A 57,671-nucleotide genomic window follows, 5' to 3' on the forward strand; every position below is an offset into this window, starting at 1 on the left:
GAGCTGAAGCTCAGCGGTCACCAGGTCCTTGCTGACCTCGCCGAGGGCGGCGGTGCGGCCCTCCGTGCGGGCGGTCTCAAGGGCGGACTCCTGTGCGGCCTGGAGCTGCTGAAGCTCCGTACGGGTGGCGTTGTAATTGGTCTCGTTCTGCCTGGAAAGGGCCTTCCAGCGGTCCCGGTCGGCCGTGACCTCCTCCAGGGAGGGGCCAGCAGAGGCGCCCGCGGGCTCGATCTCGCCGGCACTGTCGTTCAGAGTCGTCATAGGTGCTCCATTTCGGAAAGCCAGCCATTCCGGCTGGCGTGCGGGTTGCTGCCCAGCGAGGCAGGGTGGAGACATGGCTAAGGCACCGATAACCGTGCACCCTGCGTCGCCGAGTGGAGGACGGCGCGTGACCGCGAATGGGCAGATTCTCGGGCTTGCGCACAGTGACGCTGATGTCGTCGAGTTTCTGCGGAGAGCAGGATTGGAGGAGGCAGATCAGATCCTTGACAATCCCCTGTGGGTTTCGTGGCGCGGAGGCCATGCTCACGAGTACGAGGCGGCCTGAAGCTACACCTTCTCGTGGATCTTCCGGTTGGCATTGCCGGCGTTCCCCTGCGGAGGCTTAGCGGCGGTTGCGGGCTCGGGCTGCGGCATGAGCTTCTGAATCTCTGCCTGCGCCTTGGCATCCTGCTTCCGCATTTCGCGGAAGTCGGAAATTTGGGCAGAAGAGAAGCCAGCTTCGTACCAGAGGAATTCGAGCGGAACATCGAGCTGCTTCAGCTTGAGCAGGGCGTCAACGTGCTGCGCTTCGGTGCGGTACTCCGGGTCGCGCCATCGGGTCTCCATTTCGAAGGCGTCCTGACGCTTGTCACCCTTGACCCTGAAACACAGCCGAATGACTCGCTCCCAGGCCTCACCGAAGTGGAGCATTCGCTCCCGCACCTTGGCAACGAGTCCGGCTTCGGCCGAGATGATTGCTTCACCTGAAGGCGTGTTGGACGAGTTGACCAGGAAGTAGTGAGACGGGACCCGTGAGACGGTCGCAAGGTGCTGAACCAGCATGTCTACCAGCGTCACGTAGTTCGTCAGGTCAGCAGGCTGGAAGACGCCGAACTTCGCTGCCGGATCTTCGGCCTGCAAAAGCTTGTCGAGTCCCACGTTGAAGGGCGCCACGGGGTTGCCGTGCTCGTCCTCCTGGATCTCGATTCCGGTCACCCAGCGCTGCGGGTAGGCCGCCATCTCGGAAGCGGTCAGCGCATCCATGGTGATCTTGTTGATCGCGTCCTGAATGGGTATGCAGTTCGCCAGATCTGAAGCGGGTCCGAGGCCGAGACGAGAACGATTCTCGAAGGGCACTACGGGAATGACCTTCAGGGGGTTCGGCTCCTTGGTTCCCTTATCCCATTCAGTCGTCCCGTAGGGGACTTCGTAGATGTAGTCCTCTGTCCAGAGGGTGACCTGCTCCCGGCCCCAGCCGTCTTTCTCGAAGCGTGCTGCGGCCTCCAGCTCCCAGAGGGATCCTGCCTTGTAGCAGACCGCCATGCGCTCCCCGGGGACTGGCGTGATCATGGGCTCGCCATCCGAATCAGTCCACACGACAACGAAGGACCTGCCCGTGATCAGGGACTCAAGATGGACCGAGGTCGAGTAGGCGTCCATGCCGGAGCGCTGCCAGAAGCGCCGGGCGTCAGTGCCGTCGTCACCGCCGGGTATGCGGAACGAGTCCACGTGTAGACGCTCGTTGGTGGCGTCGATGATCGTGCCGCAGAAGTTGTCTCGCCACTGCTCGAAGACCGAGGCGAAGGCCGCCTTGTACCGCATCTGGGAGAACGCGAGCTTCTGCTGATCGCCCTCGTAGTACGAGCTGTACTTCTGCGAGGGATGCGCAGGGCCCGGTAGCTTTCCGTGCAGGTACATGAGCCACTGCACGGGCGTCTCAGGCTTGCCAATGAACGAGGTGCTGCCGCCTGGCGGAACAATCAAATGGGCCCCCTTAGAAGCCCACTACACGGCTCCGTCGAATCTTGAGACGACCATCAGCGATGGCATCAGCGCGTGCCTCCAGAGCGAGTACGGCGCATACGGCTAGGTCGATCTTGCGTTTGGATCTGGGAGAGTCCTTCTGGATGAGAAGGCCCTGAGGAACTTCACGGGTCACGGCGTTGAGCACGTGCCGGCTGAGCTTCGGATCCCCGTCGTGGCGAAGGTCGTTGACCATCGCGGCAGTCCGGAAGCGCTCCACGGCCTGAGTCATTCGGGTGGGCTTGTTGGTCCAGAACTCAAAGACTGTGTCGTCGCCGTGCTCCATAGCCCAACGGCCAATGTTCTCCTGCCAGTACGGCGGGTCGGCGTACATCCATTCAACGCGATACTCCTTGAACGCCCGGGCAACCGCAGCCTCCACGGAGAGCACATCCACTTCCCAGTCATCGTGTGCCTTCTCCGGGCGTTCCCAGACACCGAGTACGAAGAGCTTGGCGTCACGAAGACGGACACCCACAAGCCCCGTCGCGTCACCGCGAATCGAGCCGTCAAAGCCGATGGCTATCTGATCCCCGGAAGCGATCGGATCATCTTCCTCCAAGCACACGTCCCATTCGGCCTTACTCATCCAGCCGTCGGAGGACTCCGCGATCTGGTTGAAGTAGAACCGGCAATAGGTGCTGTCCGGGGTCGTACGGTCGTAGAGGATGGTGCGCGTCAGACCGTCGATGTCCGCCCAACTGGCGTCCCCGTAGGCCTCGACGAGGGCGGCACGTACCGCCTCGGCCTCTCGGATGTCTTCGAGGGCGATGGAGCCTTCAAGGCAGTCGTACAGCCAGAAGCCCTGGGTGACCATCTCTGACTCGTGGATGATCTGGGCAACACTGTCTTCGTTGGGGTTGTACGCGTTCGTCGTACAGACCCAGCGAGACCCCGCCTTGGTGGTCTTCTCGATGTTGCGCTTGAGGGTCTGGTAGAAGTCCGGGCCGCCGTTGGAGCCGACCCAGTGATGGACTTCATCCATGAGTACGAAGGTCGGGCGGTTTCCCTCGTTGGTCCTGCCGGCAGTCGCCTTCGGCTTGATGGATCCCGGCTTGCCGCTCTTGAACTGGACGACCTGCTTACCGATGTCCAGGCCGTATACCGACTCGGCCGGGGACTCCGAGAGCATGCCTCGGATCATGTCCATGGTCTGTTCGGTCTGGTCCAGGGCCGTGGCGCCGATCTGGACCACTGGCAGGGGAGAGGTCTTGCCGACAGGCAGGCCGAAGGCATCAAAATGGGAGAAGCGGCAGGGGCCTAGGAACTCGACGATTGCGAGGGCCGCCAGGAGAGGCGTCTTGCCCCACCCCTTGGCACGGCGAAGGGTGGCCGCGTTGTATGTCCAGGTGCCGTCCGGGTTGATGGCGTAGAACCACAGGACGAAGCGCAGTTGCTCAGGGGTGAACTGCCACGACTCTCCAGCGCGTTCGCCGTCAGGCTGAACAATGAACTGCTGGGCCCACCGAATGATCTGGTAGCCCAGGGTTTCTGTAGGCTTCGGGACCCCTGCTGGCAGGTTGCCTGTCTGCAAGGATCACCCCCCTAGGAGCCATTCAGTAGCCTGTACAGCTCCTCATCCATGTTCAGTTCGTCTGGCGTCTCAGAGACCGCCGCGGGCTCTGCCTCGGAAGGCTGGTCGATGGTCATCCGAAGGCGTGCACGGTCCTCGACCGTGGCACCCCACTTCGCAACGCGCTGTCGGATCTCTCCGGCGAGCTTCAGGTCACCGAGGTAGAGCCCGTCAACGAGCTTGGTCGTCAGCTCCAGCTCGGACCAATCGGTCTCGGCCCAGGCCGATGTCTGTGGGGCAGTGCTCCAGGTCTTCCAGAAACGTCTGGCACCGGGGGTGCTGATACCAAGGCCCCTGGGCAGCTCGCGGCCCGGCTGGGCGTCCGCCGGCACCGAGTGGGCTCCTGGGTGGAGGTTGCGACGCTGGGCACCTGGCTTGGGGGCTGGTCCACGGGTCATGTGAGCCGCACCGCCGAAGGGTCTACGTCCGTCAGGTCGGCCAGGTCCTCAAGCTCGAAGAGTGCGTCCTGTCGCCAGGCACGAGTACGTTGTGCCCTGGTGGGCTGGTCAGGGGCCCTCAGGCGAGGGCTTGCGGGCTCGTCCTGGCCCTCGATCATTGGTGCATCACTCCTGGGTGAGGTAACAACAACGAAGACCCCCTCCACGGGGGCCTGCTGGTGGTCTGGCTGGCAGGGCTCGAACCTGCGGCTTCGCGCTCCCAAAGCGCGCGCTCTCCCGCTGAGCTACAGCCAGATATCGGGGTGCCGGACTCGAACCAGCCCACCGCCGTTTCCCCGAGGTGACTAAACCCGTGGTAATCGGGCGGGGCTCTCCCTGTGAGCTACCCCTTGCCCTATCGTCGCGCTGGTCAGAGCGCTATTTTCGGGCCGTATTCATCGGGCGCGGTACGGGATTCGAACCCGTGTCGCCTCCGGCCTGGAGGAGTTCTAGACCACTGAACTAACCGCGCTAGCCGTCCGTCCCCTGATCAGGGGGAGTTTCGGGCTAAGGGGAGCTACCCCGCGTACATCGGTTTTCGCAACGTAGATCCGAAAACTACGGCCGCCGTTCCTTGGCGGACTTCAGGTTGTGGCACGAGCGACAGAGCGTCTGGGCGTTGTCGAGCGTCCACGTCCCTCCCTGGGCGACGGGCACGATGTGGTCAACCTCCAGGCCGTCACGGACTCCGCAGCGCACACAGGCGAAGCGATCACGAGCTAGGGCGCTCGGACGCACCTGGCGATCCCAGAGACGTCGAGCTGCGTCGCGGACCTGGTTTCGGGGGCTGACCCGTGACCATGGGCGCTCCGGGGGAGCATGTTCGGGGCATCGGCCGTTTCGGACGGTGCGTTGGACACAGCCTCTGACAAGGCACACCGAGGCGGCTCGGGGCATGGGTACCCCCGATCCGGTGGTCTGCCGTGGTGGGCTGATGCGGTCGTGGCGGCCCCGGCGGGTTCTGGTCTGGCGCCGGGGCCGCCTTCCTGGCTACTCCGCCTGGGCGGTCGGTAGCAACAGTCAGGAGGGGCTTCGTGGAGATGAGATACAGGTGAACGAATCGTCAGGCTTTGGGACTTGAGGAAAATCAGCACTACTGCTTACAGCTTCATGCCCCTAAGATCAGATCGTTCTCTTTGGCTCTCACACAGTACGTACGTGTCCTCTGGGCTCAGTTAAGACTGCCACCAGCATGATGAGACCCAGGTCACACGAAGTTCGTCGAGCGGTGTTGGCGGGAGGGGTGCGCGGGTACAGTGGATACGCTCAGCACAGCTTGGTCTAGCCGGGGGCTGGTCAGCAGAACCGGAATCACGGATTGCTAGAGGGATGGGACATTGAGAAGGCCGATTCTTCCCGGTGACACGGAGCTAGCGAAGCTCTGGGAAGCTGGGCTCTCTCATGCTGAGATTGCACGGCAGTTCGGTGTTAGTCGGCAAGCCGTTAATAAGCGTTTCAACCGCATGGGGGTGACTCCTCGGGCCGGGCAGCTCACTGTCACTGACATTCTTCCCTGGGATCTCGCTAGTTTCCCGCAAAAGGGCATGCTTAGGCAGCAAGAGCCCTACATTGGATTGCGGGCCTTCGTGCGAAAGAGGATTGGGGAAAATCTCTCCGCTCGAAGTGAGCTGGCCAGAAAATCCTTCGTCGCTCAAATTGGCAAAGGGTTGGTTCTAGATATTGACCCTAGTGTGGGTGCTCACTACGTGAAACGCGACCCCAAGCGTGACGGGACGCTCGTGATTCGCTGGCCCGAGGATGTTCCGCGAGGCGAAGAGGCGACAAACATCTTCCAGATCGGCTCGCTAAGCGAGGGATCAAGCGAATAGAGTTGGGACGAGAAAAGCTCGGACGGCACCGCCGTCCGAGCTTTCATGCCTAAGCGCTAAGTGGCCCCAGCTTCCCGATTCCTTTCGAGGTTGTTCCAGTAGTAGCCGAGGCCAGCGTGCGACTTCACTCCCATGGCGGAGAAGATCGTTGAACGCTCATTGTCATATGTTCTCTGGCTGATGTTGAGCCGCTTCGCAATCGTTGCCGGCTGAACTCCGTCGATCAACCACGTAATGATGCTAAGTTGCCTGTCATTGGGGAAGTCGTCCGATAGCGCATGGAGCGCTTCATCCATCCATCGGCGGGCCAAGTCCCAATCTCGCTCATAGCTGCGCTTGAGAGTCTTGATGATCAACGGATTGGTGACAAGTATGCCGCCGCGGTGCATGTATTCGGGGGCATTCACGTCATCTTCCGGATCTTGGATGACGGCAAAGTCGTCATCAACAAATACGCACTTTGTAAATGGTGGAGTGGCGGTTCTCACCTCAGCCCCATGCGCACTTGCCGCTGTAGCCCAGGCGACTTCTCCGGGCCGGGTTCGAGCTGTGTCACAGTAGATCGTGCGATACCGGACCCCCTTTTTGAGGGTCTCTACGTCTCGATCCAGGGACCTCTTAAGGACCTCTGCCCGTCGATCGGTTGGGTGCGCTGTCCAGATCAGGTTCTTAGCGCGCTTCGTCGCCCCGGCGATGAGAGTGGTGGCCTCTTCGTTGGTGGCGATCACTCGGGCACCTGCGTCGCCGCTGTTTAGATCTGCCGCCGTGGAGAGCAGCCCCACCAGGGTGCCTGTGCGTCGTACGGACTCGGCAACCACCTCGTTGAGATCGCCGGCGACGGCCCATCCTCGAATCGGATCACGAACTACTACACCCAGGGCGTCCAGGGCCTTTAGCCTCGGGTCCCCGTCTGGTACCACACCCCCACCGACAAGATGCGGCCATAGAGAGTTCCAGTCGTCCGCCGCGTCGTCGCTCTGTCCGCTTTCGTCATCGATCATGCCATTTACCCCCCTGCGTTGCGGCGCAGTGCAGAGATCAGCAGGCGCAGTTTGCTTGATCCAGATCCCGACACCACGCAAGCTCAGAGGGTAACCCCGCCACGGACGTTTGTTCGGGACTGTGATGCGCGCCACGCAGATGTGCAGGTCAAGCGCAGTCGAACCCGAGTTGCGTGGTTGGAGGCTGCGAAGTGCACACACTCTGGTCACTGATTCGAGGAGAACGAGTATGGCTGAACATATGGCTGGGCGCTGGCTTGCCAAAGTTGCAGTGGGTGTGACGGCGTCGGCAGTGCTGACGCTGGGCATCGTCGGGATTGCACAGGCCGATCCGAGTGGTGGCAGTGCACCCAAGGGAGGGTCTACGAGCGTCCTGGCGGATCCGAACTGGAACCTGGTTTCGCCTTCGGCAGACCCGACTTGGGACGCGAAGCTTGATGATGACCCCAACTGGAACTAGGGCGATTTAGGCCTTCGGAGAAAAGGCCAGGTGCCAGGCTCGGGCCTGGTGCCTGGCCTTCCCCATCGCCTGCCTTCGGGCGGAAGCACGCAGGAGGTCCACACCGGCGACTTACCGAGCGGAGAATATTTGGCAGACCCGCAGGGACAAAGTGACGTATAGGTAGTGCATCTATCTTGGGGGGACCAATGACGGGCATGCCGAGGGACACCGCCACACAGAGGAGCAACTGCGCACTGCGCGAGGCTATATACCGCACAAGGATCGTCGAGCGCAGAGGGATGTACGCCTCTGAGGCCCTGCGGATCGTGCGGGTAGCAACAGCAACAGTGGGCGCGTTCTACATTGTTACGGAGTCGGACGCGATGATGGACGAGGACTACGAATCCCTCAGAGGGCTTGGGCTGGCCCTGGGGGCGCCGTGGAGAAATCGGGTTGTGGATTCCGAGTTCTACAGTCACCCTCACAGGCAGTTTCCGTTGTCCAGCGCCTTCAGCGTGCACGTTGTGCACCCGGCGTTCCGGCTAGAGGGGGAAGTGCGTGGAAGACCGGTTCTCGGTAGTGGCGAACATGCCACGATCAGTCAGCCAGTTGGAGCAGTACAGCAAATGTGCCAAGCAGTATGAGCTACAGCGGATAGTGCGCGTCCGCCCGCGGCCTGCGGCCTGGTCGCACCAAGGCACTGCGTTCCACGCGGTAGCTGAGGTGTTTGAGGGGGCGAACCGCAAGCTCTCTGAGGACCAGGCCGCAGACCTCTACCACGACGAGTACACGCGGCGAGTAGCGGCGAGCCGCGCGGAAGAGCCGAACCTGAATCAGTGGATGACTGCTGGCCCTGCTGGCCGCTCAGACATCGAGGAGCGCTATGTGCGGGGCATGGAGCAAACGCGCGCGTACGTGCGATGGTCGACGCAGCATCAGCCTGTGATCTGGAAGAGCGCTGAAGGCGTCGCCGGCATCGAAACGCACTTGACGGCCGAGCTGGGAGGTGTCACCGTCCAGGGCTACGTGGACCAGCTCATCTCAGAGGGGGATGGTTCGGTCAGGGTCCGAGACCTGAAGACGGGTACAACGAAGAGTAAATTCCAGCTTCAGACATACGGGGTGCTAGCTCGCAAGGTTCTAGGAGTGGTTGTCAACCAAGCGGACTGGTACATGGCCAAGACAGGACGTCTGTCGCGACCCGTCGACCTGACGTGCGTGACTGAGGGCCTTGTTGCTGAGCAGTTCGTAGAGATGGACCTGAGGGTAAAAGCCGGGAACTTCCCTGCGAATCCCGGCTTCCACTGTAGGTTCTGTGATGTCTCGCACGCGTGTGAGATACGCAAGCGTTAACTTGCTTGTGATTCCACTGTTTGTGAGGTAAGAATTAAGACGAAGCCCTCGGCGGGCTTTTTTTTAACCGGTCATAGTTGTCTGCTGGGTGGTTCGTAAGGAGTGGCGATGTTTTCACTGACGCAGTCGGTTAGGATCCGCGGTGCTGCCGGCGAGCCGATCCCGCATCCATTCAAGTCTCTACGGCGGCTTGAGGTGGAGTTCCGCCGGTCAGAGCTATCGCTTGTCGTAGCGGGGCCTGGTACAGGGAAGAGCTTGTTTGCCCTCTTTCTTGCGATGGCGGCCAATGTGCCAACCCTGTACTTCTCGGCGGACTCAAGCTCGGCAACTCAGGTGTCCCGAGCGACAGCCATGATCACGGGCGAGGATTCGAAGGTCGTTAAGAACGCGTTGACTGGAGGAGACTTTTCCTCGTACGAAAAGGCGCTAGGTGATCGCTGGTGGATCCGATTCAACTTCTCGGCCCGGCCTACACAAAAGGAAATTGAGCTACACCTTCTGTGTTACCTCGAAGTGTATGGGTGCACCCCTCATCTGATAGTCGTAGACAACATCACCAACGTAGACAACGGCCTCGTGGGCAGTGCGGAGTCATTCACATTCGGGCTGGAGGCGCTGTGTGAATATCTGGATGACATGGCGCGAGCCACGTCGGCTCATGTGCTGGGACTTCACCATGTAACTGGTGAGCATTCGGACGGGCTTAGCCCCATCCCGCTGAGCGGAGTGAAGGGAAAGGTTCATCGCGTTCCCTCGCTCATTCTGACGGCGCACAAAGAAGTAGACGGTATGAACTCGCGAATCATCAATCTCAGTGACGTGAAAAACCGAGAAGGCTTCGAGGATTCATCGGGTGGTACGTTTGCGAGCTTCAGGCTCAATCGATCTAACCTGCGGTTGGAGGAGCTTGACGATGCCATTCCCGATCATTTTTCTGACCAATAAGTTGTCTGCTGGGTAACTGGGGGCTAGCGTGAGCGGCATCGTTGAGATTCGGGCAGTCCGAGGCGGATTCAAGGCGGAACGCGAGTTCGGCTTTGCGTTGGAAACCCGGTTCCCGGGTATCGCTCTCGATCAGGTTGACGTTGAGGGGGTGGCCCTCGTCGTAGAGATCAGCAATCCGAAGAGGCTGAACCTCTATCAGCTCTCGCGGGTGCTGATTGGCGCTGCGAATGGGGGAGTGAAGACGGCAGTCATCAGTGTCCGTAAGCTGAAGCTGGCTGCTGCCGTGCCGCTGTTCAACCTCTTTGCCATGGTCGATGAGAACGCCCATCTGAAAGAGATGTACAGGCTGGAGCGGCTGATCAAGGTGGCTGCCTAGTGGGCGAACCCCGAAAAGGGTTTCGCCCCTGTGTGAAGTGCGGTAAGAACAGGTCTGAGAGGTTCTACACCTCTCCTCGGGGGAAGACCTGTTCCTCCTGCCGCAAGGCTGGCCGCCGGCAGACATCACGCAACGCCAGGCTACTCGCTATCTACGGACTCTCCGCCGACGACTACAGGCGCCTTCTTGAGGCGCAGGGCGGTAGATGCGCGATCTGCCTCGAAACCCGTAAGACGAATTTGGCCGTGGACCACTGTCACAAGACAGAGGCGGTTCGCGGCCTTCTTTGTGCCCGCTGCAATGGCCAGCTCCTAGCACGGGGGGCTAGGGACAGGCCTGATGTACTGCGGCGGGCAGCCGAATACCTAGAGAACTATCCGGCGTGGAAAGTCCTCGGACCGCGATACATCACCGACCGTAGGAGAGAAGATGGCTAAGGCCCGGCGTACCGTCACTGACCAGGTCGTCACGGAAACCAAGCGTGTGCCGGCGGTCACGCTGACGCTGACAATCGAAGAGGCGGAAACGCTGATTGCCGTGGGGTCCCTGGTAGCAGGCGACGCGGAAACGTCCCCGCGGCGGCACTACGAGGCAATCACGGAAGCACTCCTCAAGGCGGGAGTCCGGGACTTCACTGCTTCTGGATCACACCCATTCGACTATCTGAAGCGCTCCCATCCTGGCGTGGCCTTCCGCTCGTACCCGCTCACGGAGGCGATCCCGTTCTGATGAGTGAGTCGAGCACGGGCGGTGCCCCTTCGCAGTCACGTCAGTGGCGAGGGAACCATCACACCTGGATCGCGGCGGCACGCAAGTACGAGTTCCCCGTGACCACTTACAAGGTTGGACCTAATGGTGAGCGAAAGCTCATCGAGACCACCAATCGCTGAAGTCCTGGCTCACTACTACGAGTTTGAAACGAAGGCCACTAGGGGGCGAGTGAAGACCGCTTGCCCCCTTCCTTCTCACCCGGACTCCAATCCATCCGCATCGGTGGACCTCGACAGAAACCGATGGGCCTGTTTCGCGTGCAACCTGTCGGAGGATTCCTACGCGGTGATCATGAGGGAGGAACGTATTGGCTTCGCTGAAGCCAAAGAACGCGCACGTAGCCAATTCGGCACCAGCGGCCAGGCACTACCACGAGACCTACCCGGGCAGCCCAGCAGAGGCGTACATGGCAGCTCGGGGCTTGGGAGAGCAGGCAGGCCTGTTCGGGATGGGCTTCGTCGCTTCGGCTCTACCTGGACATGAGCGGTACGGGGGGCACCTTGCCATCCCATACCTGCGTCCCGCTGGCGGCGACGCGGTAGCAACCGTCCGCTTCCGCTGTATCAACGACCGCTGCGTGAAGCGCCCCGACGGTACGTACTTCGTCCAGGCCGGGGAGAGCGAACAGCACGAGGGGCACGGAAAGTACCAGACCCTGCCCGGCGACGTGCCGCGCCTGTACAACACGGCCGCGCTGATCCTGCCCAGCCCCGTCCTGGTCGTCGTCGAGGGGGAGTTCGACACCCAGTCGTGGGCTGCCGCCGATGTGCCGGCGGTCGGAGCACCCGGCACAGGAACGTGGCGCGACTACTGGACACCAGCGCTGTTGGGCTACGAGTCGGTGTTCCTGATCGCCGAAGACGGACCCGGCCTCGCATTCATGGACCAACTTGCAAGCGACCTTCCTCACGGAAAGGTCATCGAGATGCCCGGTGACCGGGACTCGAATTCAGTGTTTCTGAGTGATGGGCCCGAGGCCCTGAGGAAGAGGATCGGACTGTGACGTATGCGGTGGGGGACACGGTGCGTGTGAGCGTGGGTGCGTATGTGGGATGTTACGGCGAGGTCGTTGATGTGAATATGCGGGGACTTCTGCCGAACCGAGTGAAGGTCGAAGATCCGGTTGACCCGGGTCTCCTTTGGTACGACGACCACGAACTAGAGCCAGCGACAAAGGGCCCTTCCGGAGACGCTGTTCACCGTCCCGGCCACTACACGTGGCTCCCCAACGGGGTTGAAGTCATCGACCTGACTGAGCACCTGCCCTTCAACCGAGGCAACGCAGTGAAGTACCTGGCTCGTGCCGGAAGGAAGGGGTCCGGCGCTGAGGTCGAAGATCTAAAGAAAGCCGTCTGGTACATCCAGCGCGAAATCGCGCGTGTGCAGGCCAGTGCGCCTAACTCGGCTGAAGGAGTGGGATTTTGATGCTGTCCAAGACCGATGCAGTCGTGACGGATGAAAAGGTGCTTGAGACTCTGCGAGAGCTTGTCGCAGAGCGTCCCGATTACGTCTACTCCTGCCCGGAACACATGGAGGGGAAGGTCGACGGTGGTGATGCAGCCTGCTTCTACGTACATACCGACGAGGATGGATCGTTGGTATCTCCGGGTTGTGCAATAGGCGTAGCACTACATCGACTTGGTGTTGACCTGGAGTCCTTGGCCGATGTCGAGACACACCAGGCTTCGGTCGTGGTATCGCGCTTCTTCTCCGAGCTTTCCAGGTCAACAATGACGAAGCTCAACTGTATGCAGTCCTATCAGGACAACGGCCACACCTGGGGTGCGGCTTACGTAATGGCGACGGGAGACACTATTTGAAGCGCGTTGTTATCATCTCGGACCTACAGGTCCCGTACCACGAGCCTAGGGCGGTCAGTAACCTGATCGGATTCCTCGGGGACTATCAGCCTGATGAGCTGTACCAGATCGGTGACCTCAACGACTACGAGACGCCAAGTCGTTGGAACGAAGGCACGCGGTACGAGTACAGCCAGCAGGTTCGGCAGGAGTCCGAGCTAACCAAGCGCCGCGTCCTGGAACCCATCCGAACGGTCTATGACGGCCCCTTCGGGATCCTGGAAGGAAATCACGACCTACGTCCGCGCACGTACTTGAGTGCCAAGGCACCAGCCCTAGCCGAGTACGCGGGTGACTTTCACTTCTCTAAGCTGCTTGACTTTGACGGCTTCGGCATCGACCTCACGCCAAGCTTTCACCGAGTGGGCCCCGATACAGCACTGATCCACGGACACGAGATCAAAGGACTGTCGAATATCGCCGGCACCACGGCCTACGCCCACGCAAGCAAGGCCACGACCAACCTGGTCATGGGCCACACTCACCGCCTCGGCGTTCGCCGGCACGGCCCATCGCATCTCGGGGGAATGCGATGGGGCTTCGAAGTCGGCCACATCATGGATCCACGAAAGGCCCAGTATCTCGGGCCTGGTGCCGTCGCCAACTGGCAGGCGGGCTTCGGAATTCTGTACGTCGGAGACCATGACGTATCCCCCTACCCCGTGGACATTCGCCGTGACGGCTCGTTCGTCGTCGAAGGCGTGCGCTACGGACGTATAGCCAGAGGCGCCGGGGGGCGCTTCGCACGCAAGGGGGAGACCGCATGACCGTGATCGACTGGGCTCACGTAGCCAATATCGCAGACAAGTCCGCCCGCTCAATCGCCCAGTCCTGGAGCGTGGTGGAGAAGGACGACGTGAAGCAGACCATCCTCCTTCACGCCTACGAGCGCCGGACCATGCTGGAGAAGAACTACACGGACCAGTTCCTCTGGCAGTTCTGCAAGAAGGTGGGCACTCAGTACGCCTCCAAGGAGCGCGACGCCCGGGACGTCGAGGACGGCAGCTACTACTACACGCCCGACGAGGCCCGCTTGGCGCTGGCGACGTTCGTCTACTCAGACGAGGAGCTGGGGCAGATGCTCGGCCGCCAGGACGACATCCTTGCGTGCCGCATCACTGACAACTTGGTGAGCGCCCGCCTTGATGCTTCCACTGCCCTGGCCAAGCTGACGCCTGCCCAGCGAGACGTTCTGACACGCCGCTACGTCTACGGACTGCCGGCGAAGAACGACACCGAACGCAAGGCAAGCAACCGCGGGCTCGATGCGCTGGCCCGACACATGAACCGTGGCCTTCGCAAGGCCACCGCGTGACATCTCCGCTCACGGCCCGGCCCGAGTTCCAGCGTGGGCCCGACTGCGTTGCGTTCCGAGCGCGATACCCGCCCGCCCTGTGCGCGGCCCTCCACGGCCGCCATGCAGCGGCGCCCGAGCTGACTGACTACCGATGCCCCATCCGACAGGAGAGCCCTTGACGTACCCCAACCCATTCGACGGCCCCTCGCCCTGGGGCGAGCCGTCAAACGAGAAGGAGCCCAAGCCCATGACCCCTCTGCCTGCCCCAAGCGGCCCCCAGCACAACAAGTACAAGATCGGCTTCACCTTCAAGGCCGCCGCTGGCTACGAGGCTGAGTGGATCACCCCAACCGTCTACGGCATGAGCGCCGACGAGGTTGCAACCGCAGCGGTGGACCTCATGAAGGCACTCGCCGACAAGGGTGTCATCGACCTGGCGGCAATGGCCGCGCAGAAGGTGCGATCCACGCACCAGGCCGCCGGCAACCAGCCCGCTCAGACCCCTGCGACCTTCCGAAGCGCAGCGGCACAGACACAGGCACCCGCTGTAGCGGGCGACGCCTGCCCTCATGGCCGGACGCTGCGAGAGGGCCAGGGCGCGAAGGGCCCGTGGGCGGCCCTCTTCTGCTCCGCCCCGAAGGGCTCGCAGTGTGACCCGCTCTGGCGGCAGAAGGACGGCAGTTTCTCGTAGTCCGAGAGCAAGCCAGTAGTCAAGGCACCTGAGGGGGCCGGGGTATCCCGGCCCCCTCTTTCTATGGCGCCTACCCGCCATTTGAGGCCGATGGCGCCGCAAAGGGGGACGCGGGGGATCAGGAAAGTACTTGACCTTTACTGCTGCCAGGGGGGAGCGAGTAAGGGATACCGCGATGCAGGGTTCGAAGTCGTCGGCGTCGACATCGTCCGACAGCCCCGCTACCCGTGGGAATTCATTCAGGCTGAAGCCGTTCAATTTCTACTCACGTACGGCAGTCGGTTCGACTTCATACACACCTCACCACCGTGTCAGCACTACAGCAAGACACAAAGGATCAGGCAGAACGACCATCCGGACCTGTTGGCACCTACGCGCGATGCATTGAACGCCGTTGGCGTTCCGTGGGTGATTGAGAACGTCATGGGCGCTGAACCAGAGATGAGAGACCCAGTCCTACTGTGCGGAGCCTACTTCGGGCTGAGCACGTATCGGCACCGCCTCTTTGAGTCGGGCGGCTGGGAGTTGAAGGCTCCGGACCATCCAGAACACCTGAGGCGGCAAACCAAAATGGGGCGCCGCAGGAAGCCCGACGAGATGGGAGTCTACGTCGGAAATTTCATCGGAGTGGACGATGCCAAGGAAGACCTTGGAGTTCCGTGGATGTCTCGCGAGGGCATCCGCGAGTGCATCCCTCCGGCCTACACCGAGTACGTAGGAAGATCTTTTCTCGAACAACTCTGAGGGAGGGGAGGGCCCTTGAAGAGGCTGTCTTACCGGTTGAAGGGGCAGCCGGTAGCTATCCACGTTGTTGAGTCGGAGAGGGACCTCTCCGACTTCGACGACTTCATCTCACGGCACCGGATTCTGGCATTCGACATGGAGACCACCGGACTGGACTGGTGGGCGCCAGACTTTCGGTGCCGGCTGGCTCAGTTCGGCACCGGGTCTGAGACTTGGGTCATCCCTGTCGAGCTTGGTCCTGCCTTCGCAGAAGCCGCTAGGAGGACGCTACGGCGCTTGGAATGGCTCGTAGCGCATAACGGCACCTACGACCTCCACGTTGCCGAGCAGACTCTAGGCCTGCCTATGGAGGAGCTTGCTCCGAAGATGTGGGATACCCGGCTCCTCGCTCATCTCGTAGACCCGAGAGCAGTCAAGGAACGGGGACCCGGGCTCAAGCTCGAAGAGTTGACCAAGTTCTACATCTGCGAGAAGACCGCAGACGAGGTCAAGGGCTCGATGGCCCAGATCGCGAAGAAATACAAGACGACCAAGGACAAGATCTGGAGGACAGTTGACCTTCTGGATCCGGACTTCCTGCTCTACGCGGGAATGGATCCAGCCCTCGCCTTTCGGCTCTTCCAGATCCTCTACCGTCTTGTACCTCAGCGATCGAAGATCCGGGGCCTGATTGCCTGGGAGCACAAGCTTGCACACGTCACGGCCAAGATAGAGCGCTCCGGATATCTCATCGATGTCGAGTACGCGCAAAGGCGATGCACGGAGCTGACGGAAGAGCAAGAGAAGTGGGAAACCGTAGCCAAGTCCTTCGGCGTCGAGAACCCCAACTCCAGTCAGCAACTTGTCGAAGTCTTCACGTCCCTGGGCGTCAAGCTCACCAAGCGCACCAAGCCAAGTAAGAACCACCCGCACGGCCAACTAGCAATGGACGATGACGTTCTGACTGGGCTGCACCACCCTTTGGCTGACGCCGTAATCAAGTCCAGGAGAGCAGGGAAGTGGCGAAAGACCTGGTTCGAGCGAGCGCTCAACGGCCGAGGTCCCGACGACCGGGTGCGGGCCTCGATCAACTCGTTGCAGGCCAGGACGTCAAGGATGTCCATTTCCGGAAGCATCCCAGCACAGACATTCCCTTCGGGCGACGGCTATGTCCGACACATGTTCTTGGCAGATGAGGGCCACGTCAGTTGCTCCATTGACTTCGGAAACATGGAGCTGAGATACCTCGCCGCCTTCTCCCGAGACCGCACCATGCTGGACGCGTTCCTCAACGGACGCGACCTCCACCAGATCACGGCGGATGCTGCCGGCGTTCCCCGCAAGGTCGGCAAGATGGCGAACTTCCTCACCGTCTACGGGGGCGGCTGGGCCGCCCTGGTCCAGCAAGCCAGCGTGGACGAAGAGACAGCACGGGCCGTACTGGAAGCCTTCGCCAGGACATACCCCGGTGTCGGTGAGTTCGGGAAGAAGCTAGCGGACGAGGCTAGGAAGACCGGATTCGTCTGGACTGCCACGGGACGCCGACTTCCCGTCGACCCCGGTAAGTGGTTCAGGGCGCTCAACTACTTCATCCAGGGCGGCAGCCGCGACGTGACGGCCAGGGCGCTCCTGGAGCTGGACCGAGCAGGCTTCACGCCGTACATGCGCCTTCCGATCCACGACGAGATCGTCTTCTCGTTCCCACAGGAAGATGCAGCCGAGATGTCCCGCGAAGCAGCAAGGCTCATGGAGTTCCCTGTGCAGGGGCTCCTTATTCCGGCTGACGCAGAGATCGGAAAGCGCTCTTGGGGAAGCGTGCTCGAACTTGAAGAGACCAAGCACTAGGGGGAAGCGATGCAAGAGTACGGCGCGACGGGGGATTCGGGCGACGAGCCCGGAGAGTCGTTTGAGGATCTGATCTCTGGCATTGAGACTGAGATGACAGCCACGAGGCTCCATAAACAGGGGGCCTATGCAATCGCAGCGGCCAGGATCGCCGGCACGGTCTTCAGCGAGGCGCTGACGTCGGGAGTTCCTTACGAGCTGGCAAAGGAGATGGCTCTAGATACGTGGAATTCTGTCATGGGGCTCACGCTTGTGGAGAGCGAAGCATCAGAGGTTGGCGGCGGTGATTAGTGCCGGGGCACGCTGAGGATCTCTCGCTTTGGATAGAAGGTAGGCTGAGATCTGCGCCAGAGATTTCATTCGAGCGGCTGAGAGACGTATTGGGTGATCTCGGAGTAAAGCTCGGCAAACCTATAGAGTAGGCGCCCCCCTCCCGCTGGGAGGGGGGCGTTTTTACTTCTCTCTGAATACGGGGGTTAGTCGCTCCAAGTCGATCCCTGCGCCGCGTTTCTTAGTCGGGCTCACGAGCACAGAGAGCAATATTTTTCTCACCACTTCCCTCTGTCGCTCAATCGATAGGTGCGACCACCCTTGTTGGAGTGACTGTCTCAATTCGGCTATCGAGTGTGATGCGGGGGACGGGTTGTTGTGTTGGAACAGGGCCTGTTCACTCCGCAGTGACTCGATTTTGCCGTCCAGGTCGTCGAGGAGGATCGCGTATGTAGTGGGTTTTATCTCCCCACGCTTATACATGGCCTTAACCTCCTCTAGTTCTGTCTCTACTTCTTCGAGTTCAGATTCTCTCTCCCATGACTCTTCGGGGGGGATCGAAAAGGACATTCTTGAGGTGGACTTCTCCAGGTATCGCGTAATTAGTTGTCGTATGGCGGCGTCGGTATGATTGCGCACTATGGACACATTGCCGCAGCCGCCAGCACCTTCCGCGCACCGGTATTTGGGGTACTTGGATGAGCTATTTGCTGCATTCATTCGCGTGCCGCACGATCCGCAGCGCAGTATCCCCGACAGGAGGGTGCTGGTCCGGTACTCCCGCGCCTTCCCTGCCCCCTGATTTGTGGCCCATTTTGTCGATAGGGCTGCCCATGTTTCTATCGGCTCAAGCGGCGCCCAATTTCCCTTGATGTACTCCCCGTCTGCGTCTTTGAGAGGGTGACCCTGATAAACTCGGATGCCCGCATTTCTTGGGTTGAGCATTATTCTGCGTACTGCGGTGCGGTCAAACGGCTTACCAGATCGACCGACGAATCCGGCCTCCTTGAACCGCCTAGTGACGGTGGCTACCGAATCGCCATCGAGCCCAGCTTTTGTTTGCATAACGATCATCTCGGCTTCGTCCGGGCGTGGAGTCTTGCGGTCCTCCTCCCACCCAAACGGGCGGTGCCCGCCGGCAACCTCACCCTCCCTTGCTTTGCGAAGCATCTCGCGTTTGAGGCGGCGGGACATGTCCTCTGAGGCCTTATTAGCCACGCTCACCATGATTCGGGCGCTGAATCGTCCGTCTGGGGTTGACAGGTCGAAGTTCTGGCCGGAAAGAGTGTGGAATCCGAGATGCCTCCTCGTACCCTCGTAAATGTCGATTACTCGCTCTAGGTCTCTTGGCTGGCGGAAAAGGCGGTCGATGTCTACCGCTAGCATCCCGCCTCGGAGGCCTGGGCTGGCCAGATCTCGTACCATGCGCTCGAAGTCGGGCCGTTTGACTGTCCGCTTAAAGGCACTGAGGTTGTTGTCCTCGTACCAGATGACTGGGACACCGATGCTGGCGCCGAGCGCGGCAAGGTCCTCGCGTTGTTTGAGTACGCCTTTCCGCTCCCGATCCTTAGCTTCTTCCTTGGTGATCGCTCCTTGCTGTACGAGGTATCGCAGCTCCGCCAGGTCGGCGTCTGAGATGCGGCAGTAGGCGCCCCACGGCCTCTCTGTGTCCATCGCTTCCTCGCCTCAAAGTTGACTGCTGGGTGTACAGTGGTGATTGAACCACATGAGGCGTCTGGCAGTCGTTCTCCTGGGAGTACGCGTGGGACCACGCGGCGGGGCTGCTGCTGGTCGTGGAGGCGGGGGGCGTGCACGAGACGGTGGCGGGCGAGCCGTTCCGCGTCACCGGGGGCAACGCGCTGCCCTTCACGGCCGCCCGGGACGCCGGGACCGGCGAGCGGGTGCTCGGACTGCTGCGGGGCGAGGGGGAGTAGGCAGGAGAGGGAGAGCAGGCGGAGTGACCGGGCCGGTGCGTCCGGCCCGGGCGGATTCGGGGGCGGGGCGCCCGGGGCGCGAGGGGGCGAATATCCTGGGGAGCCTTGCGCCCTCGGCAGATGAAGGAGTCCGCAGGTGTCGTCGATGCTCGATGCCGTCGTCGTGGGGGCGGGCCCCAACGGGCTGACCGCCGCCGTCGAACTGGCCCGCCGCGGTCTCTCCGTCGCCGTCTTCGAGGCGAAGGGCACCGTCGGCGGCGGAGCCAGGACCGAGGAGCTCACCCTCCCCGGCTTCCGCCACGACCCGTGCTCCGCCGTGCACCCGCTCGGCGTGGGCTCGCCCGTCTTCAAGACCATGCCCCTGGCGCGCTACGGACTGGAGTGGCTCCACCCCGAGCTGCCCATGGCGCACCCCTTCGACGACGGCACCGCCGCCGTGCTCTCCCGGTCCGTCGCGGAGACCGCCGCGTCCTTCGGGCCCCGCGACGCCGGGGCGTACCGGCGCCTGATGGCACCGTACGCGGGCACCTGGGACACCCTGGCCCGCGACTTCATGCAGCTGCCGCTCACCGCGCTGCCCCGCGCCCCCTTCGCCCTGGCGCGCTTCGGCCTGGACGGGCTGCCGCCGTACGGGGTGCTGATGCGGCGCTTCCACGAGGAGCGGGTGCGCGCCCTGTTCGCCGGACTCGTCGCCCACGTCATCGCGCCCCTCAACGGGATCGCCACCGGCGCGGTCGGCCTGCTCTTCGCGCTCGCCGCGCACGAGAACGGCTGGCCCATGCCGCGCGGCGGCTCGCAGTCCATCTCCGACGCCCTCGCCGCGTACACCCGCGACCTGGGCGGCTCGGTGCACACCGGGTACGAGGTCAAGCGGCTCGACGACCTGCCGCCCGCGCGCGCGTACGTCTTCGACACCTCGCCCACCGCGCTCGCCCGCATCGCGGGCTTCGGCCGCCACTACGACGGCTACCGCTACGGCGCCAGCGTCTTCAAGATCGACTACGCGCTGGACGGGCCCGTGCCCTGGACCGCCGAGGAGCCCCGCCGCGCGGGCACCGTCCAGGTCGGGCCCACTAGCGGGGACATCGGCACCGCGCTCAAGCAGGCCTCGTCCGGGACGGCGCCGCACACCCCGTTCCTCATCACCGCCCAGCCCAGCCTGGTGGACCCGTCACGGGCGCCCGAGGGCAAGCACGTGTTCTGGGCGTACGGACACGTGCCCAACAGCTGGGACGGCGACCTCACGGACGCGGTCGAGCGGCAGATCGAGCGCTTCGCCCCCGGCTTCCGTGACCGCGTGCTGGCCCGCGCCACCGCCGGACCGCCCCAACTCGCCGCGCACAACGCCAACTACGTCGGCGGCGACATCGCCTGTGGCGCGGCCAGCGGACTCCAGCTGCTGCTGCGGCCCAAGCTGTCGCTCCAGCCCTACCGCACGCCGCACCCGGCCGTCTTCCTCTGCTCCTCGGCCACCCCGCCGGGCCCCGGCGTGCACGGCATGTCCGGGCACAACGCGGCCAAGGCGGTGTGGCGGCACCTGAGGCGGGGGCGGTGAGCGGTGCGTGGTGAGCGGCGACGAGTGAGCAGTGACATGTCACAGGTCACCGGCGAGCAGTGACATGTCACCGGTGACGGATGCGCGGTGACATGTCACCCGTGACGGCCGGTCGGCCGACCGGTGGCCGGTGACCGGTCAGCTCAGGTGCGCCGTGGAGAACCTGGTCACCTTGCGGATCACGTCCTCGCTGTACAGCCGCAGCGCCTGCTGCACCGCGAACTGTGCCATGTACGCGCGGAACGCGTCCTGGGGCTCCTCCGCGAGTCGCAGCATCCGACGGTTCGTCACCACCGCCGGACTGTCCAGGCGTTCCGCCGCCGCGTCCACCGCACGGTCCATCCCGTCCCCCTCCACGACCTCGTCCACGAACAGCCGCGCGTCCGGCTCGGTCGCCCAGATCCGGCGGCCCCACAGCACGATCTGCCGCGACAGCCGCGCCCCCGCGGCCTGCTGCAGACGGAAGTTGGCGACGCCCGGGATGATCCCCTCCTGCGCGGCCGGCAGGCTCAGGAACGCGTCGGAGGCGGCCACCACCCGGTCGAAGACCAGCAGCAGCTGCGCCCCGCCGCCGATGGCGAACGTGTCCACCGCCGCCACCCACGGCTTGACCACCGTCGGCGAGTGCCAGGCCCCGTCGTGGTCCACGAGCAGTCCGCGCGAGAGCTTCGCGATGTAGCCCAGCTCCCGGCGCAGCAGGAAGTCCACCAGCGAGATGTCGCCCGCGTGCAGGGCCTTGAGGTTGATCCCGGCGCTGAACACCCGCCGGCCCCGGTAGCGCGGATGCGTCATCTCGCCGCCGCGCAGCACCCCCACCCCCACCGCCGGGTCGAGCAGCACCAGGTCGACGGCCGTCTCCATGTCGTCGACCTGGCGGTCGTCCTCGGCGTTGAGGCTGTCCTCGCGGCACATGGTCAGGTACGCGGCCGAGCCGCGCCGTTCGACCCGTACCGAACCCAGGTCCACCGCGCCGGAGCGCCGGAACTCCGCCAGCAGGCCGAGCGCGCGCGGCGTCGGCAGCAGCATCGAGTCCATCAAGTGCCGCCCCGCGAGCGGGGATTCGAGGAGCCGCGAGAACAGCAGCCCCTGGTCGATCTCCCGGCCCTCCTTCAGCCCCTGCGCCCGGCCCCGCTCCTCGGCCATCTGCTCGGCCGTCGGCACCAGTCCCGGGAAGGCCAGCGGCGCGGCGCCGGCCAGTTCGGCGAGGCGCGGACGCCGCGACCTGCCGCCGGTCAGCTCCTCGTACACGGCGTCGGCGTGCACCGAGAGGAACCGGCCGCGCAGCCCCCGCGCCGCGCTCTTCGCCGTGGCGGCGGCCTCCCGCTGCTCCGGCGTCCGGTCGGCCGGGTCGGGCAGCGCCGCCAGCACGTCCTCCGCCTCGGCCGCCCCCGCGAGCAGCGCCTTGCGGGCGGTCGACAGTTCCCCGGCCACCTCCTCGTGCGCGGCGGACCCGTGCCCCGGACCGTGGGTGCCGGCCATCAGGCCCCGGCCTCCCGCTCGCGCCGCAGCGAACGGTCGCACGCCGACAGGTGGCTGCCCAGCGCGTCCTCGAAGCTGACACTGGTCGCGTCGATCAACAGCCGCCGCCGTACGGCCAGTTCGGCGCCCGGGAACGCGGTCAGCAGCTCCACGGCCGCCTTCACCGCCGCCTCACGCTCGCCCTCGCCGACCACCTCGTCGAGGAGGTTCAGCTCCAGCGCCTCCCCGGCCGCCACCGGCGTGCCGAACAGCACCGCGCGCCGCACCCGGGCCGCGCCCGCGTGGCTGGCGAGCCGGAACAGCGCCATGCCGGGCCACACCCCGTCCGGCCTGACGTGCGGCCGCAACAGGGTGTTCGCGCGGGCGATCCGGTAGTCGGCGGCGAGCAGCGCGTCCAGCGCGACGCCGCCGCACTCGCCCTCGGCCAGCGCCAGCGTGGGCGCGCCGAGGCGCTCCATGCGGCGCAGCGCCCGCTCCCACTTGCTCACCAGGTGCACGTCGACGCCGTCGCCGCGCAGATCGCGGTCGCCCGCACCGCCGCCCAGGAGCAGGACGCCGACGGGGCGGCCCTCGCCGGCGGCGGACTCCAGCTCGTCGCAGAAGGCGTCGAGCTCGGCGACCAGCGCGGGGGACAGGGCGCGTCCCGAGTCGACGCGCAGCTCCGGGCCGGCGCCCGCGCCGGGGGTGCCGGAGGTCTCGCGGGGCGTGGTGGTGGGATCCATACCGGCCGTGGCGGCCGTCGCAGTCCGTGCGGACAATGCCTTGCCTCTCCGTGTGTGAAGCGTGAAGCGTGCAGCGTGGAAGGTGACGTGTGCGGTGTGACGTGGCACTCATGGGCGCGCTCCAGGGGCCACGGGCGCGGCCCAGGAGTGCGTCCCACGGGTGTGCGCGGGCCGCCCGACGCGGCCCGGCTGCCCGCTACCAGCGCACCAGTGCCGTCTCGATCGTCGACCCGGGGCCCATGGTCATCAGCACCCCGTACTCCCCGGGCCGGACCAGGCCCTCGTCGAGCAGTCGCTCGTAGGAGAACAGGAAGGAGCCGCTGGAGAGGTTGCCGTAGTCGCGCAGCACCGCGGTGGTGTGCCGGACGTCGTAGCGGGTCAGGCCCAGGTTCACCATCACCGACTCCACGACCTTCTTGCCGCCGGAGTGGACCAGCCAGTGGCCGATGTCGCTGCGCCGCAGCCCGGTGCCGTCCAGCAGCTTGTCCACCACGGTCTCGACCCGGCCGCCGACCACGTACGGGATGTCGCGGTCGAGGAAGAAGCTGAAGAGGCCCGCCTGGTCGTCCCAGTCGTAGCGCATCGCGCCGATCGCCTCGGGGATGATGCCGCTGGCGAACTTCAGCAGGTCCGGGCCGCGTTCGGCGCGCGGCGCGGGCACCTCCTCGCCGCTGACCACGCAGATCGCCGCCGCGCCGTCGCCGAAGAGGCTGTTGACCACGGCGGTGCGCATGGTGCCGTCGAAGACGTACGCGGCCGAGCACACCTCGATGCAGACCATCACGGCCAGCTCGCCCGGGTGCGCGTGGGCCCAGCCGGCCACGGCGTTCAGGGCGTTGAGTCCGGCGTTGCAGCCCATGCCGACGACGTCCAGGCGGCTGCAGTGGGTGTCGATGCCCAGCTCGCGGATCAGGTGCGCGCTGAAGCCGGGCGTCATGAAGCCGGTGGTGGTCACGCAGGTGAGGTAGCGGACGTCCGCGAGCTCCTGGCCCGCCCGCTTGAGCGCGGCCTGCACGGCCCGTACGCCCATGGAGAGGCCCTCGGAGCGGTGCTTGGCCAGGAGTTGGCCCTGCGCCTCCTGGGCGCGGGTGCCGTCGGGCAGCTGCGGCGGCAGCGTCAGGAAGCGGCGCTCGATGGCGCTGTTGAGGAAGACCGACCGGATTCGGCGGTCCTCGATGCCGAACGCGTCGAGCAGCTCGGCCTGGGTGTAGGAGTTCGCCGGGGTGGCGGTGCCGACGCCGGTGATCCGGGAGATCGGCGAGCCGCTCAGCGGGACGGCGCCCGCCGTGCGCAGCGCGCCCGGGTTGGGGAGGCGGAGTGCGGTGGTCACCGGTACGTCCACCCCCAGCTCCGACGGGCGCTCCTGACGAGCTCCTTGACCTGTTCCTCAGCCAATGTCGTTCACCTCGTTCCGCAGGACGGGTCCGATCGCCCGCAGGGCGTCGGCCTTGACGATCTCGAAGTGCCCGTAGGGCACTTGATGGGCCGTCACCTCTCCGTTGAGGTACGGCTTCCAGGCCACCGAGGGCGGTGGTCCCGGACGGTCGGGTTCGGACGCGTCGAGGACGAGCGTCCGGGCGCGCACCGGCAGCGGCCGGTGCGCGGCTGCCGCGCGGAGGTTCTCGTGGGCCACCCTCGGCAGCCGTTCGAGGACCCGGTCGGGCAGGTCGGTGAGCGGGTGCCCGCCGGGCAGCGCGGCCCGCAGTTCGCCGGCGGTGGGGTACGTGGAGGTGCCCGGCGGCAGCTCGGCCGCGCCGTCCACGGCCACGTACACCGCCTCCGCGATCCCGGCCGCCGGGCCGTCGGGGCCGCCGGCCGGCGCGTCGAGGAGCACGAGCAGCGCCACCGTCTCACCCGACGACTCAAGGAGCCGGGCGAGGTGCTGCGCGAGGACGCCGCCGAGCGACCAGCCGGCCAGCACGTAGGGGCCCTCCGGCTGGAGCGCGCGGAGCCGCCGCAGGTGCGCGGCCGCCAGCCCGGGCAGGTCCAACGCCGTCATCTCCGGGTCGTCCAGGCGCGGGTCCTGGAGTGCGTGCACCGGGCATGCGCGCGGCAGGTGCGCGAGGAGCGCGGAGTAGGCCCAGCCCAGGCCGTTGGCCGGGGGCAGCAGGAACACCGGCCGCCCGGCGCCGCCGGACCGCAGTGTCAGGACCGGCCCGACGCCCTCGCCTGCGCGGTCCGCCCCGGCCGCGTCCAGGGCCCGCTCCAGGCGCTCCACGGTCGGCGCCTCGAACACGGTGCGCACCCGCAGCTCCACGCCCAGCGCCTCACGGATCCGGCCCACCAGCCGGATCACAAGGAGTGAGTGCCCGCCCAGGTCGAAGAAGCCGTCGTCCAGGCCGACTTGGTCCACGCCCAGGACCTCGGCGAACAGGGCGCACAACGTCTTCTGGCGCTCCGTCACCGGGGCCCGCCCGCGCCCGCCCGCGGGCCGCTCGGGCTCGGGCAGCGCGGCGCGGTCCAGCTTGCCGTTGGCGTTCAGCGGCAGGGCGTCCAGCTCCACCAGGTGCGGCGGCACCATGTGGTCCGGCAGCCGGGCCGCCAGGTGGTCGCGCAGCGCCGCCGGGTCCGCCGCGCCCGGTGCGGCGGCGACGAAGTAGCCGACCAGGCCCTGGGCGCCGGAGCGGTCGGGGCGCGCGACCACCACGGCCCGGGCGACGCCCGGGTGCCCGGCCAGGGCGGCCTCGACCTCGCCCGGCTCCACCCGGAAGCCGCGCACCTTGACCTGGAAGTCGTCGCGCCCCAGGTACTCCAGGACGCCGTCGGCGCGCCACCGGGCCCGGTCGCCGGTGCGGTACATCCGGGAGCCCGGGGCCCCGAACGGGTCCGCCACGAACCGCCCCGCCGTCAGGCCGGGCCGCCCCAGGTAGCCCCGGGCCACCCCGGTGCCGGCCAGGTACAGGTCGCCCGCGGAGCCCGTCGGCACCGGGCGCAGGCCCGGATCCAGCACGTACGCGGCGGTGTTGGCGAGCGGCCGGCCGATCGGCACGGTGCGGGCGCCGGGGGAGACGTCCAGGAGCGTGGAGTAGACGGTGGTCTCGGTGGGGCCGTACTGGTTGACGACGGCCGAGCCGAGCGCCGCCATGTCGCGCGCCAGGTCGGCCGGGAGCGCCTCGCCCGCGTTGAGCATCCTCAACCCGCGCAGGGCGTCGGGGACTTCGGCGACCAGGGAGCGCCACAGGCTCGGGGTGGCCTGGAGCGCGGTGACCTCGTGGCGCCGAAGGAGTGCGGCCAGTTCGCCGGGGTCGCGCGCCGCGTCGCGCGGGGCGAGCACCAGGCAGGCGCCGGAGACCAGCGGCAGGTACAGCTCGGCCACCGAGGCGTCGAAGGAGACCGTGGTGATCGCCGCCAGCCGGTCGCCGGGGCCGAGGCCGTGGTGGTCGCGCAGCGCCAGCGCCAGGTTCACCACGGCGGCGTGGCCGATCACCACGCCCTTGGGGCGGCCGGTGGAGCCGGAGGTGTAGATGACGTACGCGGCGGCGTCCGGCGGCACCGGGCCGCCGAGCTCCGCGTCGGCGAGGTCGGCGGGCGACCCGGCGGCGATCCGCGCGGCCGTGCCCGGCTCGTCGAGGACCACGAGCGGACGTCCGCCCGGCACCGCGCCCGCGGTCGCCGACTCCACCAGGACCAGCGCGGGCCCGGCGTCGTCCAGGGTGTACGCCAGGCGGTCGGCCGGGTGCGTGGTGTCCAGCGGCAGATAGGCCGCGCCGGACTTCAGCACGGCGAGCAGCGCGACGACCATCCGCTCCGTACGCGGCAGCGCCAGCGCCACGAGCCGCTCGGGCCCCGCCCCCAGACCGACCAGGTGGCGGGCCAACTGATTGGCTCGTTGGTTGAGTTGACGGTACGTCAATGTGGTGGTGCCGTACGCCACGGCCGGCGCGTCCGGGGTGCGGGCGGCCCGCTCCTCGAAGGCCCGGGCCAGCGAGGCGGCGGCCACCGGCCGCGCGGTGTCGTTCCAGTCGTCCAGCAGCCTCCGCCGCTCGGCCGCGTCCAGTACGTCGAGGTCGTCGATCCGCACCCCGGGGTCCCGCGCCACCTGCCGCAGCACCCGCTCCAGACGTATGGCCAGGGCCTCGGCGGTGCCGCGGTCGAACAGGTCGGAGGCGTACTCCACGAACCCGTCGAGGCCCGCGGGCGCGCCGTCCCCGTCCTCGCACTCGGCCAGGAAGAACGACAGGTCGAACTTGGCGATGTCCGCGCGCCCCGGCTCCGGGCGGCAGGCGAAACCGGCCAGTTCGAAGTCCGCGATGCCGCCGCTCTGCATGGACACGTACACCTGGAAGAGGGGGTGGTGGGCGAGGGAGCGGGCCGGGGACAGGTCTTCCACCAGGCGCTCGAAGGGGAGGTCCTGGTGGTCGTAGGCGGCCAGGTCCACCGCTCGCGTACGGTCGACGAGTTCGGTGAAGGTGGGGTTGCCGGAGGTGTCGTTGCGCAGCACCAGGGTGTTGACGAAGAAGCCGATCAGGTCCTCCAGGGCCGCGTCCCCGCGCCCGGCGACGACCGTGCCCAGCGGGATGTCGGTGCCCGCGCCGATGCGGGTGAGCAGCGCCGCCACGGCCGCCTGCACCACCATGAACACCGAAGCCCCGCGCTCGCGCGCCACCGCGCGCAGCCGGGCGTGCTCCTGCGCGCCGAGCCGCACGGGCACGCTGCCGCCCCGGTAGCCGGCCGAGGCGGGCCGCGGCCGGTCCACCGGCAGCGCGAGCTCCTGCGGCAGGTCCGCCAGGGCCCGCCGCCAGTAGGCGAGTTGGGACGGGCCCTCGGCGTCGAGCAGCTCCCGCTGCCAGAGCGTGTAGTCGGCGTACTGGATCTCCAGCGGCTCCCAGCGGGGCGCGCCCCCGGCCAGGCGGGCCGCGTAGGCGGTGGACAGGTCCTGCGACAGGGGCGCCATGGACCAGCCGTCGGCCGCGATGTGGTGCACCACCATCACCAGCACCGACTCCTCGGGCCCGAGGTCGAGTACCCGTACGCGCAGGGGGAGTTCGGCCGACAGGTCGAAGCAGTGACCGGTCGCCTCGGCGGCCCGCGCCGCCACCTCGCCGGGCGCGCAGGCCAGGAACTCCACGGGGACGTCCGCCTCGTCCAGGATGCGCTGCACCGGTTCGCCCGCCACCTCGGCGTACACGGTGCGCAGCACTTCGTGCCGGGCGGCCACGTCCCGTACCGCGGCGGTGAACGCCGCCGGCTCCAGCCGTCCCGCGACGCGCGTCACCACCGGGATGTTGTACGTCGCCGACGGGCCTTCGAGCCGGTACAGGAACCACAGGCATCGCTGGGCGAAGGACAGCGGGAGCACCACGTCACCCCTTTCCGGGCGGTGTCGGTCGAAGGCCGTCGCGGCCGGTCTCGGGCGTCATGCGATCTCGGGCGTCGTGCGGCGTCGGGCGTCATGCGATCTGAGGCATCGTGCGGTCTCAGGCGTCGTGCGGTCTCAGGCGTCGTGCGCGGACACGAACCGGGCCAGCCGGTCCAGGCCCGTCTCGATCTCGTCCGGCTCCAGGTGGCTCACCGAGAGCCGGATATCGCGCCGGGCCCCGCCGCCCGCGTAGAAGTGGTGCATGGGCGTCCACAGCACCCGGTGCTCGCGCGCGCACCGCTCCAGGAGGTCGTCGCCGGCCGCGAACGGCAGCGCGCACACCAGGAAGAAGCCGCCCGAGGGCCGGTTCCAGGTGACGTACGGGCGACGCCCGGCCGGGAAGCGGCGCTCCAGGCCCTCCAGGACGAGGCGGAGGTTGCGCCGGTAGACCGCGCTCTCGCGGGAGTTGGCGGTGCGCAGGCTGCCGCCGTTCTCGAGGAGCTTGCCGCCGATCACGGCCTGTGCGAGGGGCGAGGTGTTGACCGTGAGCATGCTCTTGAGCTCGGCGAGGCGGTCGGCGAGCAGTTCCGTACGGCCGTCGGGGCCGGTGACCCGCTGGTCGGCCACCACGTAGCCGACGCGCGCGCCGGGGTTGCCGGTCTTGGCGAAGGACCCGAGGTAGACGACGGTGCCGGACCGGTCGAGGGACTTCAGGGTGGGCAACGGGGGGTTGCCCTCGGACGGTTCCGGGCCGAACAGGCCGTACGGGTTGTCCTCCAGGAGCAGCAGTCCGTTGTCGCGCGCGGCCTCGATGAGCCGCTCGCGGGTTTCCAGGCCGAAGCTGAGCCCGGAGGGGTTGCCGAAGTCGGGCACCAGGTAGCAGGCGCGCGGCCGCAGCCCCCGCTCCCTGGCCGCCCGGGCGACGGCCACCAGGTCGTCGACGTCCACGCCGTCGGCGGACGGGGCGACCGGCAGCACCGGCATGTCGACCAGGTGGGCGGCCCCCGCCGCGCCCACGTAGGTCGGCATCACCGCGAGGAGCACGTCGCGCTCGTCGCGGCGCAGGGCCCGCAGCGTCAGGTACAGGGCCTCCTGGCAGCCGACGGTGACCACGACGGCCTCCGGGTCGACGTGCACGCCCTCGTCCAACTCCAGGTTGCGGGCGATCAGTTCGTGGATGATGCCCTTGGTCCTGCCGTACTGCAGCAGCGTCCCGCGCACCCGGCGCTCGTCGCCGCCGCAGCGCTCGCGCAGGTGGGCGGCGAAGCGGTCGATCTGGCGGTGCACCGACTCCAGGTCCAGGAACTCCTCGTAGGGCCGGCCCGCGGCGAAGGAGACGGCGTCGGGGTAGTGCTGCGCCACCTCGTTGAGGAAGTTCATCGACTTGGTGGTGGGCGAGGACAGCGAGCCGTGCAGCCCGTCCAGGCGCAGCCCGGCCGCCAGGTCCGGCCGGTCCGTGGCACTGGTCACGTACGGTCCTGCAGGCTGCGCGGACGCAGGTCCGTCCAGTGCTCCTCCACGTGCGCCAGGCACGTCTCGCGCGGGGAGTCGTCGAGGGCGGTCGTCCAGCCCTGGGGGACCTCGATCCCGGAGGGCCAGAGCGAATGCTGGAGTTCGGCGTTCACCAGGACCTTGAAAAGGCGTGACTCGTCGTCGAAGGGATTCGACATTCCGTCCCCTTGGGATGCGTCAGGGAAATCGTCCGGCCGCGGTGGATAACGGGCCGCGAATGATTCGGGAGTGATCCGTGATTGATTCGGAAGTGAATCGGCGGTGATGCGGAGGTCATTCGGCGGTGATCCGGAAGTGAAGCGAGCGGGAGCCGGGATCTCGTCGGCTCCCGCTGGAATTCCGCGCCGCACGCAGCTTATGGAGGCGTTCGTGGCGGGAGCAAGGCCCGCCGGGCCCCTTCCGCGTCATCTACCTGTCACCCGGGGCCCCGGTGCGGGGCCCCGAGGTCCGCTTGCGGACACGGCCCGGCCGGACCGTGCGGCGGAGGGCGCCCCTCAGGAGGCGCGGTGGGCCACGAGCCCCAGCTCCGCGGCCCGGATGCCGGCCTGGAAGCGCGAGGTGACGTCGAGGCTCTTGAGGATGCGGGCGACGTAACGCCGGTAGGTGCGCACCGAGACGCCCATCTGCCGGGCCGCCGCCTCGTCCTTGGCGCCGGAGCACAGCAGCCGCAGCACCTGGCTCTGCACCGAGTCGGCGGCGATCCGGCCCAGGACGCCGAGCGAAGGACCGCCCGCCGCGTCCGCGCCGGAGGGGCCGCTCGGCACGGCCGCCAGCGCGGGCGGCGCCGGGGGGAACGGCGGCACCGGTGCCGCCGGCCCGTGCGGGGCGGGTGGCGCGTGGACGGGTGGTACGGGTGGCGCGTGGACGGAGGGTACGGGTGGCGCGTGGATGGGGGAGACGGCCTGTTCCCACAGCGCACCGTGCACGCGGCGCAGCAGGTCGACCATCTCGGTGTGCTGGAGCAGCAGCCCGCTCGGCTCCTCGCGGTCCTCGGTCTGTACGACTCCGGTGTCCGGGCCCAGCGTGATCAGGTTGGGCGGCGGGGCCGGGGAGAGCCGTACCTCGGCCCCGGCCTCGATCAGCCTGCGCAGCCGGTGGCGGGCGGCCGGGGCGCGGGTGGCGTCGCGGTGCAGCAGCAGGCGAAGCCCGTGGCCCGGGCCGAGGATGTCCCGGCCGCAGAACTCGGCGAACTCCTGCCCGACGTCCTCGCGCCAGGCGACGTGGGCGACGACCCGCTGCCTGCGCAGGGTCAGCGAGGCCGCGCGGAGTATTTCGCGCACCGCGCCCATGTCGATGCGGCGAATTGTACGGGCCAGGCCCGTGCGGTAGATTGTCAGCGCCTCTTGGATGATCTGTTCGGCATTGCTGATGGCGGCGTCCGTCGGCGGGGATAATTCGCCGACGGACTCGACGGGATTTCGAGGATCCTGCTCGAAATTCCGGCTGGTGTCTAACACGTTTGCCCCTTGTGATGTCGGACCTCACGGCCGAATCGCATCGATATCGCATCGATCCCGGGGCGCGGGGGCGCGCCGTGGTCCGCCGCCGGTCTCCGCGCGTAGCCGCGGATCTCCGGACGGCCGCCACGGATGCCGCGTGGATGCGGCAACGGCCTTGTGCACGCCGGGAGTTGTCCGGTCAGAGCCGCTGTGGGCGGGAGCGGGTGCTGCGGCGGCACGCCGTGGTGCGCTCCAGAGCCATCGTTCCCCGTCCTGACCGTCAACCGCGTCGAGTCGACTGTGTGCGGAGTGCTGCGAGTGCGGGTGCTGCGACCGGTTCCCGGAGCATGCGCGTACCCCGGTGCGGGCGCGCCGCGGCCAGGCGGACGCGCGTCCCGAATCGAGGCACATCTTCCGGACCGGTGAGAGTGGTTGTCAACAGGAGATGTTGTGGAGTTGGCGTGAAGGGGTGAACCCGGTTGCCCGACCGGTAAAACGGCGGAGCCGCTTACAGGAGTAACGGGCCTCCGCGCGCCCCCGTGTGCCGTCCGCGCGACGGGGCCTGCCCGGTCCCCTCCGCGCGACGGGGGGGCCTACCCGGCCCGGGCTGCCTCGTGCTCCTCGGGCCACTGGGCGCGGCGCAGCTCCCGGGTGCGCAGCCCCACGCACCAGGCGGCGGCGAGGACCCCGGCGAGGACCAGTACGGCGACGGCGCCCGAGGCGTGTTCCAGGAGCTGGCCCGCCGCGAACACGCCGAGCGAGGCGCCCGCGCCGAACACCGTCATGCACGCCGCCACCGCCCTTCCCCGCTGCTCGTCGGGAACTTGACGGAAAATCAGGATGTCGACGAGCACCCGCATGGACGGCCCGCCGAGACCCAGCAGGAACAGGGCCAGCGTCGGCCACCACCGGCCCCAGGGCGCCGCCAGCGAGCCGATCAGCACGAACGCCGTACCGCCCAGCCACAGCATCAGCACCCCCGGCCCGAGCAGCCGGTGCAGCGGCGCGACCAGCACCGTGCCGGCCAGTCCGCCCACCGCGAGGCCCATCGTGGTGAAGCCGATCGCGGTGCTGGACATCCCCTGCTCGCGCAGCCGCACCACCACCGTGAGGATCACCGGAGCGGTCACGGTGTTCATCGCCGCCGCGAACAGGGTGCCCGCGCGCAGCGTCGGACGGCTCCACAGTGCGCGCAGCCCCACCGTCATCCGCGCCACGAACGGCTCCTTGTCATCCGCCCGCATCGGCGCGTGCGGCGCCTCCACGGGCGGGCGCACGAACAGCGTGAGCACCAGCGACGCGGTGAACGAGAAGGCGGTCACCAGGAACGGCACCACCTGCGCCACCGCGTACAGGGCGCCGCCCAGCGGAGGTCCGGTCAGCGCGGCGGCGTGGCTGCGCACCTCCTCCTGCGTGAGCGCGGCCGTCAGCTGCCGGGGCGGCACCAGGGAACGCACGAGCAGCATCCGCGTCGAGCCGCCCAGCGGCTGCGCCGCCCCCACCACCACCGCCACCGCGAGCAGGTGCGCCAGCGAGACCGAATCGAGCAGGAAGGCCGCCACCACGCTGCCGGTGGCCAGTGCCCGCAGCGCCTCCACGCACAGCAGCAGCCGCCGCCGGTCGTAGCGGTCCGCGAGCTCGCCCGCGGGCACCCCGCACAGCAGCGACGTGAAGATCTGTACGCCGCCGAAGGCGCCCGCCCAGCCCGGTGAACCGGTCACCGCCAACACCACGAGCGGATAGGCGAGTTCGGCGATCTCCTTGCCCAGGAAGGCGAAGACCGAGCCGGTCCACAGGAGCTGGAAGCCGCGGTTGCGCCGCAGCGGTACGTCCGGGGCGGCGTCGCGCTCCGGGGACACGTCGTGCCGGGAATCGGCCGACCCACTCGACAAGGTCCCTCCTCGGGCCGTGCGCCCCTTGCGGGGCCCGGCGACTGTACGGCGGGGCGGGGCGCGGGCGCACCGGGGTGGTCCGCATGTGGACAACTTGCCTTCCACGTCAGGTGGTTCACCGTGACGCCGTGACGCCGGCGTCCCCTCGCCCCCGGTGGGCCCCGCTCACCGCGCAGGCGCGTCGCCCTCCGGTTCGTCGTCGTCCTCCGCGAGCAGCAGGTACAGCTCCCGCCGGGTGCGCGCCAGCAGCCGGCCCGCGCGCTCGACCTGTGCTCCGGACGCGACCGTGCCCACCTGCCGTACGGCCGCGCTCAGTTGGGACAGCTGCTGGTATAGCTCCGGCACGCCCTCGTCGGCCGTGTCGCGCCACGTGTCCCAGGGGGTGCCCCACTCCTCGGCGTCCTCGTCGCAGTGCCGGGCGCCCTCCTCGGTGAGGTGGAACAGCCGGGAGCCCTTGGCGCCGGTCGCGCGCACCAGGCCCTGCTCCTCGCACTGCTGGAGCACCGGGTACACCGATCCGGGCCGCGGCCGCCACATCCCCAGGCTGCGGCGCTCCAGCTCCTGGGCGATCCGGTGCCCGCTGTGCGGCTGCTCGCGCAGCAGCAGCAGGACGGCGGCGCGCAGGTCGGGGCGGTGCCCGGGCCGGGGCGGCGGGGGAGGGGCGGCGCCCCACCCGTCGTACACGTGGGTGTGCCCCGGCAGCGGGTAGGGCGGGGGCGGTGGAGGGGGCGGGGGCTGGGGCGGCAGGTACACGGGGTCCTCCTCGTGGGCCGGGCCGACAGCTTCCGGAAGGAGAGCGTCGGACGACGGTAACGATATATCTGTAGCGTCGGCCGAGGGAGGCGGGAACCGGCCACTTCACGGGAGCGGGAGGGGGCGGGCCGCCCGGCGGGGCTGTCATCTAGAGGACAGCCAGCCCTCCGGACGCCCTCGGAGGCGGCCGGGCTCCCTAGGATCGAGCGCGTTCACGCCGCCCGCCCAACTGTTCCATTCCTGGGGCGCGTTCCCGGTCTCGAGTGAGTCCGCGGTCTCGGGCGAGGTCCCGAGGCGCGACGATCCGGAGGGCACTGATGCTGCCGTTGTCGTTTGCCCAGCGCCGCCTGTGGTTCCTCTACCGCCTGGAGGGACCCTCGGCGACGTACAACATCCCGGTGGTGACGCACGTCGCCGGGACGCTGGAGCGCGAGCCGTTCGCGGCGGCGGTGCGCGACGTGGTCGCCCGGCACGAGGCCCTGCGCACCGTGTACGTGGAGGCGGGCGGCGAGCCCGCCCAGCGCGTCCTGAACCAGGCGGACGTACGGGTGGAGTTCACCCCCTGCACGCCCGACCAGGTGGACGCCCAGGTCGCCGAGGTCACCGGCCACCGCTTCGACCTCGCCGCCGAAGTGCCCCTGCGCGTAAGAGTTCTGGAGCTCGGCCCCGACGAGTGCGTGCTCGTCGTGGTGGTGCACCACATCGCGGCCGACGGCTGGTCCATGGCGCCCCTGTCGCAGGACCTGTCCACCGCGTACGCGGCGCGGCTCGCCGGCGGCGCCCCCGGCTGGTCGCCCCTGGAGGTCCAGTACGGCGACTACAGCGTCTGGCAGCACCGGCTCGTCGAGACCAAGGGCCCGGCCCAACTCGCCTACTGGCGGACCGCACTGGCCGGAATCCCGCAGGAGCTGACCCTCCCCACCGACCGGCCCCGCCCCTCCCGCGCCTCCTACCGCGGCGGCAGCGTCAGCGTGCCGCTCGGCGTGGACGAGGAGCTGCGGCAGCTCGCGGCCGAGCGCGGGGCCTCGGTGTTCATGGTGGTGCAGGCGGCCGTGGCGGCGCTGCTCACCCGGCTCGGCGCGGGCACCGACATCCCGCTGGGCACGGTCGTCGCGGGCCGCGACGACGAGGTGCTCGAAGACCTGATCGGCTTCTTCGTCAACACCCTGGTGCTGCGCAACGACACCTCCGGCGACCCCACCTTCGCCGAACTCGTGGACCGTACGCGGGCGGTGGACCTGGCCGCCTACGACCACCAGGACCTGCCCTTCGACCGGCTGGTGGAGGAGCTGGCGCCCACCCGCTCCCTGGCCCACCACCCCCTCTTCCAGGTCGCCGTCGCCGTCGAGGAACAAGAGCTCGCCGTCGACCTCGCGGGCCTGCCCACCAGCGCGGCCCGCCCCGAGGAGCGCACCGCCAAGTTCGACCTCTTCTTCGCGGTACGACAAGAGCGCGACGGCCGCCTCCACGTCGTCGTCAACTACGCCGACGACCTCTACGACCGCACCACCGCCCGCACCCTGGGCCACCGCCTGGTCCGCCTCCTGGCCCGCGCCACCCGCGAACCGGCCACCAGGGTCAGTGAGTTCGACGTGCTCGTGCCCGAGGAGCGCGCGCTGCTGCTCGGCGACTGGAACACCGGTCCCGGCGTCGTCCAGGCCAGCCTCCCCGAGCACTTCCGGGCCCGCGCCGCCGAACACCCTGACGCCCCCGCCGTCGTCGACGGCGACCGCACCTTCAGCTACCGCGAACTCGACGCCTGGACCGACCGCGCCGCCGGGTACCTGCGCTCCCGCGGCGTCGGACCCGACGTGCCGGTCGCCGTCTCCATGGGCCGCTGCGCCGAACTGGTCGCCGCGCTCCTCGCCATCTCCAAGGCCGGCGGCGTCTACGTACCCGTCGACCCCAACTACCCCGCGGCGCGCGTGGAGTTCATGCTCCGGGACACCCGCCCCGCCCTGCTCCTCGTCGACCACGCCGCCCGCCTCGCCGTCCCCGGCCACCAGCCGGTCCTCTTCCGCGACGCCGAAGCCGAACCGCTGCCCCGCGACACCCCGCCGCCCGCACCGCGCGACGGCGCCTACGTCATCTACACCTCCGGCTCCACCGGCCGCCCCAAGGGCGTCCTGGTGCCGCACGCCGGGATCAGCCGACTGGTCGCCCGCTACCGCCAGTTCGGCGCGGGCCCCGGAGCGGGCGTGCAGCTCCTGGCCTCCATCGGCTTCGACGGCTCCCTGTGGGAGATGACGATGGCCGTCCTCACCGGGGGCACCGTCGTCACCGGCGACCCCGAGCACCTGCTCGCCCACGGCCTGGCCCCCGACAGCGGCGTCACCCACGTCACCGTCACGCCCTCGCTCCTCGCGGCGCTCCCCGAGGACGCGCTCCCGCGCGGCACCACGATCATCACCGCCAGCGAGGCCGCCTCGCAGTGGCTGGTGGACCGCTGGGCGACCCGGTGCCGCGTCGAGAACTCCTACGGACCCACCGAGACCACCGTCTGCGCCAGCGGCGGCCCCCTCGCCGCGGGCGAACCCGTCACCATCGGCGGACCCGTCCCCGGCACCGAGCTCTACGTGCTCGACGACGGCCTGGCCCCCGTACCCGTCGGCGTGGCGGGGGAGTTGTACGTCGCCGGGCCCGGCCTGGCCCGCGGCTACGTCGGCCGCCCCGGCCTGTCCGCCGCCCGCTTCGTCGCCGACCCCTTCGGCGCGCCCGGCACCCGGATGTACCGCACCGGCGACGTCGTTCGCTGGGACAAGGGAGGCCGCCTGGTCTTCGTCGGCCGCGCCGACGACCAGGTGAAGATCCGCGGCTTCCGCATCGAACTCGGCGAGATCGAGGCCGCGTTGAGCCACGCCGAAGGCGTCGCCCGGGCGGCCGTCGTCGTACGCGAGGATGCGCCGGGCGACAAGCGGCTGGTCGCCTACGTCGTTCCCGCCCACGGGCCGCTCGACCCCGCCGCCCTGAAGGCGGCCCTGGCCGAGAAGCTGCCCGAGTACATGGTCCCGGCCGCGTTCGTCGAGATGGCCGAACTGCCCATGACCGCAAGCGCCAAGCTCGACCGCGCCCGGCTGCCCGCCCCCAGCTGGACCGGCCCGGGCGAGCGGCGCGCCCCGCGCACCCCGCGCGAGGAACTGCTCTGCCGGCTCTTCGCCGAGGCGCTCGGCGTGGAACAGGTCGGCATCGACGACGGGTTCTTCGACCTGGGCGGCCACTCGCTCCTGGCGATCCGCCTGGTCAACCGGCTGCGCGCCGCCCTCGGCGTCGACCTGGGCGTACGCGCCCTCTTCGAGACGCCCACGGTCGCCCAGCTGGAGGAGCGCCTGGCCGCCCTCGGCCCGGCCGGAGACCCCGACGGAGCCGGAGCCCCCGCCACCACGGCCGCCCCCGGCCCGCGCAGGCCCGCCCTGACCGGCGGCACCCCGCGCCCCGCGGAGCTGCCCCTGTCGTTCGCCCAGCGCCGCCTGTGGTTCCTGCACCGCCTGGAGGGCCCCTCGGCGACGTACAACATCCCGGTGGTGACCCGCCTCGACGGGGCCCTGGACCGCGAGGCCCTCACCACGGCGGTGCGCGACGTGGTCGTCCGGCACGAGGCCCTGCGCACCGTCTACCTGGAGACGGGCGGCGAGCCGTACCAGCGCGTCCTGGAACAGCCCCTCGTCCCGGTGGAGTTCGTGACCGCAGCCCCCGAGGAGGTGCGGGGTCTCGTCGCCGAGGCGGGCGGGCACCGCTTCGACCTGGCCTCCGAGATCCCGTTCCGGGTCCGGGTCCTGGAACTCGGCCCCGAGAGCAGCGTCCTGGTCACCGTCGTGCACCACATCGCGGCCGACGGCTGGTCCATGGCGCCCCTGTCGCAGGACCTGTCCACGGCGTACGCGGCCCGCCTGGCCGGGGCCGCGCCCGCGTGGCAGCCCCTGGACGTGCAGTACGCGGACTACACCCTCTGGCAGCGCGCCCTGCTGGACGTCGAGGAGCCGCGCCAACTCGGTTACTGGCGGGAGGTGTTGCAGAACCTGCCGCAGGAGCTGCCGCTCCCCGCCGACCGGCCCCGCCCCTCCCGCGCCTCCTACCGGGGCGGCAGCGTGGGCGTCGACCTGGACGCCGCGTCGCACCGCAGGCTGCGGGAGTTCGCGGCCGAGCGCGGGGCCTCGGTGTTCATGGTGGTGCAGGCTGCCGTGGCGGCGCTGCTCACCCGGCTCGGCGCGGGCACCGACATCCCGCTGGGCACGGTCGTCGCCGGGCGCGGGGACGCGGCCCTGGAGGACCTGATCGGCTTCTTCGTCAACACCCTGGTGCTGCGCAACGACACCTCCGGCAACCCCACCTTCACCGAACTCGTCGACCGTACGCGAGCGGTGGACCTGGCCGCCTACGACCACCAGGACCTCCCCTTCGAGCGCCTGGTGGAAGACCTGTCACCGGCCCGCTCCCTCGCCCACCACCCGCTCTTCCAGGTCGCCGTCTCCGTCAAGGACGTACGGGTGCACCCGCCGCGGCTGGGCGGGCTCTCCGCGACCGATGAGGGCTTCATGCTCGACATCGCCAAGTTCGACCTGGAGTTCACCTTCGAGGAGCGGCACTCGGCCGACGGCGGCTGCGCGGGCGTCGGCCTCGCCGTCGGCTACGCGGCCGACCTCTTCGACGCCGGATCAGCCCGCCTGATCGGCGAACGCCTGGCACGTGTCCTGGAGCACGCCCTCGCCCGGACCGACACACCGCTGGACGCGCTGCCGCTGACGACGCCCCAGGAGCGCCTGGAACTCCTGCGGTACGGAACCGGACCGGCCACGACCCGCACCCGGGCCTCCCTCGTCGACGCCTTCGCCGCCCAGGCGGCCCGCACGCCGGACGAGGTCGCCGTGGAGGCGGCGGGGGCGACGCTCACGTACCGTCGACTCGACGCGCACAGCGACACGTTGATGACGGACCTGGTCAAGGCAGGGGTGCGGACCGAGACCGTGGTGCCGGTCCTGATGGAGCGCTCCGCCGAACTGCTCGTCGCGATCCTCGCCGTGCTCAAGGCCGGCGGCGCCTATCTGCCGGTGCACACCGCCTACCCGCTCAGCCGCATGCGCCACGTCGTCGCCACGGCCACCGGCCCCGTCCTGCTCATCGACGCGGCCCACCGCGCCCATGACCTGGTCACCGACCGCGCCCCGGGGAGCCCCGAGCCCGTGGAGGTCGTCCTCGACGCCCCCGCGGCCCCCGGCACCGGGGCCGTCCCCGTCGCGACGGCCCCGGAAGCCGCCGCGTACATCATGTTCACCTCGGGCTCCACGGGCGAGCCCAAGGGCATCACCGTCACCCACCAGGGCGTCGTCGACCTGGCCCTCGACCCGTCCTGGCAGGTCGGCCCCGGCGACCGGGTGCTGCTGCACTCGCCGCACGCCTTCGACGCCTCCACGTACGAGATCTGGGCGCCGCTCCTCAACGGCGGACGCGTCGTCGTCGCCCCGCCCGGTGAACTCGACGCGCACGCCCTGCGCACCCTCATCGAACGCCACGGCATCACCCACCTCTCCCTGACCGCCGGGCTGTTCCGGGTCGTCGCCGAGGACCTCGCCGAGGGCCTCGCACGCCTGAAGGAGGTGACCACCGGCGGTGACGTCATCTCCCCGCACGCCGTGGCCCGCGTCCTGGAGACCTGCCCCGGCACCATCGTGCGGACCACCTACGGCCCCACCGAGATGACCCTGTGCGTCACCGGACACCCCTGGACCGCCGAACAGCGCCCGCTCATCGGCACCACCATCCCGCTGGGCGAGGCCCTCGCCCACACCCGGACGTACGTGCTCGACGACGCGCTCGCCCCGGCCCCGGCCGGAGTCGCGGGCGAGCTGTACCTCGCGGGCGCGGGCCTGGCCCGCGGCTACGCCGGGCAGCCCGCCCTCACCGCCGCCCGCTTCGTCGCCGACCCCTACGGCCCGCCCGGCGCCCGCATGTACCGCACCGGTGACGTCGTGCGCTGGGACGCCCAGGGCCGCCTGGTCTTCCTCGGCCGAGCCGACGACCAGGTCAAGATCCGCGGATTCCGCATCGAACTCGGCGAGATCGAGGCCGCGTTGGCCGCCCAGGACGCGGTCGCCCAGGCAGCCGTCACCGTACGCGAGGACACCCCGGGCGACCGCCGCCTGGTCGCCTACGCGGTGCCCGCGGGCCCGCCGCTGGACCCCGCCGCCCTGCGCGCCGCGCTCGCCGAGGCGCTGCCCGACTACATGGTCCCGGCCGCCGTCGTCGAGCTCACCGCCCTCCCGGTCACCGCCAACGGCAAGCTCGACCGGGCACGACTGCCCGCACCCGTCTACGCCACCGCCACCGAGCACCACGCGCCCCGCAGCGACCGCGAAGAGGTCATGTGCCGGCTCTTCGCCGAGGCGCTGGGGCTGGAGCGGGTCGGCATCGACGACGGATTCTTCGACCTCGGCGGACACTCGCTCCTCGCGATCCGCCTGGTGAACCGGTTGCGCACCGCCCTCGGGGTCGACCTGGGCGTACGCACCCTGTTCGAGACACCGACCGTCCGGGGCCTCGCCGAGGCCGTCGCGGGCGCGACCCGAAAGGCCCCCAGACCGGTGCTCAGGCGCCGGTCCCGAACCGACGACAGCGGCTTTGTGGAAACGAGGAGTTGAAGGATGACGGTGCCGCCGGTGCTGCTCAAGGGTGACGACCTCTTCGAGGACGACTCCGCCCTGGACCCGTACGAGAACACGCGCGACCTCTCCAAGTACCTGCTCATGCACTACGGGGACGTCGACGACGTCTTCGACCGCCCCCACCACCCGCTGGCGGGCGCCCACGGCTACCCGCGGCGGCTGTCCGCGCTCCTGGAGCTGTGCGCCCTGCGCGCCGGGCTGCGGGTGCGGCGCGCCCTCGACGTCGGGTGCAGCGTCGGCGGCGTCTCGCACGCCCTGGGTGGGTGGGTCGAGTCCAGCGTCACCGGGATCGACGTCAGCCCCCGCTCGATCGACGTGGCCCAGACCCTCGGCCGGCACGGCTGCGGCACCTTCCACGTGGTCCAGCAGGGCCCGTACGCCCGCGAGGTCCACATCCGGGTCCCCGAGGCGGGCGAGGGCCGCGCGGAGGTGGCCTTCGAGGTGGGCGACGCCTGCGACCTCGGCGGCGTCGGCCGGGCGGCCCGCGACCTGGACGCGGTGGTGCTGTCCAACGTCCTGGACCGGGTGGCCGACCCCGCCCAGTGCCTGCGCCAGTTCACGGACTCCGACGACCACCTGCGCCCGGGCGGGCTGCTCATGGTCGCCTGCCCGTGGTCCTGGTACCCGGCCTACAGCGCCCCGGAGCGCTGGCTGGGCTCCAGCGGCGACCGCACCCCGAGCGAGGAGGCGGTCAAGCAGTTGCTCGGCGGCGCGTTCGACCTGCTCACGGAGAGCGACGAGGGCGCGGTGCTGCGGCAGAACCCCCGCGAGTACGACTACTTCGAGGCGCACGTCACGGTGTGGCGCAAACGCTGAGACGGGGAGTACCGCTGATACGGGAGTACCGCTCCGGGCTGCCCGCCCCCTGTTACCGCACGTCACTGGCTGTGGTGGCGGAGCCGGGGGCGGGCCTCGGCGAGGATCCGGGGCCCCGGGGGCACCAGCGGGGCGCGGGCGAGGGGCCAGGCGTGCGCAGACGCCACGGGGCGCGGGCGTGCATCAGTGAGGGCGGGCGGGTACCAATGGGGGCGGCTGGGTGACGCCGGGCGCCCCCACCAGCGCCCCCGCCACGTCCATGTCGTTTTTTCGCCAGCCCCCGGCCTCGCGATGCCCGATGCTTGAACCATGCACACCGACAGCGAGCGCTGCGTCCGGGCCGTCCAGTCGAAGGACGCGCGCTTCGACGGATGGTTCTTCACGGCGGTCCTGACCACCAGGATCTACTGCCGCCCGAGCTGCCCCGTGGTCCCTCCCAAGCCCGAGAACATGACGTTCTACCCGAGCGCCGCCGCCTGCCAGCAGGCCGGCTTCCGGGCGTGCAAGCGCTGCCGCCCCGACACCAGCCCCGGCTCGCCCGAGTGGAACGCCCGCGCCGACACCGTGGCCCGCGCCGTGCGCCTCATCCGCGACGGCGTCGTCGACCGCGAGGGCGTCCCCGGCCTGGCCACCCGCCTCGGCTACTCCTCCCGCCAGATCGAGCGGCAACTGCGCGCCGAGCTGGGCGCGGGCCCCCTCGCGCTGGCCCGCGCCCAGCGCGCCCAGACCGCACGCGTCCTCATCGAGACGACGGCGCTGCCCATGGCCGAGGTCGCCTTCGCGGCGGGCTTCTCCTCCGTACGGGCCTTCAACGACACCGTCCGCGAGGTCTTCGCCCTCTCGCCCAGCGAGCTGCGCGAGCGCGCCAACCGGCGCGACGTCCCCGCCCACGCCACCCCGGGCGTGATCGCGCTGCGCCTGCCGTACCGCGCGCCCCTCAACCCCGACAACCTCTTCGGGCACCTGGCCGCCACCGGCGTCCCCGGCGTCGAGGAGTGGCGCGACGGGGCCTACCGCCGCACCCTGAACCTCCCGTACGGACACGGCACCGTGGCACTCGCCCCCGCGTCCGGCCACATCGCCTGCCGCCTCTCCCTCACCGACCCGCGCGACCTGACCCACGCGATCAGCCGCTGCCGCTGGATGCTCGACCTCGACGCCGACCCCGAGGCCGTCGACGGCCAGCTGCGCACCGACCCGCTGCTGGCCCCGCTGGTGGACGAGGCCCCCGGCCGCCGGGTCCCGCGCACCGTCGACGCCGCCGAGTTCGCCGTACGGGCCGTGCTCGGCCAGCAGGTGTCGACCGCCGCCGCCCGCACCCACGCGGCCCGCCTCGTCACCGCCCACGGCGTCCCCGTCGACGACCCCGAGGGCGGCCTCACCCACCTCTTCCCCACGCCCGACGCGCTGGCCGGCCTCGACCCGGAGACCCTGGCGCTGCCGCGCAGCCGCCGCACCACCCTGCTCACGCTGGTGGAGCGGCTGGCCGACGGCACGCTCGCCCTGGACGTCGACAGCGACTGGGAGCGGGCGCGCCAAGAGCTCGGCGCACTCCCGGGGTTCGGGCCGTGGACCGTGGAGGCGATCGCCATGCGCGCGCTCGGCGACCCGGACGCCTTCCTGCCCTCGGACCTCGGGATCCGGCGCGCCGCACAGGAGTTGGGGCTGCCCTCGACCCCGGCGGCGCTCACCGCGCGGGCGTCGGCGTGGCGCCCCTGGCGCGCGTACGCGGTGCAGTACCTGTGGGCCACCGACGACCACGCCATCAACCACCTGCCCACCCAGGACAGTTCACCGATCCCGTCCAAGGCCCCCGCCGACACCCCTTCCGCCGAAACTCCTTCCAAGGAAGCGACAGCACGATGACGTCCGACGTCCGGCACACCGAGATCGACAGCCCGTACGGGACGCTGACCCTGGTCTCCACCGACGGCGCGCTCAGCGGCCTGTACATGGTCGCCCACCGCCACCGCCCCCCGCAGGAGACTTTCGGCCCCCGCGACCCCGAGCCCTTCACCGAGGCGCACCGGCAGCTGGAGGCCTACTTCGCGGGCGAACTGCGCGAGTTCGACCTGCCGCTGCACCTGCCCGGCACCGACTTCCAGCGCCGCGTCTGGGAGGAGCTGAAGAAGATCCCGTACGGCGAGACGCGCTCCTACGGCGAACTCGCCGAGGCCCTGGGCAACCCCGGTGCCTCCCGCGCCGTGGGCCTGGCCAACGGCAAGAACCCGGTCAGCATCGTGGTGCCCTGCCACCGCGTCATCGGCGCGAGCGGCAGCCTCACCGGCTACGGCGGCGGCGTGGACCGCAAGCAGCGCCTGCTGGCCTTCGAACGCGGGGGCTCCGGGGGAGCGGAGGACACCCTGTTCTGAGGGTTCCGAGGGTTCTGCGGCGCGAACGTACGGTTCAGCCACGCGGAGGCCGTGCCCTCACCCCAGCCGCTTCAGCAGCGCGGGCAGCGCCGTCCCGATGGGCTCGCGCACGACCTCCTCGGCCAGTTCGTCGTACGGAGTGGGCTCGGCGTTCACCACGATCAGCCGGGCCCCGTGCTCCGCCGCGACCCCGGCGAGCGAGGCGGCGGGCTGCACCTGCAGGCTCGTGCCCACGGCGATGAACACCTCGCAGGCCTTGGAGATGCCCAGCGCCTCGCCCAGCACGACCGGGTCCAGGTTCTCCCCGAACATCACCGTCGCCGACTTGAGGACACCGCCGCACTTCTCGCACGCCGGGTCGTCCTCACCGGCCTCGACCCGGGCCAGCGCGTCCGCCATCGAGGAGCGCGCGTGGCACCGGACGCACACCACCGACCGCGCGCTGCCGTGCAGTTCGAGCACCTTGCGCGGCGGCATGCCCGCCAGCTGGTGCAGCCCGTCCACGTTCTGCGTGAGCACCCGCAGCGACACCCCGGGCGTGCGCTCGAACTCGGCGACCGCCACGTGCGCCGCGTTCGGCTTCGCCGACAGCGCGGGCCCGGTGCGCCGCATCTGCCAGGAACGGCGCCGGATCTCGGGGTCCGACATGTAGTACTCGTACGTGACGAGCTTCTCGGCCTCCGGGTCCTTGCGCCACACGCCCTGCGGGCCCCGGTAGTCGGGGATGCCCGAATCGGTGGAGATGCCGGCCCCGCTGAGGATCGCCACGAGAGTCATGCGGCGAGGGTAGGCGGCGGGGCGGCGCGGGTGGAAGCGGATTACCAGGTCGTCGAGCTCTCGCCACGCGCACGCGCCGGTCCCGCGCCCCTCGTGCCGCGCGCGCCCGGCGGCCCGCGCCCCTCACTCCACCCGGTGGCCGTCCTCCAGCTCCACCGTGCGGCCGCCGTCCGCCAGCGCGTCCAGCGCCGCGAGCACCCGCCGCCCCAGCGAGCCCAGCAGGTATGAGGACACCTCGGCCGGCTCCACCAGCCGCCAGGACACCAGCTCCGACTCCTGGAGCCGGATCGCCCCGAAGGACTCCTCGGGCAGGACCCCGCCGTCGTACACGTACGCGACGATCGGCGGCCGTCCGGGCCCGCGCACCCAGTCCACCGCGAGCAGCGCCCCGAGCTCCACGTCGAGCCCGACCTCCTCCAGCGTCTCCCGGCGCGCCCCCTGCCGGGGCGACTCCCCGGCCTCGGACTCCACGGTGCCGCCCGGAAGCGCCCACCCCTCGCGGTAGTTGGGCTCGACGACGAGCACCCGCCCCCGCTCGTCCCGCAGGAGCGCGGCGGCTCCGGCGAGGACGCGGGGCAGGCCGGCGATGTACGTGGCGTAGTCCTGGAGGGTCATGGGGCGAGCCTAGGTCGTGCCCGGCCCTCGGGGTCGTCCGGCCCGCTGTGCGCGAGGACCGTCTCGACGACCAGTGAGGCGAGCTCCTGCACGTACTCGGTGAGGGTACGGGCGACCCGCACGGGGCCGGTGTGCCCGGGTACGAGCCGGGCGAGCGCCTCACGGGCGCTGGACTCCGGCAGGGCCGTCGCGCCGGGTTCGTGGACGACCAGGACGCCCACCTGCGGGTCCAGGAGGCCGTCCGGGGCGTCCAGCCGGTCGAGGGACACGGCCTCCGCGAGCGCCAGGTGGTCCATCACGACGATCCTCGGCGTTCCGTAGTCGGCCAGGGAGTCCGGGGGAACGGCGAAGGCCCGGTGGCCGAGGGCGCGGACGACGCGCTCGACCACCAGGGCGAGCCCGCCCTTCGCCTCCGGGTACGCGTTCCAGGCCGGCGGGTCGCTACCGGGGGACTGCGCGACGCGCAGCGCGGAGACCACCACGCGGACGCCGACCTCGATGGTGGGCCGCGTGTCGCGGAAGAAGCCAGGGAGCGCGCCGGTGTCCGTGGCGGGTCCCGGCGGCAGGTCCACGGCCTCGGCGGCGGTGACGATGCGTCGCGCCAGTCCGGACACCGTGAGCCAGTACCGCTGGTCACGGAGCCTGGTCAGCTCGTACAGCCCGGGGTCGGCGTCGTCACCGCCGAGGCGCTGCCACTGCACACCGGCCGCGACAGAGGGAACCCGTTCCGGGCGCACCGGGATCCAGGGGACGGGCACGACGACCCGGGCGGACCGTCCCGTGGCCGTCTCGTGCAGCAGCGCCCGCCGCGTGAACGCCCACCACTCCCCGCCGCACCAGTCGCTCGTGAAGTAGCGCGGAGAGACGAGCGGCACGAACACCCGGCAGTTCTCCAGGGCCTCGCGGCGCCGGTCCCCCCAGTGGGAGGCGGTCCCCGAGCCCTCGTCCATGAAGCCGACGACCGACCCGGCGGGTGCCCCCGTCATGGCCGTCACCTCCGCGCACAGGTCGCCGTAGAACGTGGCGAGCAGCTCGCGGGAGTGCTCCTCGTCCTCGGTCCGGCCGGGGACGGCGTGGCTCAGGAAGAAGTACGGACGCCAGGGCGCGGCCCGGACCGGCACGGGCCCGGTAGCGCCCCGGGGCGCTACCGTCCGGGCCGGGGCGTCCCCGTGGTGCTCCAGGGTCGTGCCGCGACCGTCCGGCGCGAGCCCCACCGTGTACGTGAAGACGCGCGGCGCGGTCTCGTCCGGCGGCAGGGACACCAGCAGGTGGACACCGAGCCTGCCTCCCCGGTGCGCCAGCGAGTCGATGGCCTCGGCCAGGCGTGCGGCACGCGCCCGCCGGCGCAGTTCGTAGCCGTGGACGAGGACGGCGAGGCGGGGCAGCCGCCGCAGGCCACGGCCGTTGAGCACGGCGCGTTCGTAGGTTTCGATGTCGGCCTGCCCGGTGGACTCGAGGACCTCCTCGCGGTGGCGCAGCTCCTCTGCCAGCAGCTCGGCCGTCCGCCGTGAGGCGTTCTTGTCCTGGGCCAGGTTCGTGGCGCGGTGGTCCACCTGGGGGAGTCCGGACAGTTCCTCGAACAGCCACGAGCCCGCCAGGTCCAGGCACATGAGCCGCAGCGCCCCGGGCGGATTGGCGAGGGTCAGCGCCCGCGCCACCTGGACGAGCAGGGCCCGCCGCCCCGCCTCGCGCGCGGCGACCACCTGGCCGTGCGGACCCCAGCCGCCGTACTCGCGGCGCCCGATGTCCAGCGCCAGGAACGGGCCGCCCATCGGCCCGGGCTCGGTCAGCAGCGCCGGGCGCGGGCCGGGCGGCGGTGCCAGGGCGGCGGCGAGCTCCCCCGCACCGGGGACGCTGCTCCCCGTGCCGCCGCTCAGGACCGCCGTCAGCATCGCACCCACCCGCTCGGGGATCCGGCCGCGCGCCGCCACGTCCCACAGCAGGCGGCACAGGTCCACCACGTCGGCGCTCTCGCCCGCGCTCTGGGCGGCCGCGTCGCCGCCGTCGTGCACCCGGGCCCGGAACCAGCCCACGACGTGCACCGAGCCGTCCGCCACCAGGACGGTCTCGGCCGCCAGCATCCCGTGCGTCACGCCCCGGGAGTGGGCCCCGGCCACGACGCCCGCGAGCTGCGCGCCCAGGGTGCGGAACGCGTCCTGCTCCAGGCCGTCCGACGCGCGGGCGTGGGCGGCCAGGTCGGGCGACCCGAGGTCGGGCCCGGCGGTCGCGGACGACCAGGCCACCCCGTCCTCGCCCACCCCGTGGTCCAGGGGGCGCGGCACCGCGAGCCCCTGCAACCGCCGCAGCACGTCGGCCTCGTGCTCCAGCACGTCGGCCCGCCCGGTGCGCACGGTCGCGTACCCGTCCCGCTCCGAGCGGCCCAGGTACAGCGGCGCGGAGGGGTCGCGGGGCAGGAAGGCGTGGAGGATCTCGTACGGTCCGAGCCGTCGCGGGTCGTCGGGCCCCAGCGCGTACACCGGACCCCCGTCGACGGGTGCCTCCCCGCCCTCGACGGGCAGCGCGTCCCGGGCCGGTGTCCCGCCCCCGTCCACCGCCCCCGGCTTCCCCACCGGTGGTACCGCCACCCCCACCCTCCGCAACACCCTCTCCCCCACCCACCCGAACGGCGCCCCGCCCCCGCCCACCGCCTCCCGTCCCGCCGCGTGCTCCAGCCACGCCGGGAACTCCGGTGAGCCGTCCCCCAGTTCGGCCAGACGTTCCGTCACCCGCCGTGCCGCGCGCGTCAGTTCGTGTGCCGGGGCCGACGCCAGCAGGATCCTGCGCGCCTCCTCGGGGAAGTCGTACGCCCGGTGCTGCGGCAGCAGCGCGGGGTCCGACACGCCCCGCATCAGCCCGCCCAGGAACACCTCCGCCAGGTGGCCCGTGTCGACGTCCGGGTCCAGCGCCTCCGTCACGAGCCGCATCGCCGGGACCGACACCGGGGCCAGCGCGGCCAGGTGGGTCGCCAGGCGGTACGCCTGCGGGCTCGCCGCGTCCCGGAAGCGCAGCAGCCCGCCGTCCTCCTCCGGGGCCTTCCGCGCGGGCGCCGCGAGCGGCACCGGGTGGTCCGAGAGGAGGGGGAGCGTGGCCGACGCGCCGGGGGAGCCCACCAGGGCCGCCCACGCCGCCAGGGACCGCGGGTGCGGCGCCAGGACGGGAACCGGGACCTCGTCCCCGTACGACACCAACCCGGCTGGCAGCACGGGGTCGTTGACCTGCCAGGTGCGGTTCGGCGCGCCCCGGCGGCGCGTCGTCACCCGCCACGTCCGCGCCCGGATCCCCGAACCGTCCCACAGCCGCGGCGGCAGCGCGTGCAGCACCGCCACCGGGCCGAGACCGCCCGCAGCCCGCAGCATCCGGCGCATCCGGCCGTCGTGCCACGCCGAGCCCACCCCGTCGCTGACCACCAGCACCAGCGTGCGCCCCGACGGGTCCGTCACCGTCCGCGGCGCGAGCTCGGAGCCGTCCGGCTCGAACGGCCTGCGGTGCAGCCGCGGCGCCCGCGCCCCCCTGCTGTCCAGCCCGTACACCCGTACGTCGCGGAAGGCGCCGCTGCGCTCCATCAGCAGCCGCGTCTCCACCACCAGGCGCTGCCACAGGAGCATCGACACCCCGTCGTCGACCAGCAGCACCAGGTCCAGCCAGCGCGTGCGCACCGGGCGCAGCACCGCGTCCGGCAGCCCGGACTCGGCCATCGCGCGCACCGTCGCGTCCTCGTCGAGCACCCAGGTCCGCCGGTCCGCCCGCAGCTGCTTCAGCGGCCGCAGCGCCCGCCCGAGCCCCAGCTCCGCGCCGCCCAGCGCCCTGCCCTGCCGGGTGCGCACGGGCACGGCGGGGCGCACCGCGGCCGCCCCGGGCGCCGGGGCGGCGGGCGCGGGCGCCGCGTGCAGGCCCCCGTCGCCCGGTGCCTCCCCGGCCGTCTCCCCGCCCGGACCCGGGGGCGACTCCGGCTCCCGTACCGGCCCCGCGTCCGCCACCGGCGCCGGGCCCGCGGGCACGGGACCCGTCGCCCGCGCCAGCTCCGACGCCGCCCCGGGCGGCAGCCGCCGCGCCAGCCACAGCGCGTCCAGCAGCTCCTCCCGGGACAGCTCCGCGCCGCTCTCCGCCAGGATCCGGCGCACCCGCTCCAGCACGGCCCGCTACACCGTCCCGCCGAGCCGGTGCAGCACCGCGTCGAGCAGCGCGTCCGGACCGAGCTCCACCCCGCGCCCCCGCAGGAACACCGCGTTCAGCAGCTGGTCCGTGGCCAGCTCCCCGCGCGCCCGGCGGGCCAGGAACGTGGCGAGGAGCGCCTCCATGCCCTCCGGCTCCCCCTCCCCTCCCAGGTGCGCCCGGACGATGGCGAGCAGCCGGTCCTCGTCCGGCTCCGGCAGGTTCAGCCGCACGCAGCGGCGCAGGAAGGCGGGCGGGAACTCGCGCTCGCCGTTGCTGGTGATCACCACCACCGGGAACTCGCCGCACCGCACCCGCCCCCGCACGACCGTCGTCCAGGCGTCCGGGTCGTCCGTCATCACGTCCACCCGCGCGAGCTCCTGCGGCAGCCTGGCCAGTTCCGGGATCTCGAACTCGCCCTCCTCGAAGACGTTCAGCAGGTCGTTGGGGAGGTCCACGTCCCCCTTGTCCAGCTCGTCCACCAGCAGCACCCGGGGCCGCGCGCCGCCCGGCACCAGTGCCGTCCCCAGCGGCCCGAGGCGCACGTACGCGCCGATGCCCGAGTCCCCGGGCACCTCCTTGGCCCGCTCCCGGCGCAGGTTGGCCTCCCGCAGCCGCCCGATCGCGTCGTAGCGGTACAGCGCCTCCGCCAGCGTCGCCCGGCTGTTCACCGGCCAGGACAGCACCCGCCCCAGTCCCAGTTCGTGCGCCACCGCGCGCGCCAGCGACGACTTCCCCGTCCCCGGCTGCCCCGTCACCAGCAGCGGACGCCGCAGGTGCAGCGCGGCGTTGACCACGTCCGCCTCCGCCCGCCCGATCAGGTACGGCAGCGGGCGCTCCGCCCGCGCCGCGTCGAAGCGCCGCCACGGCGGGGCCGGCGGGAACGCGGCCGCCCCGGCCACCCCGTCCCCCCGGAACAACCGCCAGTCGGCCGCCCCGGCCCCGTCCCCAGCTGTCATGACGTGTACGTCCCTTCCGAGGGGTCCCGCAGATCGAGCACGTCCCGCGGCAGCGGTACGTCCGTGTCCTCCCACACCAGCGAGGGCCGGGCCGCCGAGTACTCCGGCTCTCCGTACAGCTCGGCCCTGAAATCCCGTATGCGGTCCATGAGTTGGTGCAGTGTTCCGCACGGGGACAGCTTGTCCAGGCGCTCCGCGTGGGCGTGCGTGCGCGCCTCCCGGTCCCACAGCACCACCGGAACGCCCAGCGCCAGGCACACCTGCAGCAACTGGTGGCGCAGCTCCGGCGGGCCGTGCAGCACCGCCTGCCGGGCGTCCCGGTACTCGCTCTGCAGCAGGGCCGCCACCTTCTCCGGGCTCGCCCCCTCGGCCACCACCAGCGGCCCGTGCGCCCCGCCGTCCCAGCGCCGCCGCATGTCGTCCTCCCGCCCCGGCACCCGCTCGCTCATCTCCGGGCAGCGCAGCGCGATCCGGAACCGCACCCCCAGCGGCGCCGGCCGCAGGAAGTCCAGCAGGCCGCTGCCCGCCGCCCAGTCGTCGAACGGCAGCCGCAGCCCCTCCCGGTCCACCACCACGTCCACCCGGTCCACCCCGCCGCCCGGCCCCCGCGCCCGGCCCGCGCACTCCTGCACCAGTGCCGCGACCTGCTCGGCCCCCAGCGCGCCGTCGGCCCGCGCCAGCGGCTCGGGCGTCCCGTCCGCCCCCACCTGCCAGACCGCGCAGCGGTACGCCGACGAGGGCGCCGGACCCACCGCCGCGATCCGCACCACCAGCCGCTCCACGGGCGGCGGCCGGTGCAGCGCCCACTGCGCCGCGTCCCGCTCCCGCTGCGCCAGCGCCTCCCGGTGCACCCCGAGCCGGGCCGCCAGCCGCCGCAGCCACGCCCGCAGCGCCGCCCGCTGCGGCTCCGCCGCCCCCGCCGCCGCGTACGCCACCAGCGTCAGCAGCGCGGGCATCGGCGCCGCCCCCTCCGCCGAGGCCCCCGGATCCGTGAAGGGCTCCAACTCGACCACGACAGAATCCACTTGACGACACGCCAGCCGGGCACCCCGCAGCGCGTCCGGCAGCGGCGTGTAGGGCAGCGACGCGCGCGCCGCCCGCGGCACCAGCGACGCGTCCGCCTCCGCCACCGCCGCCAGCAGCCCCGTCAGCTCCCCGAACTCCCCCCGCGACAGCAGCCGCGCCCCCACCGCCCGCCCCGCCGCCAGCAACCCGTCCAGCTCGGCGCGGTCGCCCTTCAGCTCCGGCGCCAGCAGCGCCGAAAGCGCCGCCAGCGCCCGCTCCCGGCCCACCAGCACCCGGGTCAGCTCCTCCACCGAGGGCGCCGAGCCGTCCCGCGGCGCCGCGATCCCCAACTCCCGTGCCAGCTCCGCCGCGTGCTCCGCCCGTCGCTGCCGGTCCCCGCACACCACCCGCACCCAGTCCGCCAGCTCCCGCACCTCCGGCGCGTCCGCGCCGACCGGTTCGCGCACCGAGCAGGCCGCCACCACCTCCGCGGCGCCCACCGCCGCCAGCTCCTCCCGGATCACCTGCCACGGGATCCCCCAGGACCGCCGCACGGTGTCCTGCCCGCCGAGACCCGCCCCCGCCCGCGGCATCACGTGCGCCACCACCAGGCCGACGGCCCCCCAGTCGTCCCGCGCCCACAGCGGGCCGCCGCTGTACCCCGGGCCGATCGCCGCGCCCTTCAGCCCCGCGTCCAGGTACCCCACCGCACCCGTGAGACCCGCCACCTCGGTGTCGGCGAACGTGACGTCGAGACCGCCCCCGTGCCAGGCCCGCAGCCCCTGGCCCTCCGCCATGTCCCGCCACACCACCGGCGCCGTCCCCGCCGCCACCGGGCGTTCCAGCTCCAGCACCGCCAGGTCGCCGCCCCACACCGGGTCGCCCGCCCGCGGGCGCGGCGCCACCCACGCCACCAGCCGCGCCGGCACCCGCTCGCGGCCGCACTCCCCGGACACCAGCAGGGAGACCTCGGCGCCGTCCGGCCGCTCCTGCGCCAACTGGTCACGCCGCAACACGTCGTTCACCACGTGCGCGCAGGTCAGCACCGTACGGGAGGAGAGCAGCGCGCCCCCGCCCGCGGCCTTCCTGTCGCCCTCGTACAACACCGCGACCCGCGCCGCGGGAAGCGCCGGCCCCCGAAACCACATGCGCCCATTGTGCCGACGGAACACCCCGCGAGGAGGGCTTTCGCACCGTCGGACGGCCGCGGGCCCGGCCTCCCGAGGGGAGACCGGGCCCGCACGCCGCTTCGTCCGTCACACCGTCAGCCGTCGTCCTCCGTACGGGACTTCGCCGCACGGCGCAGCCGGTGGTGACGCACCTGGCCCTGCTCGGTGATCGCGTCCCCGACCATGGCCTTCACCGCGTCCCGCAGCCCGTGCAGCGCCGGGTGCCGCGCCGGACCCGCTCCGGGGTCCTCCCGCAGCTCCTTCAGCAGCGCCCAGCACAGCACCAGCATCACGATCACGAACGGCAGCGCCACCAGGATCGTCGCCGTCTGCAGCGACTTCAGGCCGCCCGCCACCAGCAGCACCGCGGCGACCGCCGCCATCAGCACGCCCCACGTCACCACCAGCCAGGTCGGCGGGTGCAGCGCGCCCCGGCTGGTCAGCGACCCCATCACCAGCGACGCCGAGTCCGCGCTCGTCACGAAGTACGTCATCACCAGGAGCATCGCCAGGTACGAGGTGACCGTGCCCAGCGGCAGCGCGTCCAGCATCGCGAACAGCGACGCCTCCGCACCGTCCTTCACCGCCCCGGCCAGGTCGGCCTCGCCCGTGGAGTCCAGCCGGATCGCCGTGCCGCCCATCACGCAGAACCAGATCACCGTCGCGCCCGACGGCACCAGCAGCACCCCGACCAGGAACTCGCGGATCGTGCGGCCCCGCGAGATCCGCGCGATGAAGGTGCCCACGAACGGCGCCCACGACAGCCACCAGGCCCAGTAGAAGATCGTCCAGGTGCCCAACCAGTCACGGTCCGTGAAGGCGCCCGTCCGCGACGCCATCGGCAGCAGCTGGTGCAGGTACCCGCCCACCGACGCCGGGATCACGTCCAGGACGTAGACCGTCGGGCCGAGCAGGAACACGAACAGCATCAGCGCCGCCGCCAGCACGATGTTGATCGTCGACAGCCACTTCACGCCCTTGTGCAGGCCCGAGAAGGCCGAAAGCACGAACGCCGCCGACAGCGCCCCGATGATCACCAGCTCGGTGCCCGTGGAGTCGGCGATGCCCGTCGTGATGTTCAGGCCCTCCGCCACCTGCAGCGCGCCCAGGCCCAGGCTCGTCGCCGTGCCGAACACCGTCGCGAAGACCGCCAGCAGGTCGATCGCCCGGCCCTGCCAGCCGTCCGCCCTGCGCGCCCCGATCAGCGGCACGAAGGCCGCGCTCAGCCGGTTGCCGCGGCCCTTGCGGAAGCCCGCGTACGCCAGCGCCAGGCCCGCGATCCCGTAGATCGCCCACGGCGTCAGCGTCCAGTGGAAGAACGAGTACTCCATCGCGGCCCGCGCCGCCGCACCCGTGCCCGCCTGCGCGCCGGACGCCGGGGGAGGCGTCAGGTAGTGCGTCAGCGGCTCCCCGACCCCGTAGAACATCAGGCCGATGCCCATGCCGGCGCTGAACATCATCGCGATCCACGCCAGGTTCGTGAACTCCGGCTCCGAGTCGTCCGGGCCCAGCCGGATCCGCCCGTACCGGCTGACCGCGATCACCACGCACATCACCAGGAAGGTGTCGGCCGCGATCACGAACAGCCAGGCGAAGTTGTGCAGCACCCAGTTCAGCGCCGTCGACGAGGTGCTGTCGAAGGAGCTCTTGCCCAGGGCCGCCCAGCCGACCACGGCCACGACCGCGGCGACGCCGGTGCCGACGACGACCAGGTCGGGGGAGTGGTCGCCGGGCGGGGCGCCCGGCGGGGACTCATCGATCGGTTCCGTGCTCATGACGCCCCACTATGGTGCGGAATATGCCTACATCAGGGGGTGGCACGCCGTCTGAACCTACGGATAGGGTCGGCCTCGGCGCGACTGCCTGTTCGAAAGCAAGGGATGCAAGGTGACGGACGGAGCAGGAGAGGCCGCGCGCGTGCTCGTGGCGGCCGACAAGTTCAAGGGCTCGCTCACGGCCGTACAGGTCGCACAGCGGGTGACGGCCGGGCTGCGACGAGTCGTCCCGGACCTGGTGGTGGAGACCCTGCCCGTGGCCGACGGCGGCGACGGAACGGTCGCGGCCGCGGTGGCCGCCGGATTCGAACGCCATGAGGTACGGGTCACCGGCCCCCTCGGCGAACCGGTGACCGCCGCCTACGCACTGCGCGACGGCACCGCCGTCGTCGAGATGGCCGAGGCCTCCGGCCTCCAGCTGCTGCCCGAGGGAGTCTTCGCGGCGCTCACCGCCACCACGTACGGCTCCGGCGAGCTGCTGCGCGCCGCCCTCGACGCGGGGGCGCGCACCATCGTCTTCGGCGTCGGCGGCAGCGCCACCACCGACGGCGGCGCCGGCATGCTGGCCGCCCTCGGCGCGCGGATCCTGGACGCCGACGGCAACCCGGTGGGACCCGGCGGCGCCGCCCTCGCCGAGGTCGCCACCGCCGACCTCAGCGGCCTCGACCCGAGGTTCCGCGAGGTCGACCTGGTGCTCGCCAGCGACGTCGACAACCCGCTCACCGGCCCCAAGGGCGCCCCGGCCGTCTACGGCCCGCAGAAGGGCGCCGACGAGGACGACGTGGCCACCCTGGACGCGGCGCTGGCGCACTTCGCGTCGGTACTGGGCCCCGAGCTCGCCGAGTCGCCCGGCGCGGGCGCGGCGGGCGGCATCGGGTACGGCGCCCTGGTGGGCCTCGGCGCCCGCTTCCGCCCCGGCATCGAGGTCATGCTCGACGTGCTGGGCTTCGCCCCGGCCCTGGAGCGGGCCACGCTGGTGATCACCGGCGAGGGCTCGCTGGACCAGCAGACCCTGCACGGCAAGGCCCCGGCGGGCGTCGCCGCGGCGGCCCGCGCGGCGGGCAAGGAGGTCGTCGCGGTCTGCGGCCGTCTCGCCCTGCCCCCGGAGGCCCTGGGAGCGGCGGGCATCCGTCGCGCGTACCCCCTGGGCGAGCTGGAGCCGGACCCGGCCAGGTCGATGGCGAACGCGGGCCCGCTGCTCGAGGACGTGGCGGCGAACATCGCCCGTGACTTCCTGAGCTGAGCGGGGCGCGCCCCACCGGTAGGACGACGTACGTACGAGGACGACGTACGAGGACAACGCACAGGGCCCGGAACCACCAGGTGGTTCCGGGCCCTGTCGTACGTCCTGTGACCGGGTCGCTACGGCAGCTGCGCCGCGCGGGCCTCCCGGTTCTCGCGCCGGTTGTCGCGGAAGGTGTTCACGCGCCGGGCCGTCGCGAAGAGGGGGATCACGGCGCCCAGCACCACCTGGAGCGCGCAGCCCGTCTGCAGGAGCAGCTCGCCGCCGGGGGCGTCGAACGCCCACGCGGCCAGCAGGCCCATCGCGCCCACGATCCAGCTGAGCATGGCCACCGCGAGGATGCCCCGCGGCTTCGGGTACTCGACCCGGCTCACCATCAGCCAGGCCGTGCCCACGATCGCCAGCAGCGTCGCCGGGAACGGCAGCTCGAGCAGCACGATCGAGACGATCGTCAGCGCTCCGAAGGGGCTCGGCATGCCCTGGAACATGCCGTCCTTCATGGTCACGCACGAGAATCTCGCCAGCCGCAGCACCACCGCGAGCAGCACGACGATCGCGGCCACCGCGGAGACCCGCTGGTGGGCGTCGTCCGCGACCATTCCGTACACCAGCACGAAGTAGGCCGGGGCGAGCCCGAAGCTGATCAGGTCGGACAGGTTGTCCAGCTCGGCGCCCATCGGGGAGCTGCGCAGCTTGCGGGCCACGAGTCCGTCGAAGAGGTCGAAGATCGCCGCGCAGAGCATCAGGATCACGGCGGTCGCGGCGCTGTGCCGCGCCATGCCGGTCTCCTGGCTGCCCTGGAGGTGCGGGATGAGGATCCCGGTGGTGGTGAAGTACACCGCCATGAACCCGCACGTGGCGTTACCGAGCGTGAGGGTGTCCGCTATTGACAGCCGCAGTGAGAGGGGCATCTCCTCGGCCTCTTCGGCCGCCTCGGCCTTGGCCTTGGCGTCCTCGGCCCAGCCCGCCTGTGTCTCCGGATCAATCACGGTCAATTCGAGTCACCCCCGCGGTAGTGACCTGACCCACCTCGACGTCGACCTCCACGCCCTCGGGCAGGTAGATGTCCACGCGCGAGCCGAAGCGGATCAGGCCGATGCGCTCGCCCTGTTCCACCTTGGTGCCCTGCGGGAGGTACGGCACGATGCGGCGGGCCACGGCGCCGGCGATCTGGACCATCTCGATGTCGCCGAGCTCGGTGTCGAAGTGCCAGACGACGCGCTCGTTGTTCTCGCTCTCCTTGTTGAACGCGGGAACGAAGCCGCCGGGCACGTGCTCGACGGACGTCACCGTGCCCGCCAGGGGCGCGCGGTTGACGTGGACGTTCAGCGGGCTCATGAAGATGGCGACGCGGGTCCGTCCGTCCTTCCACGGCATGATGCTCTGCACCACACCATCGGCGGGCGAGATGACACGGCCCTGCGCGATCTCGCGCTCGGGGTCGCGGAAGAACCACAGCATGCCCGCCGCGAGCGCGGTGGTGGGCACGGCGATGGCGGCGGCACGCCTCGACCGGCGCGCACGCGCCAGGCTCAGCGCCGCGGTCGCGACGGTCGGCAGGAGCCACGGCGATGCTCCGCGCGCGAGGCGTACGCCGGAGAGGCTGTCGCGGTGTGCAGAGGTTTGGCTGTGGGGCATGGATGACCTTCGTAGCGGATGATGCCGCGCTGGCAATGGGGACGGCGGCTTTACCGGCGATGCTATCGGTTGCGCGCAACAACTGGGCAAGCCAGAAGCCGAGTCGGCGGCCGGAAGACGATGACAGGGTGTGATCTTCTTCGCGGCCGAACCGCCTCAAAAGCGACAATCAACCCTGGAACCGGTACTCCTCGAGCAGTCGACGACCAATGATCATTTTCTGGATCTCGGCGGTACCTTCACCGATGAGCAGCATGGGCGCCTCGCGGTACAGGCGCTCGATCTCGTACTCCTTGGAGAATCCGTAGCCACCGTGGATACGGAATGCGTCTTCCACGACTTCCTTGCAGTATTCGGAGGCGAGGTACTTCGCCATCCCTGCTTCGAGGTCGTTTCGTTCCCCGGAGTCCTTTTTGCGTGCCGCATTGACCATCATCGCATGAGCGGCCTCCACCTTGGTAGCCATTTCGGCCAGCTTGAACTGGATCGCCTG

48 protein-coding genes, 3 tRNA genes and 2 pseudogenes (2 of these 53 only partly in view) are annotated in these 57,671 nt (G+C 70.1%); 25 read left to right on the forward strand and 28 right to left on the reverse strand.

What is annotated here, in order from left to right:
- A protein-coding gene (locus ABT160_RS04625) for a hypothetical protein (RefSeq protein ID WP_351643480.1) crosses the window boundary here: on the reverse strand, positions 1 to 261 show its 5' portion. It extends 252 nt beyond the left edge of the window; the window shows 261 of its 513 coding nt (coding positions 1–261); the start codon lies at positions 259 to 261; the stop codon falls past the left edge of the window.
- A 73-nt stretch (positions 262 to 334) separates the two neighbouring features.
- On the opposite strand from ABT160_RS04625, the gene ABT160_RS04630 reads away from it, so the two are divergent.
- On the forward strand, positions 335 to 547 hold the full coding sequence (locus ABT160_RS04630; RefSeq protein ID WP_351643483.1) for a hypothetical protein: 213 nt from the start codon (positions 335 to 337) through the stop codon (positions 545 to 547).
- 2 nt (positions 548 to 549) lie between these two features.
- Here ABT160_RS04630 and ABT160_RS04635 read toward each other — a convergent pair whose 3' ends face one another.
- The 7 genes from ABT160_RS04635 to ABT160_RS04665 all read right to left on the reverse strand — a co-directional run bounded on the left by ABT160_RS04635 (position 550) and on the right by ABT160_RS04665 (position 4,911).
- Positions 550 to 1,899 (reverse strand): phage portal protein, encoded by a 1,350-nt coding sequence (locus ABT160_RS04635; RefSeq protein WP_351643484.1) that lies wholly within the window; start codon positions 1,897 to 1,899, stop codon positions 550 to 552.
- A gap of 76 nt (positions 1,900 to 1,975) precedes the next feature.
- Positions 1,976 to 3,538, reverse strand: coding sequence for a terminase large subunit domain-containing protein (locus tag ABT160_RS04640; RefSeq protein ID WP_351643486.1), 1,563 nt, complete (start codon positions 3,536 to 3,538; stop codon positions 1,976 to 1,978).
- An 11-nt stretch (positions 3,539 to 3,549) separates the two neighbouring features.
- On the reverse strand, positions 3,550 to 3,975 hold the full coding sequence (locus ABT160_RS04645) for a phage terminase small subunit (RefSeq protein WP_502984156.1): 426 nt from the start codon (positions 3,973 to 3,975) through the stop codon (positions 3,550 to 3,552).
- A gap of 219 nt (positions 3,976 to 4,194) precedes the next feature.
- Positions 4,195 to 4,269 (reverse strand) — tRNA-Pro (locus tag ABT160_RS04650).
- A 5-nt stretch (positions 4,270 to 4,274) separates the two neighbouring features.
- Positions 4,275 to 4,366, reverse strand: a tRNA-OTHER gene (locus ABT160_RS04655).
- A 49-nt stretch (positions 4,367 to 4,415) separates the two neighbouring features.
- Positions 4,416 to 4,486, reverse strand: a tRNA-Ala gene (locus tag ABT160_RS04660).
- An 86-nt stretch (positions 4,487 to 4,572) separates the two neighbouring features.
- Positions 4,573 to 4,911, reverse strand: coding sequence for an HNH endonuclease (locus ABT160_RS04665; protein ID WP_351643491.1), 339 nt, complete (start codon positions 4,909 to 4,911; stop codon positions 4,573 to 4,575).
- 440 nt (positions 4,912 to 5,351) lie between these two features.
- On the opposite strand from ABT160_RS04665, the gene ABT160_RS04670 reads away from it, so the two are divergent.
- Positions 5,352 to 5,843, forward strand: coding sequence for a GcrA family cell cycle regulator (locus ABT160_RS04670; RefSeq protein WP_351643492.1), 492 nt, complete (start codon positions 5,352 to 5,354; stop codon positions 5,841 to 5,843).
- 56 nt (positions 5,844 to 5,899) lie between these two features.
- Here ABT160_RS04670 and ABT160_RS04675 read toward each other — a convergent pair whose 3' ends face one another.
- Complete coding sequence (locus ABT160_RS04675; RefSeq protein ID WP_351643494.1) at positions 5,900 to 6,844, reverse strand: LuxR C-terminal-related transcriptional regulator; 945 nt, start codon at positions 6,842 to 6,844, stop codon at positions 5,900 to 5,902.
- A 229-nt stretch (positions 6,845 to 7,073) separates the two neighbouring features.
- Between ABT160_RS04675 and ABT160_RS04680 the strand changes: the two genes are divergently transcribed.
- The 16 genes from ABT160_RS04680 to ABT160_RS04755 all read left to right on the forward strand — a co-directional run bounded on the left by ABT160_RS04680 (position 7,074) and on the right by ABT160_RS04755 (position 17,437).
- A complete protein-coding gene (locus tag ABT160_RS04680) occupies positions 7,074 to 7,304 on the forward strand; it encodes a hypothetical protein (protein ID WP_351643497.1) in 231 nt (76 codons plus the stop codon).
- 540 nt (positions 7,305 to 7,844) lie between these two features.
- On the forward strand, positions 7,845 to 8,639 hold the full coding sequence (locus ABT160_RS04685; RefSeq protein ID WP_351643500.1) for a RecB family exonuclease: 795 nt from the start codon (positions 7,845 to 7,847) through the stop codon (positions 8,637 to 8,639).
- 108 nt (positions 8,640 to 8,747) lie between these two features.
- Positions 8,748 to 9,584: an AAA family ATPase gene (locus ABT160_RS04690; protein ID WP_351643503.1), complete on the forward strand. Its 837-nt coding sequence runs from the start codon at positions 8,748 to 8,750 to the stop codon at positions 9,582 to 9,584.
- A 28-nt stretch (positions 9,585 to 9,612) separates the two neighbouring features.
- The gene (locus ABT160_RS04695) at positions 9,613 to 9,960 is read left to right on the forward strand and encodes a hypothetical protein (RefSeq protein ID WP_351643505.1); all 348 of its coding nucleotides are present in this window, start codon (positions 9,613 to 9,615) and stop codon (positions 9,958 to 9,960) included.
- Positions 9,961 to 9,992: 32 nt separating this feature from the next.
- The gene (locus ABT160_RS04700; protein WP_351643507.1) at positions 9,993 to 10,397 is read left to right on the forward strand and encodes an endonuclease VII domain-containing protein; all 405 of its coding nucleotides are present in this window, start codon (positions 9,993 to 9,995) and stop codon (positions 10,395 to 10,397) included.
- The gene (locus ABT160_RS04705; RefSeq protein WP_351643509.1) at positions 10,390 to 10,689 is read left to right on the forward strand and encodes a hypothetical protein; all 300 of its coding nucleotides are present in this window, start codon (positions 10,390 to 10,392) and stop codon (positions 10,687 to 10,689) included. The genes ABT160_RS04700 and ABT160_RS04705 overlap by 8 nt, the downstream gene beginning before the upstream one ends.
- 123 nt (positions 10,690 to 10,812) lie before the next feature.
- On the forward strand, positions 10,813 to 11,214 hold the full coding sequence (locus ABT160_RS04710; protein ID WP_351643511.1) for a CHC2 zinc finger domain-containing protein: 402 nt from the start codon (positions 10,813 to 10,815) through the stop codon (positions 11,212 to 11,214).
- Positions 11,138 to 11,734 (forward strand): topoisomerase, encoded by a 597-nt coding sequence (locus tag ABT160_RS04715; protein WP_351643514.1) that lies wholly within the window; start codon positions 11,138 to 11,140, stop codon positions 11,732 to 11,734. Before ABT160_RS04710 ends, ABT160_RS04715 begins: the two co-directional genes overlap by 77 nt.
- The gene (locus ABT160_RS04720; RefSeq protein ID WP_351643517.1) at positions 11,731 to 12,156 is read left to right on the forward strand and encodes a DUF3310 domain-containing protein; all 426 of its coding nucleotides are present in this window, start codon (positions 11,731 to 11,733) and stop codon (positions 12,154 to 12,156) included. The genes ABT160_RS04715 and ABT160_RS04720 overlap by 4 nt, the downstream gene beginning before the upstream one ends.
- Complete coding sequence (locus tag ABT160_RS04725; RefSeq protein WP_351643519.1) at positions 12,156 to 12,551, forward strand: hypothetical protein; 396 nt, start codon at positions 12,156 to 12,158, stop codon at positions 12,549 to 12,551. The genes ABT160_RS04720 and ABT160_RS04725 overlap by 1 nt, the downstream gene beginning before the upstream one ends.
- On the forward strand, positions 12,548 to 13,357 hold the full coding sequence (locus ABT160_RS04730) for a metallophosphoesterase (protein WP_351643521.1): 810 nt from the start codon (positions 12,548 to 12,550) through the stop codon (positions 13,355 to 13,357). Before ABT160_RS04725 ends, ABT160_RS04730 begins: the two co-directional genes overlap by 4 nt.
- Positions 13,354 to 13,905 carry a hypothetical protein gene (locus tag ABT160_RS04735; protein WP_351643522.1) on the forward strand — a complete coding sequence of 184 codons (552 nt, stop codon included), beginning with the start codon at positions 13,354 to 13,356 and terminating at the stop codon, positions 13,903 to 13,905. Before ABT160_RS04730 ends, ABT160_RS04735 begins: the two co-directional genes overlap by 4 nt.
- 133 nt (positions 13,906 to 14,038) lie before the next feature.
- Complete coding sequence (locus ABT160_RS04740; protein ID WP_502984157.1) at positions 14,039 to 14,578, forward strand: D29-gp49 family protein; 540 nt, start codon at positions 14,039 to 14,041, stop codon at positions 14,576 to 14,578.
- Positions 14,579 to 14,668: 90 nt separating this feature from the next.
- Positions 14,669 to 15,322 carry an SAM-dependent methyltransferase gene (locus tag ABT160_RS04745; RefSeq protein WP_351643526.1) on the forward strand — a complete coding sequence of 218 codons (654 nt, stop codon included), beginning with the start codon at positions 14,669 to 14,671 and terminating at the stop codon, positions 15,320 to 15,322.
- Between the two features lie 15 nt (positions 15,323 to 15,337).
- A complete protein-coding gene (locus ABT160_RS04750; RefSeq protein ID WP_351643529.1) occupies positions 15,338 to 17,146 on the forward strand; it encodes a DNA polymerase in 1,809 nt (602 codons plus the stop codon).
- Between the two features lie 9 nt (positions 17,147 to 17,155).
- Entirely contained in the window at positions 17,156 to 17,437 is a 282-nt protein-coding gene (locus ABT160_RS04755; protein ID WP_351643531.1) for a hypothetical protein, read from the forward strand.
- Positions 17,438 to 17,599: 162 nt separating this feature from the next.
- Here the strand turns inward: ABT160_RS04755 and ABT160_RS04760 are convergent, their stop codons facing one another.
- The gene (locus ABT160_RS04760; protein WP_351643533.1) at positions 17,600 to 19,090 is read right to left on the reverse strand and encodes a recombinase family protein; all 1,491 of its coding nucleotides are present in this window, start codon (positions 19,088 to 19,090) and stop codon (positions 17,600 to 17,602) included.
- A 68-nt stretch (positions 19,091 to 19,158) separates the two neighbouring features.
- On the opposite strand from ABT160_RS04760, the pseudogene ABT160_RS04765 reads away from it, so the two are divergent.
- Positions 19,159 to 19,350 (forward strand): annotated as a pseudogene (locus ABT160_RS04765) (inositol monophosphatase family protein); the annotation flags it as partial.
- A 136-nt stretch (positions 19,351 to 19,486) separates the two neighbouring features.
- Complete coding sequence (locus tag ABT160_RS04770) at positions 19,487 to 20,905, forward strand: phytoene desaturase family protein (RefSeq protein WP_351643535.1); 1,419 nt, start codon at positions 19,487 to 19,489, stop codon at positions 20,903 to 20,905.
- Positions 20,906 to 21,043: 138 nt separating this feature from the next.
- On the opposite strand, the gene dpgC is transcribed toward ABT160_RS04770, so the two are convergent.
- The 9 genes from dpgC to ABT160_RS04815 form a co-directional block, all read right to left on the reverse strand.
- On the reverse strand, positions 21,044 to 22,384 hold the full coding sequence (dpgC, locus tag ABT160_RS04775) for a (3,5-dihydroxyphenyl)acetyl-CoA 1,2-dioxygenase DpgC (RefSeq protein WP_351643537.1): 1,341 nt from the start codon (positions 22,382 to 22,384) through the stop codon (positions 21,044 to 21,046).
- Positions 22,384 to 23,142, reverse strand: a complete 759-nt coding sequence (gene dpgB / locus ABT160_RS04780; RefSeq protein WP_351643540.1) for an enoyl-CoA-hydratase DpgB — start codon at positions 23,140 to 23,142, stop codon at positions 22,384 to 22,386. Before dpgB ends, dpgC begins: the two co-directional genes overlap by 1 nt.
- A gap of 160 nt (positions 23,143 to 23,302) precedes the next feature.
- Positions 23,303 to 24,400 carry a 3,5-dihydroxyphenylacetyl-CoA synthase DpgA gene (gene dpgA / locus ABT160_RS04785; protein ID WP_351643688.1) on the reverse strand — a complete coding sequence of 366 codons (1,098 nt, stop codon included), beginning with the start codon at positions 24,398 to 24,400 and terminating at the stop codon, positions 23,303 to 23,305.
- A 93-nt stretch (positions 24,401 to 24,493) separates the two neighbouring features.
- Positions 24,494 to 28,408 carry a non-ribosomal peptide synthetase gene (locus ABT160_RS04790; RefSeq protein ID WP_351643542.1) on the reverse strand — a complete coding sequence of 1,305 codons (3,915 nt, stop codon included), beginning with the start codon at positions 28,406 to 28,408 and terminating at the stop codon, positions 24,494 to 24,496.
- A gap of 132 nt (positions 28,409 to 28,540) precedes the next feature.
- A complete protein-coding gene (locus ABT160_RS04795) occupies positions 28,541 to 29,875 on the reverse strand; it encodes an aminotransferase-like domain-containing protein (protein ID WP_351643544.1) in 1,335 nt (444 codons plus the stop codon).
- On the reverse strand, positions 29,872 to 30,075 hold the full coding sequence (locus tag ABT160_RS04800; protein ID WP_351643545.1) for an MbtH family protein: 204 nt from the start codon (positions 30,073 to 30,075) through the stop codon (positions 29,872 to 29,874). Before ABT160_RS04800 ends, ABT160_RS04795 begins: the two co-directional genes overlap by 4 nt.
- A gap of 336 nt (positions 30,076 to 30,411) precedes the next feature.
- Positions 30,412 to 31,374 (reverse strand): response regulator transcription factor, encoded by a 963-nt coding sequence (locus tag ABT160_RS04805; protein ID WP_351643547.1) that lies wholly within the window; start codon positions 31,372 to 31,374, stop codon positions 30,412 to 30,414.
- 575 nt (positions 31,375 to 31,949) lie between these two features.
- Positions 31,950 to 33,248: an MFS transporter gene (locus tag ABT160_RS04810; RefSeq protein ID WP_351643550.1), complete on the reverse strand. Its 1,299-nt coding sequence runs from the start codon at positions 33,246 to 33,248 to the stop codon at positions 31,950 to 31,952.
- A 165-nt stretch (positions 33,249 to 33,413) separates the two neighbouring features.
- Positions 33,414 to 34,001, reverse strand: coding sequence for a PadR family transcriptional regulator (locus ABT160_RS04815; RefSeq protein WP_351643553.1), 588 nt, complete (start codon positions 33,999 to 34,001; stop codon positions 33,414 to 33,416).
- Positions 34,002 to 34,318: 317 nt separating this feature from the next.
- On the opposite strand from ABT160_RS04815, the gene ABT160_RS04820 reads away from it, so the two are divergent.
- From ABT160_RS04820 to ABT160_RS04835, 4 genes and pseudogenes are all read left to right on the forward strand, one after another.
- A complete protein-coding gene (locus ABT160_RS04820) occupies positions 34,319 to 40,633 on the forward strand; it encodes a non-ribosomal peptide synthetase (protein ID WP_351643555.1) in 6,315 nt (2,104 codons plus the stop codon).
- 3 nt (positions 40,634 to 40,636) lie between these two features.
- Entirely contained in the window at positions 40,637 to 41,473 is an 837-nt protein-coding gene (locus ABT160_RS04825; protein WP_351643558.1) for a methyltransferase domain-containing protein, read from the forward strand.
- 309 nt (positions 41,474 to 41,782) lie between these two features.
- Positions 41,783 to 43,252, forward strand: a pseudogene (locus ABT160_RS04830) (AlkA N-terminal domain-containing protein); the annotation flags it as partial.
- Positions 43,253 to 43,335: 83 nt separating this feature from the next.
- Positions 43,336 to 43,845 (forward strand): methylated-DNA--[protein]-cysteine S-methyltransferase, encoded by a 510-nt coding sequence (locus tag ABT160_RS04835; protein WP_351643560.1) that lies wholly within the window; start codon positions 43,336 to 43,338, stop codon positions 43,843 to 43,845.
- A gap of 57 nt (positions 43,846 to 43,902) precedes the next feature.
- Here the strand turns inward: ABT160_RS04835 and ABT160_RS04840 are convergent, their stop codons facing one another.
- The 6 genes from ABT160_RS04840 to ABT160_RS04865 all read right to left on the reverse strand — a co-directional run bounded on the left by ABT160_RS04840 (position 43,903) and on the right by ABT160_RS04865 (position 54,297).
- On the reverse strand, positions 43,903 to 44,622 hold the full coding sequence (locus tag ABT160_RS04840) for an SIR2 family NAD-dependent protein deacylase (RefSeq protein ID WP_351643563.1): 720 nt from the start codon (positions 44,620 to 44,622) through the stop codon (positions 43,903 to 43,905).
- 123 nt (positions 44,623 to 44,745) lie between these two features.
- Positions 44,746 to 45,237 carry an NUDIX domain-containing protein gene (locus tag ABT160_RS04845; RefSeq protein ID WP_351643565.1) on the reverse strand — a complete coding sequence of 164 codons (492 nt, stop codon included), beginning with the start codon at positions 45,235 to 45,237 and terminating at the stop codon, positions 44,746 to 44,748.
- Entirely contained in the window at positions 45,234 to 49,370 is a 4,137-nt protein-coding gene (locus ABT160_RS04850) for a TIR-like protein FxsC (protein WP_351643566.1), read from the reverse strand. Before ABT160_RS04850 ends, ABT160_RS04845 begins: the two co-directional genes overlap by 4 nt.
- A gap of 6 nt (positions 49,371 to 49,376) precedes the next feature.
- Positions 49,377 to 50,348, reverse strand: coding sequence for an AAA family ATPase (locus tag ABT160_RS04855; RefSeq protein WP_351643569.1), 972 nt, complete (start codon positions 50,346 to 50,348; stop codon positions 49,377 to 49,379).
- Complete coding sequence (locus ABT160_RS04860; protein ID WP_351643571.1) at positions 50,345 to 52,501, reverse strand: VMAP-C domain-containing protein; 2,157 nt, start codon at positions 52,499 to 52,501, stop codon at positions 50,345 to 50,347. The genes ABT160_RS04855 and ABT160_RS04860 overlap by 4 nt, the downstream gene beginning before the upstream one ends.
- A 116-nt stretch (positions 52,502 to 52,617) precedes the next feature.
- Positions 52,618 to 54,297 (reverse strand): BCCT family transporter, encoded by a 1,680-nt coding sequence (locus ABT160_RS04865; protein WP_351643574.1) that lies wholly within the window; start codon positions 54,295 to 54,297, stop codon positions 52,618 to 52,620.
- Positions 54,298 to 54,409: 112 nt separating this feature from the next.
- Here ABT160_RS04865 and ABT160_RS04870 point away from each other — a divergent pair, with 112 nt between their 5' ends.
- Positions 54,410 to 55,540, forward strand: a complete 1,131-nt coding sequence (locus ABT160_RS04870; protein ID WP_351643576.1) for a glycerate kinase — start codon at positions 54,410 to 54,412, stop codon at positions 55,538 to 55,540.
- Between the two features lie 119 nt (positions 55,541 to 55,659).
- Here the strand turns inward: ABT160_RS04870 and pssA are convergent, their stop codons facing one another.
- The 3 genes from pssA to ABT160_RS04885 all read right to left on the reverse strand — a co-directional run.
- Positions 55,660 to 56,535, reverse strand: a complete 876-nt coding sequence (pssA, locus tag ABT160_RS04875; RefSeq protein ID WP_351643577.1) for a CDP-diacylglycerol--serine O-phosphatidyltransferase — start codon at positions 56,533 to 56,535, stop codon at positions 55,660 to 55,662.
- On the reverse strand, positions 56,522 to 57,178 hold the full coding sequence (locus ABT160_RS04880) for a phosphatidylserine decarboxylase (RefSeq protein WP_351643580.1): 657 nt from the start codon (positions 57,176 to 57,178) through the stop codon (positions 56,522 to 56,524). The genes pssA and ABT160_RS04880 overlap by 14 nt, the downstream gene beginning before the upstream one ends.
- A gap of 169 nt (positions 57,179 to 57,347) precedes the next feature.
- A protein-coding gene (locus ABT160_RS04885) for an acyl-CoA dehydrogenase family protein (RefSeq protein ID WP_351643582.1) crosses the window boundary here: on the reverse strand, positions 57,348 to 57,671 show its end. Its footprint extends 882 nt past the window's final position; the window shows 324 of its 1,206 coding nt (coding positions 883–1,206); the start codon falls outside the window, past its right edge; its stop codon occupies positions 57,348 to 57,350.

Origin of the sequence: Streptomyces sp. NPDC001941 (assembly GCF_040296945.1) — a bacterium.
Taxonomy (GTDB): Bacteria; Actinomycetota; Actinomycetes; order Streptomycetales; family Streptomycetaceae; genus Streptomyces.

Bases quoted from the DNA above. Each gene is read 5' to 3' on its own strand.
- ABT160_RS04630 (WP_351643483.1), top strand. From the start codon at position 335: ATGGCTAAGGCACCGATAACCGTGCACCCTGCGTCGCCGAGTGGAGGA.
- ABT160_RS04635 (WP_351643484.1), bottom strand. From the start codon at position 1,899: ATGTACCTGCACGGAAAGCTACCGGGCCCTGCGCATCCCTCGCAGAAG.
- ABT160_RS04645 (WP_502984156.1), bottom strand. From the start codon at position 3,975: ATGACCCGTGGACCAGCCCCCAAGCCAGGTGCCCAGCGTCGCAACCTC.
- ABT160_RS04665 (WP_351643491.1), bottom strand. From the start codon at position 4,911: ATGCCCCGAGCCGCCTCGGTGTGCCTTGTCAGAGGCTGTGTCCAACGC.
- ABT160_RS04675 (WP_351643494.1), bottom strand. From the start codon at position 6,844: ATGATCGATGACGAAAGCGGACAGAGCGACGACGCGGCGGACGACTGG.
- ABT160_RS04680 (WP_351643497.1), top strand. From the start codon at position 7,074: ATGGCTGAACATATGGCTGGGCGCTGGCTTGCCAAAGTTGCAGTGGGT.
- ABT160_RS04690 (WP_351643503.1), top strand. From the start codon at position 8,748: ATGTTTTCACTGACGCAGTCGGTTAGGATCCGCGGTGCTGCCGGCGAG.
- ABT160_RS04705 (WP_351643509.1), top strand. From the start codon at position 10,390: ATGGCTAAGGCCCGGCGTACCGTCACTGACCAGGTCGTCACGGAAACC.
- ABT160_RS04710 (WP_351643511.1), top strand. From the start codon at position 10,813: ATGGTGAGCGAAAGCTCATCGAGACCACCAATCGCTGAAGTCCTGGCT.
- ABT160_RS04715 (WP_351643514.1), top strand. From the start codon at position 11,138: ATGGCAGCTCGGGGCTTGGGAGAGCAGGCAGGCCTGTTCGGGATGGGC.
- ABT160_RS04725 (WP_351643519.1), top strand. From the start codon at position 12,156: ATGCTGTCCAAGACCGATGCAGTCGTGACGGATGAAAAGGTGCTTGAG.
- ABT160_RS04735 (WP_351643522.1), top strand. From the start codon at position 13,354: ATGACCGTGATCGACTGGGCTCACGTAGCCAATATCGCAGACAAGTCC.
- ABT160_RS04740 (WP_502984157.1), top strand. From the start codon at position 14,039: ATGCCCCATCCGACAGGAGAGCCCTTGACGTACCCCAACCCATTCGAC.
- ABT160_RS04745 (WP_351643526.1), top strand. From the start codon at position 14,669: ATGGCGCCGCAAAGGGGGACGCGGGGGATCAGGAAAGTACTTGACCTT.
- ABT160_RS04755 (WP_351643531.1), top strand. From the start codon at position 17,156: ATGCAAGAGTACGGCGCGACGGGGGATTCGGGCGACGAGCCCGGAGAG.
- ABT160_RS04760 (WP_351643533.1), bottom strand. From the start codon at position 19,090: ATGGACACAGAGAGGCCGTGGGGCGCCTACTGCCGCATCTCAGACGCC.
- dpgC (WP_351643537.1), bottom strand. From the start codon at position 22,384: ATGGCCGGCACCCACGGTCCGGGGCACGGGTCCGCCGCGCACGAGGAG.
- ABT160_RS04800 (WP_351643545.1), bottom strand. From the start codon at position 30,075: ATGTCGAATCCCTTCGACGACGAGTCACGCCTTTTCAAGGTCCTGGTG.
- ABT160_RS04820 (WP_351643555.1), top strand. From the start codon at position 34,319: ATGCTGCCGTTGTCGTTTGCCCAGCGCCGCCTGTGGTTCCTCTACCGC.
- ABT160_RS04825 (WP_351643558.1), top strand. From the start codon at position 40,637: ATGACGGTGCCGCCGGTGCTGCTCAAGGGTGACGACCTCTTCGAGGAC.
- ABT160_RS04835 (WP_351643560.1), top strand. From the start codon at position 43,336: ATGACGTCCGACGTCCGGCACACCGAGATCGACAGCCCGTACGGGACG.
- ABT160_RS04840 (WP_351643563.1), bottom strand. From the start codon at position 44,622: ATGACTCTCGTGGCGATCCTCAGCGGGGCCGGCATCTCCACCGATTCG.
- ABT160_RS04845 (WP_351643565.1), bottom strand. From the start codon at position 45,237: ATGACCCTCCAGGACTACGCCACGTACATCGCCGGCCTGCCCCGCGTC.
- ABT160_RS04855 (WP_351643569.1), bottom strand. From the start codon at position 50,348: ATGACAGCTGGGGACGGGGCCGGGGCGGCCGACTGGCGGTTGTTCCGG.
- ABT160_RS04860 (WP_351643571.1), bottom strand. From the start codon at position 52,501: ATGTGGTTTCGGGGGCCGGCGCTTCCCGCGGCGCGGGTCGCGGTGTTG.
- ABT160_RS04865 (WP_351643574.1), bottom strand. From the start codon at position 54,297: ATGAGCACGGAACCGATCGATGAGTCCCCGCCGGGCGCCCCGCCCGGC.
- ABT160_RS04880 (WP_351643580.1), bottom strand. From the start codon at position 57,178: ATGCCCCACAGCCAAACCTCTGCACACCGCGACAGCCTCTCCGGCGTA.